Annotated in this window: 52 protein-coding genes (1 of these 52 running past the window's edge); 18 read left to right on the top strand and 34 right to left on the bottom strand. The window is 44.3% G+C overall.

Translation table 11 applies throughout. From position 1 onward, the window contains the following. The 6 genes from AB4307_RS13995 to AB4307_RS13970 form a co-directional block, all read right to left on the bottom strand. Nucleotides 1-319, bottom strand: partial view of an EamA family transporter gene (locus AB4307_RS13995; protein WP_372111585.1) — the start only. The gene continues 584 nt to the left of window position 1, outside the view; 319 of the gene's 903 nt are visible here — the first part of the coding sequence; it begins with the start codon at nt 317-319; the stop codon falls past the left edge of the window. A 137-nt stretch (nt 320-456) separates the two neighbouring features. Continuing rightward, nucleotides 457-1,161 carry a phosphonate utilization transcriptional regulator PhnR gene (phnR, locus tag AB4307_RS13990; RefSeq protein ID WP_004730140.1) on the bottom strand — a complete coding sequence of 235 codons (705 nt, stop codon included), beginning with the start codon at nt 1,159-1,161 and terminating at the stop codon, nt 457-459. Nucleotides 1,162-1,229: 68 nt separating this feature from the next. Beyond that, nucleotides 1,230-2,939, bottom strand: a complete 1,710-nt coding sequence (locus AB4307_RS13985; protein ID WP_371704956.1) for a putative 2-aminoethylphosphonate ABC transporter permease subunit — start codon at nt 2,937-2,939, stop codon at nt 1,230-1,232. A gap of 21 nt (nt 2,940-2,960) precedes the next feature. Next, a complete protein-coding gene (locus AB4307_RS13980) occupies nt 2,961-4,070 on the bottom strand; it encodes a putative 2-aminoethylphosphonate ABC transporter ATP-binding protein (RefSeq protein ID WP_004730144.1) in 1,110 nt (369 codons plus the stop codon). A gap of 227 nt (nt 4,071-4,297) precedes the next feature. Then, nucleotides 4,298-5,719 carry an FAD-dependent oxidoreductase gene (locus AB4307_RS13975; RefSeq protein ID WP_372111582.1) on the bottom strand — a complete coding sequence of 474 codons (1,422 nt, stop codon included), beginning with the start codon at nt 5,717-5,719 and terminating at the stop codon, nt 4,298-4,300. Nucleotides 5,720-5,839: 120 nt separating this feature from the next. Continuing rightward, nucleotides 5,840-6,850 (bottom strand): putative 2-aminoethylphosphonate ABC transporter substrate-binding protein, encoded by a 1,011-nt coding sequence (locus AB4307_RS13970; protein ID WP_372111580.1) that lies wholly within the window; start codon nt 6,848-6,850, stop codon nt 5,840-5,842. Nucleotides 6,851-7,217: 367 nt separating this feature from the next. On the opposite strand from AB4307_RS13970, the gene phnW reads away from it, so the two are divergent. From phnW to AB4307_RS13950, 4 genes are all read left to right on the top strand, one after another. Continuing rightward, a complete protein-coding gene (phnW, locus tag AB4307_RS13965; RefSeq protein WP_372111577.1) occupies nt 7,218-8,321 on the top strand; it encodes a 2-aminoethylphosphonate--pyruvate transaminase in 1,104 nt (367 codons plus the stop codon). Beyond that, nucleotides 8,321-9,742: an aspartate aminotransferase family protein gene (locus AB4307_RS13960; RefSeq protein WP_372111574.1), complete on the top strand. Its 1,422-nt coding sequence runs from the start codon at nt 8,321-8,323 to the stop codon at nt 9,740-9,742. Before phnW ends, AB4307_RS13960 begins: the two co-directional genes overlap by 1 nt. 92 nt (nt 9,743-9,834) lie before the next feature. Beyond that, nucleotides 9,835-10,653, top strand: coding sequence for a phosphonoacetaldehyde hydrolase (phnX, locus tag AB4307_RS13955; RefSeq protein WP_372111571.1), 819 nt, complete (start codon nt 9,835-9,837; stop codon nt 10,651-10,653). Nucleotides 10,654-10,985: 332 nt separating this feature from the next. Beyond that, nucleotides 10,986-12,053: an OmpA family protein gene (locus AB4307_RS13950; RefSeq protein ID WP_102428795.1), complete on the top strand. Its 1,068-nt coding sequence runs from the start codon at nt 10,986-10,988 to the stop codon at nt 12,051-12,053. A 133-nt stretch (nt 12,054-12,186) separates the two neighbouring features. Here the strand turns inward: AB4307_RS13950 and AB4307_RS13945 are convergent, their stop codons facing one another. After that, nucleotides 12,187-12,585, bottom strand: coding sequence for an OsmC family protein (locus AB4307_RS13945; RefSeq protein ID WP_371720962.1), 399 nt, complete (start codon nt 12,583-12,585; stop codon nt 12,187-12,189). A 200-nt stretch (nt 12,586-12,785) separates the two neighbouring features. Between AB4307_RS13945 and msrB the strand changes: the two genes are divergently transcribed. Next, nucleotides 12,786-13,928: a peptide-methionine (R)-S-oxide reductase MsrB gene (gene msrB, locus AB4307_RS13940; protein WP_372132114.1), complete on the top strand. Its 1,143-nt coding sequence runs from the start codon at nt 12,786-12,788 to the stop codon at nt 13,926-13,928. Between the two features lie 108 nt (nt 13,929-14,036). Here msrB and AB4307_RS13935 read toward each other — a convergent pair whose 3' ends face one another. Further along, nucleotides 14,037-15,404, bottom strand: coding sequence for a TrkH family potassium uptake protein (locus AB4307_RS13935; RefSeq protein ID WP_017065604.1), 1,368 nt, complete (start codon nt 15,402-15,404; stop codon nt 14,037-14,039). 19 nt (nt 15,405-15,423) lie between these two features. Then, nucleotides 15,424-16,080, bottom strand: coding sequence for a potassium channel family protein (locus tag AB4307_RS13930; protein ID WP_372132112.1), 657 nt, complete (start codon nt 16,078-16,080; stop codon nt 15,424-15,426). Between the two features lie 184 nt (nt 16,081-16,264). Here AB4307_RS13930 and AB4307_RS13925 point away from each other — a divergent pair, with 184 nt between their 5' ends. The 3 genes from AB4307_RS13925 (at nt 16,265) to AB4307_RS13915 (ending at nt 20,495) form a co-directional block, all read left to right on the top strand. After that, nucleotides 16,265-17,434 carry a mechanosensitive ion channel family protein gene (locus tag AB4307_RS13925; protein ID WP_017094663.1) on the top strand — a complete coding sequence of 390 codons (1,170 nt, stop codon included), beginning with the start codon at nt 16,265-16,267 and terminating at the stop codon, nt 17,432-17,434. Nucleotides 17,435-17,521: 87 nt separating this feature from the next. Next, complete coding sequence (locus tag AB4307_RS13920; RefSeq protein ID WP_372132110.1) at nt 17,522-19,057, top strand: mannose-1-phosphate guanylyltransferase/mannose-6-phosphate isomerase; 1,536 nt, start codon at nt 17,522-17,524, stop codon at nt 19,055-19,057. 16 nt (nt 19,058-19,073) lie between these two features. Beyond that, nucleotides 19,074-20,495: a phosphohexomutase domain-containing protein gene (locus AB4307_RS13915; protein ID WP_372132108.1), complete on the top strand. Its 1,422-nt coding sequence runs from the start codon at nt 19,074-19,076 to the stop codon at nt 20,493-20,495. A gap of 110 nt (nt 20,496-20,605) precedes the next feature. Here the strand turns inward: AB4307_RS13915 and aroG are convergent, their stop codons facing one another. The 8 genes from aroG to AB4307_RS13875 form a co-directional block, all read right to left on the bottom strand. Then, nucleotides 20,606-21,658, bottom strand: a complete 1,053-nt coding sequence (aroG, locus tag AB4307_RS13910) for a 3-deoxy-7-phosphoheptulonate synthase AroG (protein WP_017061746.1) — start codon at nt 21,656-21,658, stop codon at nt 20,606-20,608. A 313-nt stretch (nt 21,659-21,971) separates the two neighbouring features. After that, nucleotides 21,972-22,187: a DUF3820 family protein gene (locus tag AB4307_RS13905; RefSeq protein WP_004730103.1), complete on the bottom strand. Its 216-nt coding sequence runs from the start codon at nt 22,185-22,187 to the stop codon at nt 21,972-21,974. Between the two features lie 13 nt (nt 22,188-22,200). Then, the gene (locus AB4307_RS13900; protein ID WP_229648181.1) at nt 22,201-22,872 is read right to left on the bottom strand and encodes a DUF3313 domain-containing protein; all 672 of its coding nucleotides are present in this window, start codon (nt 22,870-22,872) and stop codon (nt 22,201-22,203) included. 100 nt (nt 22,873-22,972) lie between these two features. Then, nucleotides 22,973-23,326, bottom strand: coding sequence for an XRE family transcriptional regulator (locus AB4307_RS13895; protein WP_372132106.1), 354 nt, complete (start codon nt 23,324-23,326; stop codon nt 22,973-22,975). A 132-nt stretch (nt 23,327-23,458) separates the two neighbouring features. Beyond that, the gene (gene cyoE / locus AB4307_RS13890; protein WP_372132104.1) at nt 23,459-24,433 is read right to left on the bottom strand and encodes a heme o synthase; all 975 of its coding nucleotides are present in this window, start codon (nt 24,431-24,433) and stop codon (nt 23,459-23,461) included. Continuing rightward, nucleotides 24,423-25,478 (bottom strand): COX15/CtaA family protein, encoded by a 1,056-nt coding sequence (locus AB4307_RS13885; protein WP_372132102.1) that lies wholly within the window; start codon nt 25,476-25,478, stop codon nt 24,423-24,425. Before AB4307_RS13885 ends, cyoE begins: the two co-directional genes overlap by 11 nt. A gap of 60 nt (nt 25,479-25,538) precedes the next feature. Next, nucleotides 25,539-26,147 carry a redox-active disulfide-containing membrane protein gene (locus AB4307_RS13880; protein ID WP_017061753.1) on the bottom strand — a complete coding sequence of 203 codons (609 nt, stop codon included), beginning with the start codon at nt 26,145-26,147 and terminating at the stop codon, nt 25,539-25,541. Beyond that, a complete protein-coding gene (locus AB4307_RS13875; protein ID WP_136982409.1) occupies nt 26,140-27,087 on the bottom strand; it encodes an SURF1 family protein in 948 nt (315 codons plus the stop codon). The genes AB4307_RS13880 and AB4307_RS13875 overlap by 8 nt, the downstream gene beginning before the upstream one ends. Between AB4307_RS13875 and AB4307_RS13870 the strand changes: the two genes are divergently transcribed. After that, nucleotides 26,975-27,205, top strand: coding sequence for a DUF2909 family protein (locus AB4307_RS13870; protein WP_017066085.1), 231 nt, complete (start codon nt 26,975-26,977; stop codon nt 27,203-27,205). The genes AB4307_RS13875 and AB4307_RS13870 overlap by 113 nt on opposite strands. A 19-nt stretch (nt 27,206-27,224) precedes the next feature. On the opposite strand, the gene AB4307_RS13865 is transcribed toward AB4307_RS13870, so the two are convergent. Genes AB4307_RS13865 through coxB form a run of 4 tightly spaced genes read right to left on the bottom strand, consistent with a single transcriptional unit; the run spans nt 27,225 to nt 31,649 of the window. Next, nucleotides 27,225-28,109, bottom strand: coding sequence for a cytochrome c oxidase subunit 3 (locus AB4307_RS13865; RefSeq protein ID WP_372132100.1), 885 nt, complete (start codon nt 28,107-28,109; stop codon nt 27,225-27,227). Between the two features lie 38 nt (nt 28,110-28,147). Next, nucleotides 28,148-28,777: a cytochrome c oxidase assembly protein gene (locus tag AB4307_RS13860; RefSeq protein WP_372132098.1), complete on the bottom strand. Its 630-nt coding sequence runs from the start codon at nt 28,775-28,777 to the stop codon at nt 28,148-28,150. Nucleotides 28,778-28,788: 11 nt separating this feature from the next. Next, nucleotides 28,789-30,450 carry a cytochrome c oxidase subunit I gene (ctaD, locus tag AB4307_RS13855; protein ID WP_017061756.1) on the bottom strand — a complete coding sequence of 554 codons (1,662 nt, stop codon included), beginning with the start codon at nt 30,448-30,450 and terminating at the stop codon, nt 28,789-28,791. Continuing rightward, nucleotides 30,447-31,649, bottom strand: coding sequence for a cytochrome c oxidase subunit II (gene coxB / locus AB4307_RS13850; RefSeq protein WP_372132096.1), 1,203 nt, complete (start codon nt 31,647-31,649; stop codon nt 30,447-30,449). Before coxB ends, ctaD begins: the two co-directional genes overlap by 4 nt. A 454-nt stretch (nt 31,650-32,103) precedes the next feature. Here coxB and AB4307_RS13845 point away from each other — a divergent pair, with 454 nt between their 5' ends. Next, nucleotides 32,104-33,810 (top strand): phospho-sugar mutase, encoded by a 1,707-nt coding sequence (locus AB4307_RS13845; RefSeq protein ID WP_372132094.1) that lies wholly within the window; start codon nt 32,104-32,106, stop codon nt 33,808-33,810. 107 nt (nt 33,811-33,917) lie between these two features. Here the strand turns inward: AB4307_RS13845 and AB4307_RS13840 are convergent, their stop codons facing one another. The 4 genes from AB4307_RS13840 to yegD all read right to left on the bottom strand — a co-directional run bounded on the left by AB4307_RS13840 (nt 33,918) and on the right by yegD (nt 38,505). After that, on the bottom strand, nt 33,918-34,550 hold the full coding sequence (locus AB4307_RS13840; protein ID WP_017068640.1) for a LysE family translocator: 633 nt from the start codon (nt 34,548-34,550) through the stop codon (nt 33,918-33,920). A 150-nt stretch (nt 34,551-34,700) separates the two neighbouring features. Further along, complete coding sequence (locus tag AB4307_RS13835; protein ID WP_372132092.1) at nt 34,701-35,333, bottom strand: fumarylacetoacetate hydrolase family protein; 633 nt, start codon at nt 35,331-35,333, stop codon at nt 34,701-34,703. A 290-nt stretch (nt 35,334-35,623) separates the two neighbouring features. After that, nucleotides 35,624-36,661 (bottom strand): porin, encoded by a 1,038-nt coding sequence (locus tag AB4307_RS13830; RefSeq protein ID WP_017061761.1) that lies wholly within the window; start codon nt 36,659-36,661, stop codon nt 35,624-35,626. Between the two features lie 491 nt (nt 36,662-37,152). Then, nucleotides 37,153-38,505, bottom strand: coding sequence for a molecular chaperone (yegD, locus tag AB4307_RS13825; protein ID WP_017064846.1), 1,353 nt, complete (start codon nt 38,503-38,505; stop codon nt 37,153-37,155). Nucleotides 38,506-38,665: 160 nt separating this feature from the next. On the opposite strand from yegD, the gene AB4307_RS13820 reads away from it, so the two are divergent. Next, complete coding sequence (locus AB4307_RS13820) at nt 38,666-38,974, top strand: DUF1289 domain-containing protein (protein WP_080582242.1); 309 nt, start codon at nt 38,666-38,668, stop codon at nt 38,972-38,974. Nucleotides 38,975-39,108: 134 nt separating this feature from the next. Here the strand turns inward: AB4307_RS13820 and AB4307_RS13815 are convergent, their stop codons facing one another. After that, nucleotides 39,109-39,459, bottom strand: coding sequence for a HopJ type III effector protein (locus AB4307_RS13815; RefSeq protein ID WP_017061764.1), 351 nt, complete (start codon nt 39,457-39,459; stop codon nt 39,109-39,111). 194 nt (nt 39,460-39,653) lie between these two features. Here AB4307_RS13815 and AB4307_RS13810 point away from each other — a divergent pair, with 194 nt between their 5' ends. Continuing rightward, nucleotides 39,654-40,313, top strand: coding sequence for a PilZ domain-containing protein (locus AB4307_RS13810; protein WP_017066093.1), 660 nt, complete (start codon nt 39,654-39,656; stop codon nt 40,311-40,313). A 59-nt stretch (nt 40,314-40,372) separates the two neighbouring features. Here the strand turns inward: AB4307_RS13810 and luxQ are convergent, their stop codons facing one another. From luxQ to AB4307_RS13785, 5 genes are all read right to left on the bottom strand, one after another. Continuing rightward, on the bottom strand, nt 40,373-42,946 hold the full coding sequence (gene luxQ / locus AB4307_RS13805) for a quorum-sensing autoinducer 2 sensor kinase/phosphatase LuxQ (protein WP_372132090.1): 2,574 nt from the start codon (nt 42,944-42,946) through the stop codon (nt 40,373-40,375). Next, on the bottom strand, nt 42,946-44,040 hold the full coding sequence (locus AB4307_RS13800; protein ID WP_371720949.1) for an autoinducer 2-binding periplasmic protein LuxP: 1,095 nt from the start codon (nt 44,038-44,040) through the stop codon (nt 42,946-42,948). Before AB4307_RS13800 ends, luxQ begins: the two co-directional genes overlap by 1 nt. A gap of 308 nt (nt 44,041-44,348) precedes the next feature. Next, complete coding sequence (locus AB4307_RS13795) at nt 44,349-44,663, bottom strand: GIY-YIG nuclease family protein (protein WP_017061768.1); 315 nt, start codon at nt 44,661-44,663, stop codon at nt 44,349-44,351. Then, nucleotides 44,664-45,320, bottom strand: a complete 657-nt coding sequence (locus AB4307_RS13790; RefSeq protein ID WP_017061769.1) for a YceH family protein — start codon at nt 45,318-45,320, stop codon at nt 44,664-44,666. 56 nt (nt 45,321-45,376) lie between these two features. Continuing rightward, nucleotides 45,377-45,577 carry a hypothetical protein gene (locus AB4307_RS13785; RefSeq protein ID WP_372111548.1) on the bottom strand — a complete coding sequence of 67 codons (201 nt, stop codon included), beginning with the start codon at nt 45,575-45,577 and terminating at the stop codon, nt 45,377-45,379. 195 nt (nt 45,578-45,772) lie between these two features. Here AB4307_RS13785 and AB4307_RS13780 point away from each other — a divergent pair, with 195 nt between their 5' ends. From AB4307_RS13780 to AB4307_RS13770, 3 genes are all read left to right on the top strand, one after another. Beyond that, a complete protein-coding gene (locus AB4307_RS13780) occupies nt 45,773-46,087 on the top strand; it encodes a DUF496 family protein (protein WP_004742367.1) in 315 nt (104 codons plus the stop codon). Nucleotides 46,088-46,284: 197 nt separating this feature from the next. Beyond that, on the top strand, nt 46,285-46,911 hold the full coding sequence (locus AB4307_RS13775; RefSeq protein WP_372132088.1) for a D-Ala-D-Ala carboxypeptidase family metallohydrolase: 627 nt from the start codon (nt 46,285-46,287) through the stop codon (nt 46,909-46,911). A 166-nt stretch (nt 46,912-47,077) separates the two neighbouring features. After that, on the top strand, nt 47,078-47,314 hold the full coding sequence (locus AB4307_RS13770; protein WP_017061772.1) for an SMP domain-containing protein: 237 nt from the start codon (nt 47,078-47,080) through the stop codon (nt 47,312-47,314). A gap of 31 nt (nt 47,315-47,345) precedes the next feature. Here the strand turns inward: AB4307_RS13770 and AB4307_RS13765 are convergent, their stop codons facing one another. Further along, nucleotides 47,346-49,937, bottom strand: a complete 2,592-nt coding sequence (locus AB4307_RS13765; RefSeq protein ID WP_372132116.1) for an ATP-binding protein — start codon at nt 49,935-49,937, stop codon at nt 47,346-47,348. A gap of 965 nt (nt 49,938-50,902) precedes the next feature. On the opposite strand from AB4307_RS13765, the gene AB4307_RS13760 reads away from it, so the two are divergent. Continuing rightward, nucleotides 50,903-52,339 carry a glyceraldehyde-3-phosphate dehydrogenase gene (locus AB4307_RS13760; RefSeq protein ID WP_372132086.1) on the top strand — a complete coding sequence of 479 codons (1,437 nt, stop codon included), beginning with the start codon at nt 50,903-50,905 and terminating at the stop codon, nt 52,337-52,339. A 239-nt stretch (nt 52,340-52,578) separates the two neighbouring features. On the opposite strand, the gene AB4307_RS13755 is transcribed toward AB4307_RS13760, so the two are convergent. Then, the gene (locus tag AB4307_RS13755) at nt 52,579-53,634 is read right to left on the bottom strand and encodes an FAD-binding oxidoreductase (RefSeq protein ID WP_371720947.1); all 1,056 of its coding nucleotides are present in this window, start codon (nt 53,632-53,634) and stop codon (nt 52,579-52,581) included. 101 nt (nt 53,635-53,735) lie between these two features. Beyond that, nucleotides 53,736-55,397, bottom strand: coding sequence for a hydroxylamine reductase (hcp, locus tag AB4307_RS13750; RefSeq protein WP_017068651.1), 1,662 nt, complete (start codon nt 55,395-55,397; stop codon nt 53,736-53,738). Between the two features lie 273 nt (nt 55,398-55,670). On the opposite strand from hcp, the gene AB4307_RS13745 reads away from it, so the two are divergent. Further along, on the top strand, nt 55,671-55,901 hold the full coding sequence (locus AB4307_RS13745; RefSeq protein ID WP_017061777.1) for a hypothetical protein: 231 nt from the start codon (nt 55,671-55,673) through the stop codon (nt 55,899-55,901). A gap of 53 nt (nt 55,902-55,954) precedes the next feature. Then, nucleotides 55,955-57,118, top strand: a complete 1,164-nt coding sequence (locus AB4307_RS13740; protein ID WP_017061778.1) for an alpha/beta hydrolase — start codon at nt 55,955-55,957, stop codon at nt 57,116-57,118. Nucleotides 57,119-57,671: the final 553 nt, after the last annotated feature.

Raw genomic sequence — 57,671 nt, 5'->3', positions numbered from 1 at the left:
CCATCAACACAGGCAGTGCCCGTGCCATTGGGTAAATCACACCGATATCAGCTTGTTTATAGGCCGCGCCTAACCCAATCAAATAGATGATTTGACAGATCCCACTCAAGAAAACCAGTTGCCAGAATGGAAGTAAGATATTTGACAGCCCTACACTGTGAACATACCAGATCAAGTAAGGCGTCAATATCGCGGCAGCGGCAAAGCCAGAGGCTAAAAAGAAAGACGAGCCCGAGCCTTGATTAGATTTACCTAGAACGTTCCAACCCGCGTGAAGCAAAGCCGAAATGATCACGATTACAATCGCAGAGAATTCCATTTCATTCCTAAATTATTGATGAATTAGCACAACGGCTGACAACAGGTGATAAAAAAGGCCTCCGAATAAGAGACCTTTGAGCGTTTCAATTGGGCAATCCTGCATAATTGCAGATATGCCAACGTTATAACGTATGACTAGCGCTCTAGCTGCGCGATTGACTCAATACTGATCGCGTCATGACGCCAATACTCAATATCACAGTCAATCAGGTCGCCGTTTTGGTTGTAGTTCACACGCTCTACGACCATTGCAGGAGAACCAGAAGTCGCACGCAGGGCTTGCGCGGTTTCGCCAAGCAAAGACGTTGTGCTCACTCGGTAACGGATCTTCTGATACACCACGCCAAAGTGCTCACGGTAGATGTCCGTCAACGATTTAGACAAGTCATAATCAAGCAAATTAGGGAACAGCTCAGGTCGAATGTAGTTGGTCACATACACAACCGGCCTATCTTCAAGATAACGAACTCTGTCGACTCGATAAACGTCCGAAAAAGGTTGTAACTCAAGAAGCCGAGTCGCCTCCTTGGTTGCTAACATGCCTTTCGCCGCCACCAATTCTGTTTTTGGCTTACGATTCTGCGACAAAGCCATATTCGTGAAGTTCAGTGTTTGTGTTGGATCGTAGCGCAGTGGCGCTGGAGAGATAAACCAACCACGTCGGTCTTCTCGATAAATTCGTCCTTCCGCTTCAAGTGAAGACAAGGCTTCACGTAACGTAACTCGTGTTGTATCAAACGATTCAGCCAGTTTGCGCTCCGCAGGCAGCTTCTGTCGTGGTGTTAACATCCCCGACTCTATCTGCTCTACGATGACGTCTTTGATTTTTACGTACTGCACTTCATTTCCTTTTATTCTTGTTCTTGTCGTCAGCCATTCCTTGGCCAACTGCAATATAAAATGGTTCGCTAGCGTTTGCGCCAAGCTTGGGTGCGCTTCTCGAATAACTTGTTGATTAACATATGAATCAACTTCGCGCTCGCTGCCGATATCATGATCATCACCGCCATGGCAGCTGCTGCACCCGTTTGTCCCGCATCATCCATATTCAGTACTGAAACTGACGCAGGTATCGTATCGGTAGAATACAAGAATACTACCGCAGATGTCGTGGTAAGTGCATTAATAAACAGGTATGTCGCAATATCTAAAATCGCAGGCAGACAAACGGGTACCGTCACCTTAAAGAACAGCTTGTATTGCGGTAGGTTAACCGAAGCCGCCGTCGCTTCTATTTCCTCAGGCAGCTGTTTTAATGCGGTTAACGCTGTCATGTGGCCGACTGTGTAGTAGTGAACCACCGTATTAATCACCAAGAACGCCATCGTGCCATACAAGAAGTTGAGTGGGTTACTCAAATCATTAAAGTAGAAGATATACCCCAAACCCAACACCATACCCGGAACGGCCATCGGTACCACACTGAGCATTTGCATTGCTTGACGAACAGGACCAAATGCTCTGCCCTTCTCAATGCAGTACGCGCCTAAGAAAATCAATACGGTACCGATGATCGCAGTCCAAGCGCCGAGGGTTAAAGAGTTGAAAAATGGCGTCCAACCATAAGTACTCATCTCTGCGAAGTTATAGTTATTTAGCGTTAGCGTTTTATTCCAAGGCCAGAAAGTGACCATAGATCCGTATATCGCCATGCCTAGCACGATAACAACAGCCACTGAAATTACGGTGCAATAGAGTAAACACACGCCATCACGTAGAGTGTTTGGCTCTGGTTGGTAAGCGACGGAGCGAGTATCAAACAAGCTCTTTTGTTTCTTTTGAACCCAGCGGTCAACGGTAAATGCAAGCAACGCAGGCAATAGCAATAGGATGCTAGTCACCGCGCCCATAGAGAAATTCTGTTGCCCTACTACCTGTTTAAAGATATCGGTAGACAGAACGTTGTAGCTACCACCAATCACCTTTGGCACACCAAAATCACAAACCACCAGCGTAAACACAACGATCAAGGTACTTATCAAGCCGTATTTTGCCGCAGGTAACGTCACCATGAAGAAGGTTTTTAGCGATGAAGTATTGAGTGCACGTGCCGCCTCATAAAGACGAGCGTCAGAGGTTCTCAATGAAGTAGTCAGAATCATTAAGGCGTGTGGAAACGTCCAGAATATCAGGCCCAGTGAGATACCAATCAAGCCGTACACCGAGTTACCACCTAAGACTTCTTTAGCGATACCTTGATTACCAAATAAGAAGATCAAACTGATCGCTGGTAGCAATGAAGGAGCCAGAATAGGCGCTGAACCTAGCACTTGAAAAAGCCCCTTAAAAGGCATGCATGAACGAGTCAAAGCATAGGCATAGCCAAACGCTAATACTCCCACGACAACGGTCACTAACAACCCAAGCGTGAACGTATTGCCTACCGACTGCCACAGGCTTTGAGAAGCAAAATACGTTGCGAAATTCTGTAATCCTACAAATTCTCCGTCTGCATTCTGAACGCTTTTTTTCAACATTGCCCATAGTGGCATCAGGATAAACAGCGTCATGAACACAGACAAAAAGGCCAACAGCCCAAATAGGATTACGTTGTCTTTACTTAATCGAGCAAGAAAAGGCTGTACTCGTCGTTGAATTAGCAGCTTAGATTGCATCATTTGAGTCGATTCCATGATTATTTACGCCGCCTCGTCTTTCATCACTTGCAGGCTTTTCGATGGGTAAGCTCTCAGGCCTTCTTGGTCAAACGCCACATAACGAATATCACTGCGACGCAGCTTCAATCGATTGAACTCTTTGACTGATACATCAACGATGATCTCTTTCGCCGTGGAGTCATGTTGCAATTGACACTCAACACGATAAAACGCCCCTAAGAATTCGCTTGATACGATTCTCACGGGTAATGACTCACTAAAACGATCCACAAACTGGATTTGCTCTGGACGAACGGCAATATCGAAAACATCACCAAGTTTTGGCGTGAGGTTATCTAAACCCGGCAACGGTAGCATCGACTCAGCAATACGTATCTTGCCTTGCGCTGCGACAGAAGCTTGAATGAAGTTCATGCTACCAACAAACTCAGCCACAAAACGACTGACAGGTTTTTGGTAGATCTCTTGTGGAGCACCGACCTGCTCGATAACACCATGATTCATCACGACAATACGGTCGGCCATCGTTAAGGCTTCATCTTGGTCGTGCGTCACCATGATAGTGGTGATACCCAACTTGCGTTGCAGTTGGCAGATCTCGTCACGCAGATGTGTTCTTACCTTCGCATCCAACGCAGAAAGAGGCTCATCGAGTAGCAACAAGCCTGGAGACAACGCTAACGCGCGAGCCAGAGCAACACGCTGCTGTTGTCCGCCAGACAACTGATTCGGATACTTTTGGCCAGACGTTGGTAAGCCGATGGTCTCTAACCAAGACTCAACCGTCTCAAGGGCTTCTTTGGTCGACATGCCTTGGTTTTTCAGACCAATCGCAATGTTTTCTTCCACAGTGAGATTTGGAAACAAAGCGTAAGATTGGAACACGATACCAAAGTCGCGCTTTTCTGGTGGCAAGAAGGTCGTATCATTACCGTTCTGCTCAATAGAACCTGAAGTTGGCAAGTCTAGACCTGCAATCGCACGTAATAAGGTGGTTTTTCCACAGCCGGACGGGCCAAGAAAGCAGACGAACTCGCCTTTATCTATCGATAGGGAGATGTCTTTTAACGCTGTAAATTGGCCAAATTGCTTTACAACGTTTTCAATATTCAAATAAGTTTGGTTGCTCATACTACAGCACTCTCTATATGGTATATACCAAATTTAAACTGAGAATATTGCAGTTGAGTGACAAATTTATAGTAGCTAAATGACAGTTATATTGCAGATATAATAAGCATTAAGGATTGCTATTTGTTCAGCATTCACAGTTCGTTCAACGTTGAAAGCCCTCAGTGACTTGCCCATAAATCACTGAGAGCCTTAATGTAAACTTCTAATTTAAACGCAAGATTAATCTATGATTCAACCTTGTCGGCTTTGCCCGCCGCACCTGCGAGTTTGGATAACTGTTTATCTAGCCACAATGGCGTGTTACCCGAATCTTCCGCGTTCTCTTTTCTTCGTACCGCATCACGCACCATCATCGCACCTACCCAACGAAATGGCTCTGGCGGGAAGTGTCCTAACGGGCCTTTAGTTAAACCGCTTCGTGTCCAAGCATTGTCGATATCGAGCACCTTTGCTGACAAAATCTTCCCGCCCATACGGGTTTGAGCAACGCCATTGCCTGAATAACCAAGCCCATAATAGATGTTGCTTTGGCCTTTTAGGTTACCGAAAAATGGCAATCCGGTAACCGAACGATCTGAGCCGCCAGACCAGTTGTAATCGAATTCACTTTGTTCCAATTTAGGGAACAGTTTTTGGAACGATTGATTGAGAATCGGCAGGTAGTTAGTCGTTTGGTTAAACATGCTTTCAACTTGATTGGCAAACGAGAATTTATTGCCGCCTTTGCCCAACATGAGTCGTCCGTCCTGGGTATCTCGGTAGTAGTGGACAAAGATACGCGAATCCACCACCGCCGCCCCTTTCTCTGGGCCAAACTTCTTGAGCTTTTCAGGAATGGGCTTGGTCACCACCATATCTGAAGAGACAACCACAATGCTGCGTTTGAACTCTTTGAAGTGATCGAGCATCCACGCATTGAGTGCCAAAATCACTTTATCCGCAAATACTGACCCGCCTTTGGTTTGAATTCGAGCGGGAGAGCCATAGTCGAGTGATGTCATCTCTGTGTTTTCGTGAATTTCGACACCCAGTTCAAGCGCGACTCGGCGCAAACCTCTAGCCAATAACGCTGGCTGCACACTACCCGCAGCTTCTGAGTAGTAACCCTCAATATGGCGTTCAGATCCCGCTTTATCAGCCAAAGAATTATCGCACTTCTTCCAGCTATTGATACCCTGCTTAACCAGCTCATTAACAACAGGCTCCATTCCACCCTTTTGAGCTTCATTGGTCGCCGTGTAGTAAGTTCCGCTGCGATATAGATGCGCGTCAATCTTGTGTTCGTTACAGAAGGATTCGATCTCGTATATAACCTTTTCCGATTCCTTAACCAACCATTTCGCTTGTTCTTTTCCATAGAGCTTTTTCAGCGTCGGATACTTGGTTGACCACGTCAGCATGCAACCGCCGTTCGCACCAGAAGCACCGCGACCACATAGGCCTTTTTCAATCACGACAACATGCTTTTCGGGTTGCTGTTGTTTGATTAAAATCGCCGTCCATAAACCCGTATAGCCACCGCCAACAATGGCGATATCACAGTTGACATCTTTTTGGAGCGGCTTAGCCGAATCTAGCCCCGCATTGATGTTGCCGAACTCTTGTTCCAACGCTTGCTTGAACCAATATGAGTAGTGCTTTGTCATTTGTTGTACCTTACTTAAAACCTGAAGGCGTAAAACTAAAAAAGGAAGACCGAAGCCTTCCTTTACTGATTTCTAACTTCTAATGAACTAAATAGTTAAGTAACTGACTAGGTCGTCAGATTAAGATTTTGGCTCTGATTTAGCGTCAAACTTGTCAGACCATGTTTTAAGAACGTCGGCACGTTCGCTGCCCATGCGAGCGAAGTCCATTTTTGCCATGTTCTTTTCTACATTAGGGAAGTTCTCTGCTTTGCCTGTCACATCTTTGTGACCAACAACTGGGTACATTTCGATGTAAAGCTCATTTGCCGCTTTAGAAATAGACCAATCGATAACACGTTGTGCTGCATCAGAAGGCTTAACAAGACCTACCGCTTCAGATTCCCAGCCGATGCCTTCAGGCGTAATCACTGAAAGTGGAGCGCCTTGAGTTTTCAGCTTAGCGCCACGGCTCGCCATAGAAATACCGATAGCGACTTCACCCATGCCCGCTTGAACACATGGCTTAGAACCAGAGTGCGTGTAGTGAGCGATGTTTTGGTCTAGCTTCTGCATGTAGTTCCAACCTTGGTCTTCACCCATGTTTTGTAGCCAAGCAGACACTTGCATATAACCCGTACCAGAAGACGCTGGGTTTGGCATCGCAATATGACCTTTGTAGATAGGCTTGGTTAGGTCATCCCAAGATTTAGGTGCTGGTAGGTTAAGTTGTTTCGCTACCGCTTCGTTGAAACAAACCGCATTGAAGAATGCATCGTTGCCATACCAAGCTTGAGTAGATTGCGGATCGTTGAGGTTTGAGCGCAGCGCTTCTACACCTTGAGGCGTATAAGGTTTCAGGACGCCCTCTTCTTTAAGCAATGCCATTGAAGAACCCGCAAGGCCCCACACCACTTCTGCACGAGGGTTGTTTTTCTCAGCTAATAATTTTGCCGTCATGATCCCGGTTGAATCACGAACCCATTTGATGTTGATGTCTGGGTTTTCGCTTTCAAAAGCATTTTTGTACTTCGCTAAGATGTCAGTTTCAAAAGCGGTATAAACCGTCACTTCCTGTGCCGCATAAGCGTTACCAGCTAATAGTGTGACTAATGCTGCAAGTGATCCTTTCATAAAACGGTTTTTCATCATTTTCTCCAGTCAGGCCCTACTCTAAAGTGAGAAGCTGCCAAAATTAAAAATTGCCAAAGTTAAAGTTGTTAAAGCTAGAAGCCCTATCGAGAGGCACCTATATTCAAAAATTCATTCCAGTTGTTGGCACACACCCCACATATTGGTATGTACCAGATTTCAATTATTAAGCTAACTGGCTTTTGTGACGATTAAATGAACGAAAAATGGCAATTTAAAGATCGAAAACTTTCTCAAGACAAGTGACCATTTTTAATATGAAGCTTTTGTGAAAATGATGTTTGGGCTATTTACGACCGTTTAAATTGGTTGTTAAAGTAGCTCTAAATATTGGTATAGTCCAAAATTAAAATCACGAGAGTTGAACATGAGAAACGAATACTTACTGCTGACACCGGGCCCTTTATCTACTTCTGAAACCGTTCGCCAAGCGATGTTAAAAGATTGGTGTACTTGGGATGATGAATACAACAAAGACGTTGTTGAAGTGATTCGTAGCAAGCTAGTGACTTTAGCGACTAAGCAAGCGGGATATACAAGCGTATTAATGCAAGGTAGCGGCACCGCTTCGGTAGAAGCAACAATCGGTAGCGTTATCTCTAAAAATGGAAAACTTCTTGTTGTTGATAACGGTGCGTACGGCGCTCGTATTGCTCAAATCGCAGAATACTTAAACATTCCATGCCATGTCGTTTCCCCAGGTGAAACATCACAGCCTGACTTGAACGAAATGGAAACGGCATTGGCCATGGATTCAGACATTACTCACGTTGCGATTGTGCATTGTGAAACCACGACAGGCATGCTGAATCCAATTGAAGACATTGCCAAATTGGCAAAACAGCACAACAAAACCGTCATTCTCGATGCAATGTCGAGCTTTGGTGGCATCCCTATGGATATCGCTGACTTAGGTATCGATTACATGATCAGCTCTGCAAACAAGTGCGTCCAAGGTGTACCGGGCTTCGGCTTTGTTATTGCTAAGCAATCGGAACTGGCAAAGTGCAAAGGCCAAGCTCGTTCATTAAGCCTTGATCTGTTTGACCAATGGCACTGCATGGAAAGCAACCACGGTAAATGGCGTTTTACCTCTCCGACGCATACAGTGCGTGCTTTCTATCAAGCTCTACTTGAATTGGAACAGGAAGGTGGTATCGAAGCTCGTCATAATCGCTACCAAACAAACCAAACCACACTGGTTGCAGGTATGCGCTCTCTTGGTTTTGAACCTCTGTTAAATGATGAACTTCATTCACCGATTATCACCTCTTTCTATTCTCCAACTCATAGCGATTACCAATTCAAGGAATTCTATGACCGTTTGAAAGAACAAGGTTTTGTGATTTACCCGGGCAAGGTTTCAAACGCCGACTGCTTCCGAATCGGTAACATCGGTGAAGTTTACCCTTCTGACATTGAAGCCCTCATTGGCTCAGTTAAAAACGCAATGTACTGGGACATCAAATAATGACGATGGCCAATCAAGATTCTGTTCTAAAGGCGACACACTTTCGAAGCGAAGGCGATGTGAACACCACGCCAGCGCGTGAGAAATGGAACGAGTCGCTAAACGATGAGGCGACTCAAGCGATGTTAAAACGCGACTCAGACGTGTTTCTTCATCAAGCGATGTCAACACCTTGCCTAGACACACTTGAAGCAGCCGAAGGCATTTACATTCAAGATGCGACTGGCAAAAAGTACATGGACTTTCATGGCAATAATGTCCATCAACTAGGTTATGGTCACCCTCACATCATTCATAAAGTGACTCAGCAAATGGCGTCATTGCCGTTTTCACCACGTCGCTTTACCAATGAAACAGCCGTTCAATGCGCTGAAAAGCTGACACAGATCTGCGGTGGTGAGTTGAACCGCGTGTTGTTTGCACCGGGTGGTACTTCGGTTATCGGCATGGCACTCAAACTGGCTCGACATGTCACCAACAACTTCAAGGTCGTTTCACTGTGGGACTCATTCCATGGCGCGTCACTGGACGCAATTTCAGTGGGTGGTGAAGCTTGTTTCCGCGAAGGCATGGGCCCGTTAATGGCTGGCGTAGAACGTATTCCACCAGCCGTCTCTTATCGTGGCGCTTTCCCGTTTAACGAGAATAGCGCAGTCAATGCAAACGAAACTGCATGCGACGTTCACTATGCCGACTATTTAGAGTATGTGATTGAAAAAGAAGGTGGCATTGGAGCCTTCATTGCCGAAGCAGTGCGTAACACAGACGTTCAGGTTCCAAGCAAAGCTTACTGGAAGCGCATCCGTGAGATCTGCGATAAGCATAACGTCATGTTGATCATCGACGACATTCCAAACGGTATGGTTCGTAGTGGCGAATGGTTCACTCACCAGGCCTTTGATATCGAACCTGACATTCTTTGTATCGGTAAAGGTTTTGGCGGGGGCTTGGTTCCAATTGCAGCCATGGTCACTAAAGACAAATACAACACGGCAGCGCAAGTATCACTTGGTCACTACACCCACGAGAAAAGTCCTATTGGCTGCGCGGCGGCACTGGCTACGATGGAAGTGATTGAGCAAGAAAATCTACTTGAAAAAGTACAAGCGGACAGCGCATTCGTGCGTGAACAACTGCTTCAAATGAAAGAGAAATACCCAGTCATTGGTGACGTTCGCGGCATCGGCCTGCTCTGGGGAGTGGAATTGGTCACTGACCATATCACCAAAAACCGAGCGTTCGATGAAGCAGAAGCAGTACTTTACCAATGTCTGAACGATGGCCTGAGCTTTAAGGTGTCACAAGGTAACGTGATTCAATTGAGCCCGCCATTGATCATCAGTCGCAGCGAGCTAGAAGTCGCTCTGTCTGTATTCGAAAAAGCGATAGCCAAAGTCTGCAAAGATTTTGAATACCTTTAATTCTCGAAATCAACATTTAAACCAATAACCTTAAACAACCATTTGTTTCCCAGAACTTTGAACTGGGAGTGACACAAAAATAGGACACTATTATGAACACGACATCACCTATCCAAGCGGTTATCTTTGACTGGGCCGGCACTATCGTTGATTTTGGGTCGTTTGCTCCAACTAGCATCTTCGTTGAAGCATTCAAACAAGGTTTCGACTTTGACATCGACTTAGCTGAAGCGCGTGAACCTATGGGGATCGGCAAATGGGACCACATCCAAGCAGTGGGTCGAATTCCAGCTGTTGACGCTCGTTGGAAGGCTCAGTTCGGACGCTCCATGACAAGTGAAGACGTTGACGCGATCTACGCGGCATTCATGCCTCTTCAAAAAGCGAAAGTAGCCGATCACGCAGCACCTATTTTGAATGCGATAGAAGTGGTCAATAACCTAAAAGAGAAGAACGTGAAGATCGGGTCTTGTTCAGGTTACCCACGTGAAGTGATGGATGTTTTAATTCCTGCTGCTGCAGATTACGGTTACCGACCAGATAACGTGGTAGCGACCGATGACTTACCTCAAGGTGGTCGCCCTGCTCCATTTATGGCACTGAAAAACGTAATCGATCTAGGTGTAACTAGCGTTGCTGCGTGTGTAAAAGTAGACGACGCAGCACCGGGGATCGATGAGGGTCACAACGCAGGCATGTGGACAGTTGGACTTGTATTATCGGGGAACGAAGCAGGCTTAACGTATCAAGAATATTTAGATGCAGACGAGACAACACTTGCAGCTGCACGTGAAAAAGCAAGCGTTAAGCTAAACAAATCAAACCCACACTACCTAATCGATACCATTGCAGACTTACCTAGCGTAATTGCAGATATCGAGAAGCGTTTATTGGCGGGTGAGCGTCCATAACGGTAATCACCTAGATTACCCAACCAAACATTCCGTACACATGAAAATGAAACCTCATATCGCCTAAAAATGATACGAGGTTTCTTCGTTTCCAACATTTGAGACAGCAATTAATTGACAAAAACCTCTGTAAATAGCACCTTAAATATATAATTTTTAACAATTTCATTGACCATAATAAGCAACTGTACTAACAATGTAATAACAGTTCCAAGATAGGTTCGACCTGAATCTACGCCTTGAACGATCTACTGTTGCAGTGTCCCAATCAGTAAGTCGTCGCTTTAAAGGCTCATTCAGATAACAATAAGAGTTAATCCAAGGATAAGATTATGAAAAAATTGTCAAAAATCATGTGTGCTGTGATAGCTGCTTCAGGTTTCGCTGCTGCTCCATCAATTGCCGCAACGACATACGTAGGCGCAAAAGTTGGCATGGGTTGGCTAGATAGCGCTTGTGTCGACAACATTGATTGTGAAGATGATTCAGTGGCGGGCGGTATTTACGGTGGTTACAACTTTACCGATAACATTGCTCTAGAATTGAATGCAGATTACTTAGGTGATTATGACACCAGCTTTAACAACAACGGAGCGACTCAAAGATACAGCGATTCTATCGTAGCCATTTCTTTAAGCCCAATGTATCGACTAGCGATTAAACAAGAGTTTGATATCTTCTTTAAAGCAGGTCCTGCTTACATCATGCACGATGACGAAGACGACGTTGTTTTAGCCTTAGGTATCGGTGCCGAGAAACAGCTTTCAGACGATTGGGCGCTGAGAGTGGAATACCAATACTTCGATGATTTTGACGATAAGATCATCCAAGACCTAAACTCCAACCTTGTCACAGTAGGTCTTAGCTACAATTTCGGCACGGGTAATACAACCGCATCAGCGGCTGCAGCTTCTGCGGCGGCTGTAACTCAAGCACCTTCTGAACCAATCACAGAGCCAGAAGCTGTGGTCGTTGAAGAGGAAGCGGAGGTAGTGGTTACCAAAGCGCAAACTGAGAGTTTCTCTCAAGGTACATTTGCGACTAACAGCACAGAACTTTCAGACGAAGGTAAAGCCGCTATACAGCCAATTGTGGAAGTCTTACAAACATACCCTCAGTCTACCGTTAACATTGTTGGTCACACAGATTCAACAGGTGCAGCTGAGTACAACATGATGATCTCTAAGAAACGTGCGGCAGCAGTAGCAGCATACATCGAAGAGCAAGGTATTGAAGCTGATCGCATTACCGCTTCTGGTGAAGGGGAAGAAAACCCAATCGCATCAAACGATACGGCTGAAGGTCGTGCTCAAAACCGTCGTGTGGAAGCAACAATCCCAAGCTTCGAGTACCAAGAAGATGTTCAAGTTGAAGAAGTTATCATTGAAACAGTGGAATAATCGTATTCTAACGTAATAACGACTTCCTTAATAACAAGGGAGGAGCACTGCTAAGTGCTCCTCCCTTTCTTTATCTATGTTTGCTCATAAGCCGAAAAGTAACGACTCAAAGCCAAGCTATACAGCCAGAAGACTAGACGATTTCCCAGCTGTGCGTCATTTCTACGCCTGCACCTAGCATTAGGCACACTGAACAGTACTTTTCCAATGAATCAGCGCATACTTTTGCAACCAACTTAGGATCAAGGTTGTCACCTGAAACTTCAAAGTGAATGTTAATCGCAGTAAAGATTTTTGGCGCGGTTTCACGACGTGTCGTTTCAAGTTTCGCGTTACAGCCTGTAATGCTTTGACCAGCAGATTTCAATCCATCGACGACATCAACAGAGCTACAACCACCAGCGGCCATAAGAACCATTTCCATCGGGCTTGGCGCCGTTGCACCACCGCTGCCATCCATGACAATAGAGTGGCCTGATTGAGATTGACCCAAGAATTTAAAACCTTCGACCCATTTAACTTCTGCTTGCATGCTGTTCCTTAGATGTACGAAAACGTCATCATTATCTATTATTTTACATCAATGCCTACACCCTACTACTGGCGGCATTTATGAGCAAGATTTTCTCGATAACATATTTTTTTCATGAATGATGCAATTTTTTCCATCTAAAACCTGTCTCTATTCGTACATTCAAAATCGAATGAGAAGAACGTCAAGATGAGGTATCTATGAATAAATTATCTAAAATATTGGTATCACTCGTGGTTGCGCTACCACTGATTTCGCTGTTTGTAAGCCAGACTGGCACTGCCAATACAATGGATAAAACAGCTAATTCAGGTAATAGTGAAATCGCGACACTCGCGGGTGGTTGTTTTTGGTGTACAGAATCCGACCTAGAAAAGCTGACAGGCGTCACCGACGTTATCTCTGGGTATTCTGGCGGTGAACTAGAAAACCCAACCTACAAACAGGTCTCTTCGGGTAAGTCAGGTCACATCGAAGTGATCAACGTGACCTATAACCCTGATGTGGTTAGCTACGAACAGGTTCTTGACCAATTCTTCCGACACATCGACCCAACCGATGACAAAGGTTCTTTTGTAGACCGAGGCCGTCATTATCGACCGGCTATTTTCTATCATAACCAAGCACAAAAAGATGTTGCTCAGAACTTCATGATGGAGATCGACAAAGCTAATATCTTTGGTGCACCACTAAAAACAGAACTGATAAAATTTGAGAAGTTCTGGCCAGCAGAAGATTACCACCAAGATTATTACAAGAAGAGTAAGGTTCGTTATAACTACTATCGTTACGCTTCAGGTCGTGATCAGTATTTAGATAAAATCTTCGGTGATGATAGAAAGGACAACCCTAAAACACTACGTCAGATCATCGACAGTAAGAATGCGACAGCGAATGCTAAAACATACGTAAAACCGTCTGATGCAGAGATCAAAGCGAAGCTTACAGCACTTCAATACGATGTAACGCAAGAAGACGCTACTGAGCGCCCATTTGACAACAAATACTGGGATAACAAAGAGGAAGGTATTTACGTTGATATCGTGACTGGTGAGCCATTGTTCTCTTCAAAAGACAAATACAAATCAGGTACAGGTTGGCCGAGCTTTACACAGCCAATCAGCGAGGCTTATGTCGTAACGACTACTGACTACAAGCTGCTTTACCCGAGAACAGAGGTTCGCAGTAAATTTGGTGACTCTCACCTAGGACATGTATTTAAAGATGGTCCAAAGCCAACAGGTTTACGCTACTGCATGAACTCAGCCGCAATGCGCTTTATTCCAGCGGATAAACTGGTAGACGAAGGCTACGAAGAATATGTGGGATTATTCGAGGGCTAAGAATTCAAAAACTGACTATAAACCTCTAAAAAACAAAGCCAGCATATTCGCTGGCTTTGTTTTTCTAACGCACTAACAAGAAGGGTTAACCTTAGCCTGTTAATCTTATTAACCCGTTAACACCGTATCTTCTGGGTATTTCAACAACGAAGGCTCAGGGCGAGCTAACATGTAAGCCAAAGTCAAAGGTCCGATTCGTCCAATCACCATAACTACAATCATGATGTATTTACCGGGCTCAGTCAGGTTTGCGGTTAAGCCAGCTGTTAAACCAACCGTTGCAAAGGCAGAAATCACCTCAAACATGACTCGATCAAACGCTGCCTTTTCAGTAAGCATTAACAAAAACATCGCGGTGGTTAATAACGCCCCACTTACCACAATAATGGCCAATGACTTTGTTACCGCTTGCCAAGTTACGGTTCGCTTAAACATCACTACATGTTTTTTCTGACGCAGGAAGGTCCAAGTTGCGACAAACGCGACGGCAAAGGTCGAAACCTTAATACCACCACCCGTTGAGGTAGAACCAGCACCAATCAACATCAGTACAATCATTACCAACAATGCAGGCTGAGTGTATTGAGACAAATCAACACTATTAAAGCCAGCAGTACGAGCACTTGCCGACTGAAAAAATGCGGCTAGCCACTGTCCTTGAGTCGATAACCCTTCCATGGTTGCTGAGTTATTTCTTTCTAGCAGCCAGAACAATACCGTACCTACCAACAATAGAGTCGGAGTGGCGGTTAGCATAATCTTGGTGTGTAAATGAAGATGTCGAAAACCTTTACGCCAGTTACTCGATAGGTCGCCGACGACTGTGAAGCCTAGCCCACCGAAAATAAACAAGCCAGCTAAGGTGAAGATCACCAGCGGATCATCAACAAAACTCATCATACTGTCTGAAAACAGTGCAAAACCTGCGTTATTGAATGCAGATATCGCATGAAATAGAGCATAAAAACTGCCCGTTGACCATCCCATCTCAGGTACCCAGCGGAAGCAGAGCAATACAAAACCGATAAATTCAGCCACTAATGCAAAGATGATGATCTTCTTAACCAATTTACGAAGGTTAATCTTACGATCTTGGCCAAGCGCTTCTTTCGCGAGTGCTTGTTGTTTAAGGCTTAACCTAACACCGAACATGTAAAGCAGTACCGCAGATAGAGTCATCTGCCCTAACCCGCCGACTTGCATCAAGAACATCAGTAAGATTTTACCCGCCAAGGTGAAATGCTCACCGGTATCGACAACACCTAATCCTGTCACACTGATCGCCGAGGTTGCTGTAAACAGTGCATCCGTAAAACTTAGGCCTGTCACAGAGAATACAGGCATCGTCAACAATATTGCAGAGGGGATAAGTACGCCTAAGAAGCTCGTAAGGATAATCTTAGGTTCAGAGCCTTTACGTGGCTTTTTATCACTCTTAAGCGTGTAGAAAGTACCTTTTCGTTTTAACGAATTCATACTGTTACCTTATTGCCAATTACCAATTGCGTAGCTTTCTAGATAAGGTCTCTTTCGGCCCAGCGATGATCACCACATCCCCAATTTCTAAACTCACATCCAGTTCTGGAGCTTTAGTTAGGTTCGGTCCTCGCTTGAAGCCAAGTACTTCAACACCATTTTCTTTACACAGCTTAAGGTCGCCAAGTTTCTTACCCAACAAATTAGAACCAATAACAATCTCCGTCATCGCTAAACCGCTGCCAAGATCGATAAACTCAAGAACGCGTCTATCCAACATTTTACGCGCAACGCGAATACCCATGTCTCGTTCGGGCATGATGATATGATCGGCACCAATCTTAGAAAGAATCTTGCCGTGAAACTTATCGTTCGCCTTCACCCAAACGGCTTTTGCGCCTGATTCTTTTACCACTAGCGTCGTTAGAATACTGGAGTTAACATCAGAGCCAATCGACACCATCACCATATCGTAATCGTCCAGCCTTAGTTCTTTAACTGTCTCTTCGCTCGTACAGTTCGCAACAATCGCTTGTGAAACAAAATTAGCCGCTTCTTTCACTCGCTCTTCATCAATATCGACAGCGAGCACCTGCGCCCCTGAACTTTGTAGCTCTTTGCATACAGATAACCCAAAACGCCCTAAGCCGATAACTGCATATTGTTTGTCACTCATTTATTACTCCACTTACAAAGCTACGTAGCATCGAAAACAAATAACAAAATTGTCTTCATACAAAAAAACGACTATATATCCATATAGAGATACAATTGTCAGCTAATCGATTGATTTATAAAGGTAGAGAACAAAAGTGATTTCTGCTAATTTCTAACCCATAATTTCTGCGGCAGTACACACAATGAATGAATTCATAACCCAAGTACAAACCTACATCAACCAGAGCCATAGCGATTGGGCAAATAGCGTCCTATTCATCACTATTGCGAGTTTTTTCGCTTGGGTCGCTTGGCGAATTGTCCATAATCGCCTGGAAATCTTGGTCAAAAAAACCCAATTTCATTGGGATGACCTACTGCTAGAGGCCTTAAAAACACCTGTCAGTACGTTGCTTTGGTGCTGGCCTGCTACCGTGTCTGTTGGCTTGATTCTTCAAGACCAGTTTGGTAATGAAATCAACTGGCTAAGAACACTTAAACACATACTGATCATATCTACGTTTGTTTGGTTTACGCTGCGAATGATCAGTAACTCTGAAGAGTATGTCTTAGAGCAAAAAACCAGAGACGAAACCACAGTACAGGCTATCGCAAAGGTGGCTCGACTGTTCTTTATGGTGATGGGTGGCTTAACCATCATGCAGGCGTTTGGGCTGAGCCTATCGGGTTTGCTTACCTTTGGTGGTGTCGGTGGTTTAATCGTCGGTTTAGCCGCTAAAGATCTACTGTCGAACTTCTTCGGTGGCATGATGATTTACTTCGACCGCCCTTTTAAAGTCGGTGATTGGATACGCTCTCCCGATCGTCAAATCGAAGGTACTGTCGAACGCATTGGCTGGCGCATGACGATTATCCGCACTTTTGATAAGCGTCCTTTGTACGTTCCAAATTCGGTGTTCAGTAGTATTGTGGTAGAGAACCCATCGAGAATGTTGAATCGTAGAATCAATGAAACCTTTGGTCTTCGTTATCAAGATGCAGACAAATTGGCGCTCATTGTTGATGATGTAAGAACCATGCTCGAGGCCCACCCAGATATTGATGCCAAACAGACGTTGATCGTTAACTTTGACAAATTTGGGCCATCAACGCTGAACTTCTTTATCTATACCTTCACAAAAACGGTCAACTGGATCAGGTACCACAAAGTGAAGCAAGACGTTCTGTTACAGGTTCTGGCGATTATTCATAAACACAATGCAGACATCGCGTTCCCAACACAGACACTCAAGATTGACCCTCAAGATTTTTCTAATGTTCAAGGTCATAACAGCGTTCAAAGCCTAGGCGATAATCAGAATGTTAGCGATCCCAAAGATATGTTGAACTCCCCTACAGAAGGTCATCGATAGTCAACATCCTTCTTGGTTATCGATAAGTAATAAGCGTGAAGCGTGGTAATATGATGGCAGTATTCTAATGCACACAATTACCACTCTATGATTTTACCTGTCATCCTAGCTGGCGGCTCTGGAAGCCGCCTCTGGCCACTGTCTCGAGAGCTCTATCCTAAGCAATTCCTGAATATTGCTGGCGAACAATCGATGCTTCAGCAAACACTTCAACGCCTGCAAGGTATCGACGCACACCTAGCGGATAGCAGCTGCGATGCGCCATTCATTATCTGTAATGAAGAGCATCGCTTTATCGCCGCTGAACAAATTCGCTCAGCTAACGTCCTGCACAGTGGCATTTTGTTAGAACCTGTCGGTAGAAATACTGCGCCAGCCATCGCACTTGCAGCCTTGCAAGCTTTGACCAAGTCTCATGGCACTAAAGGAGAAACGGCTGACCCAATCTTATTAGTGCTTGCTGCCGACCATCACATCGCTAAAACCTCTGAATTCCAACAATCGATTAACCGTGGTGTTGATTACGCAAAACAAGGCAAACTGGTGACATTCGGTATAACCCCAAATGCTCCAGAGACTGGCTATGGCTACATCAAACAAGGGCAACCTCTTGTCTCTAGTCTACAACTAGAAACCAACACTACAGACCAACCAACCCATTATGCTTACAACATTGAGTGCTTTGTAGAAAAGCCCGATAAAGCAACCGCAGAAGCATACATTCGCTCAGAACAGTACCTATCGAACAGTGGCATGTTCATGTTTAAGGCATCACGCTATCTTGAAGAACTCGCCGAACACCACCCTGAGATATTAGCGGCTTGTAAACTCGCTCTTGCAAAGCAAAATACCGACCTCGACTTTATCCGTATAGACGCTGAAGCATTCAAAAGCAGTCCGAGTGATTCCATCGATTATGCCGTGATGGAGAAAACCTCGCACGCAGCTGTGATCCCGATGGATGTCGGTTGGAATGATATTGGCTCATGGTCTGCTATCTGGGATGTAAGCGACAAAGATGAGCATAACAACGTCATTGAAGGTGATGTGTTAACCGTCGACTCTCAACACAACTACATCCATGCTGAAAACAAGCTAGTTGCTACTGTAGGTGTCGATAACCTGATTATTGTCGAGACCAAAGATGCAATATTGGTTGCGAACAAAGACAAGGTTCAGGGTGTAAAATCGATTGTTAGTCAACTAAATCAAGCAGGTAGAACAGAGCATATTCATCACCGTGAGGTATTTAGACCTTGGGGTAAATACGATGTGATTGATTTAGGAAAGCGAGACAAAGTTAAGCGTATCACCGTAAAAGCGGGTCATCAGCTTTCACTTCAGATGCATCATCATAGAGCGGAACATTGGATAGTAGTAGCTGGCACTGCAAAAGTGACCAACGATGAGAAAACCTATCTCGTCGAAGAAGATCAATCGACTTACATCCCTTTAGGTCACATCCACTGCCTAGAGAACCCTGGCGAGACACCTCTTGAAATGATTGAAGTTCAAACCGGCAGCCATTTAAGTGAAGACGATATCATTCGATATCGAGACAGCTATGGGCGAGATGTTCGAAGCGAACAAGCTTCGTCGTCTCAGAACAAAAAATTGAAATAGAAGCGGCGACAATCAAATGAAACCAACATTAGATCTTCGCTGCTTTAAGAACAACGACATTCGCGGCATCATTGGTAGCCAAATCAATGAGCCGTTTACCTATCTGCTTGGAAAGGCGTTTGGTGAATATCTCCTGTTAGGAAATGCCAAGACCCTAAGTGCATGGCCTCCAGTCGTTATTGGTCGAGATAACCGTGAAACGTCTTTGTCACTGCAAGAAGCCATTACTGCAGGCTTAATCGAATCCGGGATAAGCGTCATTGATCTTGGGATGACTGGCACTGAAGAAGTCTACTTTGCGACTCGTCACCTAAAAGCGATTGGCGGAATACAAATCACAGCTAGCCATAACCCAATCAATTACAACGGAATGAAATTGATCGGTGTAGACGCTAGCCCCATCAGTAAAAACAGTGGTTTAGATGAAATCAAACGACGCATTGAAGAACTTAATCAAGAGCTGAACTGCAATTTACCGTTCGTTCATGCACAACCAAGTAACTCTAGTAGATCAACCAGTGTTCTCGCCCCTTATGTAGGCCATCTACTCTCCTATATATCACCTTCTAAGCTTTCGCCAATGAAGATTGTAGTTAACTCAGGAAACGGGGTTGCAGGACATGTCATTGATGCTTTAGAGAAGAAATTTAACGAACTCAGTGCCCCTATCACCTTCATCAAGGTTCACCATACTCCTGACGAAAACTTCCCTAATGGTATTCCCAATCCATTGATTATAGAAAACCAAATAGCGACTCGAGATGCTGTGCTAGAACATTCGGCCGATCTAGGGATTGCGTGGGATGGTGATTTTGACCGCTGCTTTTTCTTTGATGAAAAAGGCAATTATATTGAGGGTTACTATATTGTCGGGTTGCTCGCTGAAGCATTTTTGTTAAAAGAGCCTAACGCCACAGTGTTGCACGATATGCGTATGACATGGAACACGATTGAAGTCGCCAATAAGCTTGGTGGGAAGGCTGTTGCAGTCAAAGCTGGGCATGCGCTCATCAAAGAGAAGATGCGAGAATTAAACGCTGTGTACGGTGGTGAAATGAGTGCGCACCATTATTTCCGTGATTTTGGGTATTGCGATTCAGGCATGATTCCTTGGCTATTGGTTATCGAGCTGATGTCGAAAACTCAACAATCTCTTCACCAATTAACGAGTACTAGTATAGATAGATTCCCCTCTTCCGGGGAGATCAATCGAAGAGTCTCAGACCCAGAGCAGGTCATGGCTTGCGTGTTATCGCACTACCAAGATCATGCCGTTGAGATCGATCACACAGACGGAATCAGCATGAATATGGGCTCATGGCGCTTCAACTTAAGAAAGTCCAATACCGAGCCATTAATACGCCTTAACGTTGAAACCAAACAAGATAAAGCTTTACTGTCACTTAAAGTCGACGAGTTACTGTCTTTTCTCATTTAAGAATACAGACACTTCCAGTTTTCAACTAAGATCCACAAAAAAGCCCTTATTAGCTGTTGCTAACTAAGGGCTTTGAATTTTCAGTAGCTTAATCGCTGACTGTAATTAGTCTATTTGTTACGACGAGCTTCAACAGCGTCTGCCAGCTGGCGAAGTACTGTTTCAGTGTCTTCCCAACCAATACACGCATCAGTAACAGATTGGCCGTACGTTGCAGCTTTGCCCTCAACCAGGTCTTGGCGACCTTCAACAAGATGAGATTCAATCATCACACCAAAGATAGCTTTGTCGCCACCAGAAATTTGTGCGCTTACGTCATCAGATACGTTCATTTGACGCTTAAACTGCTTAGAGCTGTTTGCGTGGCTGAAATCGATCATCACTTTTTGTGGAAGACCAGAAGCTGCTAGCTCTTCTTTAATCTTACCAACGTGTTCTGCGCTGTAATTTGGCTCTTTGCCACCACGTAGGATGATATGACAATCAGGGTTACCTGCTGTTTCAACGATAGCTGAGTGACCGTACTTAGTTACTGATAAGAAGTGGTGAGAAGCGCTAGCAGAGCGAATAGCATCTGTTGCAATCTTGATGTTGCCATCAGTACCATTCTTAAATCCAACTGGGCAAGATAGGCCAGAAGCCAGTTCGCGGTGAACTTGAGATTCTGTAGTACGTGCGCCGATTGCACCCCAGCTGATTAGGTCAGCAACGTATTGAGGCGTGATCATGTCTAGGAATTCGCTTGCCGTTGGCATGCCCATGTCAGTTAGGTCCAGCAGTAGCTTACGTCCTAGACGAAGGCCATCATTTAGCTTGAACGTATCGTTCATGTACGGGTCATTGATTAGACCTTTCCAACCAACAGTTGTACGTGGTTTTTCAAAGTAAACACGCATTACGATTTCAAGGTTATCACCAAGTTCGTCGCGCAACACTTTCAAACGTTTACCGTACTCAAGAGCAGCTTCTGTGTCATGAATAGAACATGGGCCGACAATAACAAGCAAGCGATCATCGCTCTCTTCTAAAATATTGTGGATCGCTTTGCGGCTTTCAAAGGTTGTAGAAGAAGCAACTTCTGTCGCTGGAAACTTTTCTAAAACAGCAACAGGGGGTAATAACTCTTTTACTTTGTTAATTCTTACATCATCAGTCTGGAACATTGCTTACTTCTTCCTTTTTTCTATCCTTGAGCTGAATGTACGTTGTCTCACGTCACTTTCTATCAGCACTAATCTTCTTGTTCCCTGTAACTTAACTAGTAAAAACTCTAGTTTCAATCACTAATTAAAAATAAACGCAATTTTTTTTGTGTTTTATATTTAAAACACCCTGTATACCATTATTTACACGCTATCGATTGCGTATTTTATAGCAAGGTAAGAAGAGCCATTCTTCAAGCTACATCATGCATGTAAAATTGTGTCGAACTCAAAAACAAAAAAGCTCACGTGATCAGCGTGAGCTTTTATTTAATTACATTCTTTTCAATGGCTTGACGACACTATCAAGCCCTTCAATTTTCAGAGCAAGGCACAGTTTCAATAAATCGCCGAGTTCACCAGACGGGAATCCCTTTTTATCAAACCACAGCAAATATTCTTCAGGTAAGTCAATCAGTGTACGACCCGCGTACTTTCCAAATGGCATCTGCATTCGAGCCAACTTAATCAGGTTCTCTTTCTCTAGCATTATTCGGTCTTTACTATGCGTCATCTATGTTGTGTAGAGTATCACCTAAACGTTCAACCCAATAGTTGATCGCGTCTTTCGCATCATCCAGCGAATCAATCATGGTTGAAAAATCTTTGTTACCCGCTTCACGGTCGATGGCTGCAAACAGTAGTGTGCCCTCTTGAGCATCACTGACCAATAACTCTACACTCGCACTCCCAACATTGGTGTGCTCACCAGTCGTGACCTTAGATATGGTTGACATCGCAAGGCCAAACGGCAGAACGCTGCTCGTTACAGCTAAGATCGGATTGGGCGTTTCAACGTTACTCAGAGCGATACTCAAGCGGAGCGTTTTTCCTGTCGGTTCATCGACAATCGTTTTATGAGGCGATATTTTATCTTCCAAGCGCGCAACCATGTGCTCAGTGAGTTCCTGAATCTCTTCCTGATCCAACGAACCTTCTTCTGCTAAAACAAAAATTTGGTCGATCACTACAGAATCGTAGTCATCTAACTTGGATTTCAAACGCTGCGCGTCACGTAGCCCAACCCTTGCCCAAACCAAGTCGACGCCTCCGTCAGGCCCAGCCTGAAAATCTTCGTAGCTGGTAAATTTAGTAGCGGTTCTAATTGGGCCGCCTGCACAACCAAGCAAGAAAATGCTGGTTGCAACAAGCAAAAGGACTTTTAAAGGGTTCATAACGCACTTAGTCAAAATTAAGGAATCTAATTAAGTATGACATACCCTATGTGAAAAGGTTGTAGAAAAAGGGGGTTAAAAATCAGAGCTAACTCTAAAATTAATCATGTTGAACAGTGTGTGCGTACTCTACAATTACCTGATTTCCTTCAATATAAGCATTTTGGATCTCACCATCAACACTCATTCTACTTTTCAGGTAGACCACTTTAGGCCCCGATTCATTGCCCTCTTTTAGCGAGGGGAATACATTCCTTGGTTCCAAATGAAGTAAACGACAAAAATGACTAATGAAAGACATGGTTAATGGCGTCTCCCCTCTTAGTACTCTTGAGAAATCAAGCTGGTTCATGCCTAGCATTTTTGAAAACTCCATCTGCGTAATTCGCATTCTCGATTTTTGTGACATCCACGTTTGATACAAGGCGTCTCTGTCTAGTTCTGTGAATTCCATACCGGCTCCTTTATATAATTCATACCAATCAATTGTCCGGTTTTTCATACATGGCGTGTCAGGGTTCGGTTAGTGGAAACCAAAGGTTTGGTTTTGATATGGGGATGACCTTGTTTAATCTGTACAGAGCTATCAGAGCAAATAATGATCCGCCAACAAAGCAACAAACAAGATCATGAGATGATAGATGGAGAACTTAAAGGTCTTCATCGCCATATTGGGCTCATCACGATATTTAAGTAGCCAAGCGTGATAAACAAACCCGCCGTTGAGCACCAATGAAGCGCTCAGATATATCCAGCTGCTCATGCCAACCAATACAGGCAATATACACACGATGCTAAGCAAAAAGGTATACAGAAGAATAGACGTCTTGGTGTATTCGATTCCGTGAGTCACAGGCAACATGGGGATGTTCACTTTGGCATACTCATCACGACGATGAATTGCCAACGCCCAGAAATGAGGAGGTGTCCAAATAAAGATGATCATCACCAACAACCAAGCATTTGAATGCAGTTCATTGGTAACCGCCGTCCAGCCCAACAGCGGAGGCATTGCGCCTGCGATCCCTGCGATCACAATGTTTTGTGGCGTCGCTCGTTTTAAGTACATGGTATAAATCACTGCGTAACCCAACAAGCTTGCAAAGGTTAACCAAGCGGTGAGTTGATTGACCCACACCATTAACGTGGCAAAGCCAAGTAAGCCGATACCCGCGGCAAAGCTGAACACACGCACACTACTCAGTTCACCGGATGGTAAAGGGCGTCGATTTGTTCGAGTCATCTGGCCGTCGATCTTTTTATCGATCAAGTGGTTAAACGCAGCCGCTGAACCTGCCATTAACCCTATCCCAATCATTCCGAACACAGTTTGTTGCAAAGGCAATCCATTCGGCACGGCCAAGCACATCCCAACCAATGCCGTCAGCAACATCAAAGCCACCACTTTAGGCTTGGTCAGCGTTAAATAAACTTTCCAAGTGGCTTTGTTTCTTGCAGCAATTTCGCTACTTAAAGCTATGTCATTGTTGGCTGCTATCTTATGAGTTAAGGCTGCGTCTTGAGCCACCACTTCATACTGTGTTGACGTTCTACTGACCATGATTACCTCCTTGTAATACACTGTTTTTCACCAAGCTCTGACTTGGTTTGCGTTGCCACACGACAAAATTGGTTACAACCATGCTGATGAGCAACATCGCTGCGACTAGGTTATGCAAAACCGCGACTGAAATTGGCAGATGAAACCATACATTACTGATCCCAAGACTGATTTGAGTAAACAAGACTATTGCGACAATCACGCTCAGCTTTTGGTGAGGCGCTTGGCCAAACTTCCATAACTGGTACACGATCATCAGCACCGTTAACGTAGCCACAATAGCCCCGAACCTGTGCATGACATGGATGGTGAGCCTTGCGGGATATCCCAACACACCAAACTCATAGTTATCGTGTCCATGTTGAGCAAAATCGAACGCATTTTTGAAGTCGAGGTAGCTCATCCAGTTACCTTCACAAATAGGCAATTGGGTACACACCAAAGCGGCATAGTTTGACGATGTCCAACCACCAAGCAGTATCTGCCCAACCACAATGAGTAACCCAAACAACGCCCAAAATTTAAGTGTTGGAGAATAAGAAGCCTCGCCAAAACGGCTTTGGAATTGAGACAAACGGCAGTAGAGCAGACACAACAGTGACAGCAACGTGACCCCCCCCATCAAATGCGCCATAACCACAACGGGCATCAACTTAAGAGTCACCGTCCACATTCCAAGCAAAGCCTGAAAAATCACAGTGGCAGAGATAAGTAATGGAAGACCAACTGGTGTGATGTTCTTTTTAATACACCAAGCTACAACGACAAAGATAAGCAACCCTAATGTTCCTGCAAAGTAGCGATGGATCATCTCTATCCACGCTTTGTCTGCTTCAAGAGCTCGCTCTGGAAATTGCAGATTGGCTTGACTCACCGCTTGGGCATCAGACGGAACGGTGATCTTACCGTAACAACCCGGCCAGTCAGGACAGCCAAGGCCAGCATCAGACAGGCGTGTATAAGCTCCGAGAACAATCACGGTAAGGGTTAACAAGATAGTTAATCTCATCACAAGCATCAGTAAATCAGGGGCTTTATTCTGCATCACTTATCTCCCTATACTTATTCCCTTTCGCTGCTTAAGCTCAAGCATTTGCGCCATCAACTACCCAACTCGAGACAGCTTAAGTAGCTTTCTTAAATCATGAATCATACCTTTGGATTGCCCGACTAACTGCGACGGTTCCGACACGCTTTTGTACTCCATAACCAACTGTCCTAGCGGGTCAATAATGACAATGGAAGCCGGCGAAAACTCGGTGCTTAACTGATCACCACCAGCTAACAAAGATAAATCAGGCTTGTTGAGCGAACCCGACAACGAGTTACCTTCTGAGACGAAAACAACGGCGGTCACTCGCTCTTTGTTTTTCCCTAACGCTAAGTAGCTTTGATTCAAATAATGAAGCTGTTGTTCACACAAGCTTTCGCACTCCATCGGTGCGATATACCCCACAACCCAACCCTCTCCTGCCATGGGTACCGTTACGCCAAAATCCGCTAGTGTAATTCTTGGTTCTACCAATTCGCCTGAGTTAGTGACACCTGACGTATACCAATTCTGATCCAACACAGTTTTGGCGATAATGGCTGGCAAAGCGAAAATTAAAACGAGTCCGATTAATACCAAGCGTCCTTTAGTACGACGGCTTCTGAGCTCAGCCATGTTTGCCTCGGTAATTTCCCTGTTCACTTGTGCTTGAGATTTATCCATCCTTATTCCTCGTGATAGGTGTTGCTTTTAGGTACTGATAGCCAATCAACAACATCAAAAACAAAAGTACCGCAGCCATAACAAACCATTGAAATGAGTAACCAAAATGCTTCTCAGACCTCATCGCCGTTGGACGCCATAACATTTCATAGGGCCATGAATCTAAACTCTGAGGTTGGAAGACAAAGGGCAGCACTTCTTTTCCTGTATACTGTGATAACGCTGCTATGTTTAGGTTTTGGATTCTATTCGGTGTCGTATTTTCTAAACCCAACTCATGACTTAAAGGGTTAATTGAGCGTGTATACAAGCGCCCTGACATTTTGGTTGGTACAGTGATACTTCCTAATTGCGGTAGTTCTCTTCTGTCATTACTTGCCGGAACAAACCCAAGATCGATCAACAACTGTTTTTCAGCCACTAAGGACTGGTTTCCATCTTCAAAGCGAACCTCACCCAACATGTAAATCACATACCCTACCGTTCCTTGGCTTATCTGGTTGTCTAACAAGAGCATCAAGCCGCTCGTATTGACTAATTCAACATCAGCCTTTAACCCGTTTAGGGTTTGAGGATTTAATGACTCTTGACCAGATAAATCCAGCTCTCGCAACTCAGAAATAACGACACCTAAAGGTTGTGACGAGAGATGTGCTCTCTCAGCTAATTGCTGTTCATAACGTAATTTCTCGTTACCACGATCGAGTTGCCACAAACCTAACTTGATTAAAGCGCCGACTGAAACCACAGTTAAAACAACCGCTATCCAAAAACCTTTACTGCGGAACTTGTGTTCATCATCAATCAATCGGTTTGGAGTTATCACTATGGCGTCATCTACCTTTGTTCTGTTATTTAAAGTCGTCTTGGTCGCTTTGCTGTTTTTTATCGCTTTCAATTTGATGAAAGGCCTAATCCAAATCGCCTCGGGCAAACACAATGGAAAAAGACTCAGTTACTTCTTGGGGCGTCGTGTCATGTGGTCAGCCGTTGTCGTGCTACTTTTATTACTTGCTCTGGGATCAGGAGTGATAACTCCCAACCCTCGCCCCTATTAATCCCCTATAGGCTCAATCGTTAAAGTACATAAACAAACACAAACAGGCCCAACCAAACCACATCAACAAAGTGCCAATACCAACTGCCCGCTTGGAACGCAAAGTGGTCTTTCGGAGTGAAGTGGTCTTTCGTAACCCTTGCCAGCAACACAATCAAAAAGATCGTCCCTAAACAGACATGTAAGCCATGAAACCCAGTCAGCAAAAAGAAGGTATTACCGTAGATGCCAGACTGAAGTGTCAGCCCCATCTCTTGATAAGCGTGAAGATACTCTTCAACTTGGAAGAACAGGAAGAAGCCAGCCAGAACAATGGTTATCTCCAACCACACGATCAAAGCCATACGCTTATTTTGTTCAAGACTGATATGTGCCATGTGCAGCGTCACAGAGGAAAGCAGCAGAATAATGGTGTTCTTAAGCGGGATACCTTGCCAAGGCATGGCTTGTGTCGTTACGCCATCAGGGGTCGTCGTTAGTGGCCAAATTGATTGGAACATCGGCCACAATACTTCATGGGTCATTTCATTATTGCCCGCACCACCAATCCAAGGCACAGAAATCATTCGAGCATAGAAAAGCGCGCCAAAGAAAGCGCCAAAGAACATGATTTCGGAAAAGATGAACCAACTCATTCCTTGTCTAAAAGAACGAGAAATCTGCTCAGAATAGAGACCACTCAATGATTCTGTGATCACATTGCTAAACCAACCTGCGAGCATGTAAAGCAGCACAGCAAACCCGACTAACAACACCGCTTTGCCAAACACACCACCTGCGGCGTCGGTACCCATGTTTTGCACCGTCAAGCCAGCGCCAACCGCGACCAAAAACAGTGCTACAGCACCCACCAATGGCCAGTGGCTTTGATGTGGAACGAAATAAACTTCCTTTTTAGAACTCATCGCTCAACTCCTTATGTTGATACTGGTTCTGTAAATTCCTAGTTACTTGCGAGTGCGTTAGGCTCAGATTTATTGGCCGCAGCACCCACCTCATTCGTGATATTGAATAATGTGTAAGAGAGCGTCAGCGTATGTATCGATTCTGGAATATCTGGCTCAATGTAAAATATCAAACCCATTTCTGCGCTCTTGTGTCCGTCCAATGGCTGCTGATTAAAGCAAAAGCATTCCATCTTATTGAAGTAGGTTGCCCCCATACCTGGAGAAACCGACGGTACGGCTTGGCCAACCAATGAGGCTCCAGAAAGGTTTTTGGCAATGTAGTTAGTTTGAACCACCTCACCAGGATGAACCTCTAACACTCGAACTTCAGGCGAAAACTGCCATGGCATATCTGGCTTGATGTGGGACATGAATTCGACTCGAACCGTACGAGAGTAGTCTGGCTGCATTCCCTGAGGTTGCACCGCTGAAACAGTATTAGTTTTGCCATTGATGCCTAAGGCCTCACACATGACATCGTAGAGCGGCACCAAAGCGAAACCGAAGCAAAACATCGCAACCACGCTCAACACCAAGTAGCCCGTCAGCTTTTTGGTCGATCGCTTATTAGACAGGCGCTTAGGTTGTTTTTTATCTTGATTGGGATCGCTTTGCTTATCACTCATGGTTCTGCCCTCTAATCCACTTTCGGCGGATGGGTAAAGGTGTGGTGAGGCGCAGGGCTTGGTACTGTCCATTCAAGACCTTCAGCTCTATCCCAAGGCTTACTTGGCGCAGGCTCTCCCCCTCTTACGCACTTAATCGCTAGCCATAAGAAAATTAGCTGAGACAACCCAAACGCAAAACCACCAATCGACACGACTTGGTTAACGTCAGCAAACTGAATCGCATAATCAGGAATACGACGCGGCATACCCGCTAACCCTAAAAAGTGCATCGGGAAAAACAGTACATTAACTGAAATCACCGACGTCCAGAAATGCCACAGGCTGAGCTTGTGGTCGTACATATGTCCGGTCCACTTAGGCAGCCAATAATAGGCAGCAGCCATAATCGAGAACACGGCACCGGTTACCAGAACATAATGGAAGTGAGCCACAACAAAATAAGTATCGTGGTATTGGAAATCAGCTGGCACGATAGCGAGCATCAATCCAGATAACCCGCCAATCGTAAACAAAACAATGAAGGCAATCGCAAACAGCATTGGTGTTTCAAAGGTCAAAGCACCCCGCCACATGGTCGCTACCCAGTTGAAGACTTTCACACCGGTCGGCACCGCTATCAACATGGTGCAATACATGAAGAACAGTTCGGCAAATACTGGCATACCCGTGGTGAACATGTGGTGTGCCCAAACCAAGAATGACAACAGTGCGATACTACAGGTCGCATAAACCATCGAGTGATAACCAAACAGGCGCTTACCACTGAATGCAGGGATGATGGCTGAGACAATACCAAAAGATGGCAAGATCATGATGTACACTTCGGGGTGCCCAAAGAACCAGAATATGTGCTGGAACATCACCGGGTCCCCACCACCAGCGGCATCAAAGAAGCTAGTCCCAAAATACTTGTCAGTCAATACCATAGTCACAGCCCCCGCGAGAACGGGCATCACGGCTATCAGCAAGAAAGCGGTAATTAACCATGTCCATACGAACATCGGTAGCTTGAACCAAGTCATACCCGGAGCGCGCATGTTCACTATGGTTACGATGACGTTAATCGCCCCCATGATCGAACTGATCCCCATAATATGAACTGAGAATACGAATAGCGCGGTACTGTCTGGGCCATAAGTTGTCGAGAGTGGCGCGTAGAAGGTCCAACCAAAGCTCGGGCCGCCACCCTCTGTAAACAAAGATCCGATTAAGATTAGAAACGCAAAAGGCAAGATCCAGAAACTGAGGTTGTTCATTCTCGGCAGCGCCATATCTGGTGCACCGATCATCATCGGAATCATCCAGTTAGCCAAACCCGTAAATGCAGGCATTACGGCACCGAATACCATGATTAAACCATGGACTGTAGTCATCTGATTGAAGAAATCTGGCTCAACGAGTTGCAAACCCGGTTGGAACAGCTCCGCACGGATCACCATCGCCATTGCGCCGCCCGTTAAGAACATTGCAAAGCTGAACCACAAATAAAGTGTACCAATGTCTTTATGATTGGTTGAATACAGCCAACGAGCCCAGCCTTTAGGTGCCGCATGTGAATCGTGATCATCAACAGGCAAATCATTATTGCCCAAGGTGCCTTCCGCAGAATGGCTCAGTACTTGATCTTCTGCTGGAGCCGATTTCACCGGCTTATTGATAGGTGAACTCATAACTGATCCTTAGCATCATTTTGTGCATCATCCGTTGAGCTTTCAGAACTGCCTTCTTGCTTCGCCTTATAAGCGTTGATATCTGAGGCCTGAACAATATCGCCGGTATCATTACCCCAAGCGTTTCGTTGATAAGTTACTACCGCTGCGATCTCTTTCTCGGTTAACTGATTATCGAATGCTTGCATCGCCGTACCGCCACGACCATAAACAATTGTGTCGATATGAACATCCACATCACCAAGGGCAATAGGACTTCCTTTGATGGCAGGGAATGCTCCAGGAATGCCCTCACCGTTTGCTTGGTGACAAACCGCACATCGAGTTTTGTAAACCTCTTCACCGATGGTATTCAACTCCGCCAAGGAAAGTGACGCATCTAATGCATCTTTTGCGGCTTGTTGTTCGGCTATCGCTAACTCTTTCTGCTCCGCTAACCATGCGTCAAACTCATCTTCTTCCATGGCATGCACCACGATCGGCATGAAACCATGGGCACGACCACACAACTCTGCACACTGCCCTCGGTAAACACCAGGCTCATCTATCTTAGTCCAAGCCTCATTAATAAAGCCCGGAATGGTATCTTTCTTAACGGCGAATGCTGGCACCCACCATGAGTGAATCACATCATCGGAAGTCATCAAGAAACGGACTTTACGGTCAACAGGCAGTACCAGCGGCTTATCAACTTCTAGCAGGTAATGCGCGCCTTTCACTTCGAGGCCTTCAATCTCTTTGTCACTGGTCGCTAGAAGGCTGAAAAATTCGACGTCTTCACCAAAATAGCTGTAATGCCATTTCCATTGTGACCCGGTGATTTTAACGGTCAGATCTGATTGGGAGGTATCTTCCATCGCTATTAAGGTTTTGGTGGCGGGTATCGCCATTGCGATGAGAATGATGATAGGGATGATGGTCCAAAGAATTTCGACTTTCGTGCTTTCGTGAAAATGGGCAGCAACTGCGCCCTTCGATTTCCTGTGCCTCAAAATCGAATAAAACATCACACCAAAAACAACAAAGGCAATCGCACAACAGATGTAGAAGATCAGCATATGAAGTTCATACACCTTACCACTGATCTCAGTGACGCCTTGAGTCATGTTGTAATTACTGCTAGCGTGCACTAAAGGCGATACTAAAAGCACAACAAAACTCTTCAAAAGCCACGCTAGCCTAACCAGTAATCTTTTCAAAAGATCTCTCCTTGTCCTTCCTAATTGGATACTTGCGACCTAAATGTCGTTGCGAACTGGACAACATTCATTGTTATTCCGGCTACACATGAAAAGGCTGAATCTCAATCTACAACTCACATGGAACTAGCCTGTGAGCAGCCTACTGACCTCATATAAACCCAAGAACTAATACGGTTCAAAAGCGTTGGAGGTTTCCATGAAAGATTCAAAAACGGCGAATTTGTTAAATTTTGTTATATTTATGTAAAAGGCTAGTTAGTGATATCCAATTATTCAAGGTAAGTTTACTTACTAAACAGTCAATTATTTGAAGTGGCTTAATCTACGTGCCCTCTTGCCGTTGGAATTTATTTTATATCGAGTTTTACGATTGCTTCCATGGAAATGAGAATTAATATCACTTAAATTAAATCAACGGTAAGTCATACAGACATTAATAGGTTTAGTGATTATGCAAAATGCAATGAATTGGTTAGCGAGAGACCCAGATCCAAGAACTCGTGAAGAACTTCAACACCTCATCGATGAGGGAATGCACGACGAACTTGAAGACCGCTTTACTCAACGATTAGAGTTCGGAACGGCAGGACTTAGAGGCAAAGTTGGATGCGGCCCAAATCGAATGAACCGTTTAGTCATACAGGAAACAGCAACCGGGCTCGGCCACTACTTAATCGAACATGTCGCTAATGCGACCATTCGCGGTGTAGTCGTCGGTTATGACGGCCGTTTAGATTCAAAGCAGTTCGCGATTGATACCGCTTCCGTACTCACGGCTTTAGGCATTAAGGTTTATCTAACCTCGAACGTCGCGGCGACCCCTATCGTTGCCTTTGGTATTGAGCACTTCAACGCCGCAGCTGCCGTTGTGGTGACGGCCAGCCACAACCCACCGGAATACAATGGTTTCAAAGTGTACTGGGAGAATGGCGCTCAAATCATTCCTCCTCACGATGCGGGTATTGCCGCTGAAATCGATATCGCATCGACCAAGCCGCTCCCTTTAATGAGCCTAAGTGACGCTGAATCGCAAGGAAAGTTGGTGTGGTTAACTGAAGGCTATTATCAAACCTACCGCGCTGCGATAAATCAGAGCCCATACGTGAGTGACGAGATCGAATCGGCGAACACCACTATCACCTATACCGCAATGCATGGTGTCGGCGCACAAATGGCCGAGGATCTACTTCACGATTCTGGTTTCCATAAGGTATTCAGCGTCGCCGAGCAAAGAGAGCCCGATGGTAACTTCCCGACCGTCAACTTCCCGAATCCGGAAGAAAAAGGCGCGATGGATCTGGTGGTTAACTTAGCAAAAAGTGTCGATGCCGACATTGCTTGTGCCAACGATCCAGATGCAGACCGATTTGCGGTTGCAGTGAGAACAGATGATGGCTCATACAAAATGCTAACAGGTGACCAAGTCGGCGTGCTATTCGCGCATTACTTGTTATCAAAACCTCATACCAAAAACCAGTTAGTTGGTAACAGTATCGTATCTTCAACATTGCTTGAAAAAGTAGCTCAATCCCACGGGGCGACTTATTTCCAAACGCTGACAGGCTTTAAATGGTTAGCCAATATCGGCATGCAATTAGAAGACGAAAGCAATGAGTTCTTATTCGCCTATGAAGAAGCGCTAGGCTATACGATTGGTACTCAGGTTCGAGATAAGGATGGGCTGTCTGCCATCGTTGTTTTCGCTCAACTGGTTGAGGAGCTGAAATCTCAAGGCCGAACAGTTTGGGATCTTCTTGCTCAGATATCGTTGGAACATGGTGTCCACACCAACGCACAACGCAGTATCGCGCTTGACCCAGATTCACCATCGTTAGGTTCGAAGCTTAGGTCTGCACAACCTAAAGCAATCAATGGCGTCGCTATATCAGTGATTGAAGATCTGCAGTCGTCTTTACGCTTTGTTATTGGTGGTAATACTGAGGCGATTAACCTGCCCGCAAGTGACGTACTCATCTATCACCTCGAAGACGGCTCACGCATTATCGTAAGACCTTCCGGCACTGAGCCAAAAGTTAAGGTCTACTATGAGACGGTGACAAAATTTGAAGGGACAGAAACCTACGAAGACACTCGCCTGCGCGGTGAGAAGTACATGGAGAAACTGATTGAACAACACCAACAAGAGTTGAATTCATAGCGATTTAGCGCGTTCAACATGTAACGGTTAAATATAAAAAATGGACGCTCGTAGCGTCCATTTTTGTCTCAGCGGCTAACCACGAGAAGATGTCTGATTTGATTGGTCTACGAAGTAAAGAAAGAAGACAACATCCAGATAGCTAACACGATGAAAACTCCGCCCATGACTTTCTGTTGATAGGTACGAAACTTCGCGTTTTCTACGAGAGATTTACCAATCGTACCCACTAACGCCACCAGCAAAAAGTTAAACGTTAAGCCGAGAACATTCAGTAATAAACCCAGAACAAGCATCTGCTGACCGGAAGTCGCTTCAATATTCGTCGACACAAACTGAGGCAGAAACATCACAAAGAAAACCAAGGCTTTAGGATTAAGCAGGTTACTGATTAGCGCTCTTTGATAGTAGGCTTTTGCTGCAAAGTTATCGCTTAACTCAGGCGCGTTACCCTGCTCTGTTCGCAGGCAGTCCCATCCCATCTTCAACAAGTACGCGCCGCCTAACAAATGTAGAGCTTTAAGCGCTATTGGGCTCATTGCGATCAACGCTGATACACCCATAGCCGCTAATACTGTCAGAATGATTCCAGAAGTCGCATTACCTAGGCTTGCAAACACGCCGACCTTACGGCCATAGCTCATGCTTGAACTCGCAATCAGTAACATATCAGGGCCAGGTAAAAGAAGAAGTGCAACAACGGCAGTCAGGTAGACAGGTAAAATGGTTAAGTCGATCATGAGGGTCAGCATTGATAAAAACGGAGGCGGATTTTATATCAATTACCAACACCCTTCCAGATGCAATCAGTTGTTCGACGTTTATTTAATCGAATTAAAAACCAACATTAAGCGACAAAGCCAATTTATTAACTAAATAGAAAAGACTAATTAACTTGCTACCCATTCGATCTCAATCAATGTCGTATCGCCACACTTTAGGCGACCAAGGAAGATATCGCCTCGATGTACGGCCCCAACACCTTTTGGCGTACCTGTCATCACAACATCGCCGTCTAGTAAGGTGGTATAAGAAGACAGCTCTTCTAGGATAGTTTTTGGAGAGTAAAGCATCTGCTCAACATGTCCTTTCTGAACACGAACACAGTTAATAAACAACTCTAGGTTTAAGTCTGCAAGGTCTAAGTTATCAATTGGAACAAAGCGACTAAATACGGCTGAGCCATCAAAAGCTTTGGCGCGTTCCCAAGGTAAGCCTTTCGCTTTTAAGCTACTTTGCAACTCACGCTTGGTGAGGTCTAACCCTAAGCCCACGGCTGAGTACTGGCCATTTTCAACAATAAAACAGATTTCTGCTTCGTAGTGCAGCGCTTCTTGATGAAAAGAAGACAGGGATGACGTAACGCTGGTACTTGGTTTATTGAAAACCACCATAGAGTCTGGGATTGCGTTATTGAGTTCTTCGATGTGATCGACATAGTTACGCCCAACACACAGCACCTTAGTTGGGGTTGCTGTTCGTCTCGAATTCATCAGCTGTTCCTGATCGACAACACTGCTCATAGTTTATCCCTGAACTATTTTTTTTGAGTGGAGAGTTTAACGCATCATAAAATGAGAGTCTTCGACAAGATGGTTACTAAGATCTAAATTCTGATCTTTAGCTCAATTCGATGATTTGAAAGCGTTTATACGAAGGTCGCAATAGTGCGAAATCACCATTCAAGACAAAAGCCCAAAACGAAAAAAGCCCTCTCTAACCAAAAGGTTTGAGAGGGCTTAGCATGGTGTCTAGGACAGTATCCTAAAAGGTAAACCTAAGGAGTAAACACTATGCTAAATCAGTCTGCGACTTATAGGTAGTAACGAGCACCAAGTAGCCATTGGTCGTCAGCTTTCTCTTTGTACTCACCAGAACCTTGTAGGTCGAATTGGTAACCAGCGAAGCCTACGAACTGAGATGTGAAGTTGTATTCAGCTTGTAGAGCTGTTGTAGAGAATACTGTTTCGCTCTTCTTATCGTCTTCTACCGCTTCGTAGTTAACGCTTAGGTTAAGGCTGTTAGAAAGCGCGTAAGATGCAAGCAATTCAACTGCAACTGACTCTTCAAGAATCTGGCCGTTACCTGAGTTCATGTAGTTGTTCATTGCGTATACACCAGCAAGGTATAAACCTTCAGCGCCGTATGAACCGTAAGTTGCACTTACTACATGTGAATCAGCAGTTTGTGAACCAGCAAGAGCGTAAGTTACGTCACCTGTGTTGTATGCGTAGTTTGCAGTGAAATCAGCGATCGCGTAGTTCAACGCGATTTGAGCACGGTTGCCGTATTCGTTCGCACCATCAGCTTTGCGACCTTGCCATGCAACAGCTGCGTTTAGAGAACCAGCGTTACCGAAGTCGATAGCGTTGCCGTAGCTAACCATCTCTTCGCCACGACCAGTACCTAGATTACCGTGATCTTCGTAGATGAAGTCATTCGCAAATGCGATTGGCATATCTGCTACACCAGCAACGTTGTAGTAAGGTGCCCATTGAGTACCTACTGCTGCACGACCGTAATCATCGTGAGAAAGGCCAACGTAACCAAGACGAGTTGTGAATGACTGATCACCACCGTCTAGCATGTTTAGCGCCCATTCACCTTTAGCATCAGCAGTAAAGCCGTTGCCAAGTTCATGAGTTGCACCGAAGTTGATACGTGGAGAAACAGTTTCTACACCGATGTCGTCGCTGTTAAGGCGGTCATCGCTGTTTACATCACCAACTGCAACTGAAACGTGGCCGCCAACAGAGAATGTTGTGCCGTCTTCGTTGTAAAGTTCTACTGCAACTGCCTGTGTACCAAATACTGCACCAGAAATTGCTAGCGCTAAAAGTTTCTTATTCATTGTCATATCCATTATGTAACTGGGTGAGTTATTCACTAACAACCTCGTGCTTACGGAGAAGTTGTTACCTGCATTTAACAAGTAGGCAAACCCTAATATACGAATGACAAGAAAGTTGCATTAAAATATATAAAATAAAAAAAATCGCACTATAAAAAACAAAAATACCCTTTAAAACAGTTGATTAACACGACAATTGCTGGGATCTCTTTTCATTCTTTGAGATAAATACTTTGATTATTTTTGATTTTATAATCACTAAAAAAGCATTAAAAATCTAAACCCAAGGTAACTCATCAGACCATCGAGAGGCTCGCCTTTGCCTTTGAAACATTTTGTAACACGTAGAGCTCAGCTGAAATATTTAGCTTTGTGAAACAAATCCCAATATGAGCTAGGAAAAATCGTTCAATAGAAAGTTCATTAGAGAAAAACAAAAAAAGGGCAACCAATCAGCGACTGGTTGCCCTTCATAACTCATCATTGAACTCTTATTTGAAGCAAACCTCAGCCCAACGAGCTAAACCTGCAGTTACTGAACCGAAGTAATTACCACTCACAATCGGTACATTCGGCACAGCTTGTTGTACGGCTTCACGAAGTATCGGTGAACGAGCGGAACCACCCGTCATGTAGATTACGTCTGGCTTTTTCTGGCCTTGTTGAATCGCTTCTTTAACCAACTCAATCATCTTAGACTTTGGTGTTTCAATCGCTTCAACCATCTGTTCGACTGAGATATCTACCTCGACCAGTTCAGAGGCAACATTAATCGCAGCACGATATTGAGGGGATTCTGCCAGCGCAATCTTGGCCTCTTCCGCTCTACGCACAATACCGTAACCCAAAGTGTCGTGATAAACCTTCATCAAACGTTCTAGCTTTTGAGGCTCTGACGCTTCTTTACGAAGTAATTTTAATGCCGCTAGGTTTTCTCTTGAATAGAAGTTCTTTTGAGCTTCAACATTATTAATCGCAATTGGGTTCCAGAATTGAGTCAGTGGCATATCAATACCCGAAATGCCTTTGCTGCCCATACCAAAAGGTGACATCAGTTGTTTGAATGCAAGATAGATATCGAGGTCATTCCCCCCTACCCTTTGCCCACTGTGTGCCAACAAGCTCTGGGTACGATCCGCTTTACCAGACCACGTTGGTCCCATTTCTAATAATGAGCAATCGGTGGTACCACCGCCAATATCAACAACCAATACTGTTTGGTTTTCAGTTAATGTGCTTTCGTAATCAAGGCCTGCGGCTACGGGCTCAAATTGAAAAGCGATATCAAGGAAACCGGCACGCTTAGCTGCGCGAGACAGTATGTCTTCAGCTTGTCTGTTCGCCTCTTCACCACCTCGACCGTGGAAGTTAATTGGTCGGCCGATAACAGCTTGCTTGATCTGCTCTTGAGTCGTGAGTTCGGCTTGATTCTTGATATTTGCCATCATGGCGCACACTAAATCTTCGAAAAAGCTCACCTGCACATCATGCAGTCCACTCGCGCCAAGGAAAGATTTAGGGGACTTAACATAATAAACATCGCGAGGGTCTTCTAAATATAAGTCCAACGCAGCCTGACCAAATGCCATGTCTTCTGGCACTAAGTCGATACTCTCTTCTCTGTTCAGCGCAATCGCACGTCGTAGTACTTGTTCACCGATCGCATCACTCGGCTTGATATTCAAGTGGCGGAATAGATGTTCAGAAACACTCTCACGAGTAGGCGCAAACACGGTTGAGGGAATATAGTGGTTGTTACCTTCTAGCGGTAACAGGCTTGGCTCTCCATTAACCATCGCCGCGACAGAACAGTTCGCTGTTCCATAATCAAATCCAATAAACATAATATCCCCCCACTCAACAAAAGGGGCGAGATGCTACATGAAAAGCCTAAAAATTACGAGGTCATTTCTAAATTTAACTGAGTAATTTCTTAGCTTAACGGCTCTTCAAGAAGAAACAAATATGCTACATTTCAGCCCAAATGAATCACAGGTTAGAGAAATGAAAACACCTTGCCGAGCGGCTTGTAAAAATAATGGCGGAATGTGTAGTGGCTGCTTTCGAACAATGGATGAAATTATAGGTTGGAAAGGCTTATCTGAAGAAGAGCAAACGTCGGTTATGGATAATCTTAGTGGCGCGAGTTCGACTCACCAATGTCCACAGTGTAATGAGCCAGCTCAATGCGATATCAGTGCGGGCAAAGAGACGTGTTGGTGTTTTGAGTTAGAAAAACGAGATACTAGCGATATTCCAAAGGCTGGAGTTTGTATGTGTCGTAAGTGCTTGTCTGCCCTGCCCGTTCAGTAGTTTAGAGCCCATTTAGTAAGTTACTGGATAGCAAGTTACTAGCCAGTTCAACATAGACAAAAAAAGCGAGAGGTTGTTTTCTCGCTTCAAAATACTGAGATTAAATTTCGACCTAATCGTTACCTGGTTAGTGTCTACTTCACTTTTGCAACCAGCGCAGGCTGAGAAAACTGGATACCATTCCAGCCATGAACCATAAAGTTACGAATATTTTGATGGTCGCTGTTCTCAGGAAAACCTAGCACGTCGTTACGATAAAATTGACCAAAACAAGCAAGTGTTTGCTCTGCTGATAGGCCTTGCTCTAAACCAAAAGCAAAAATCTTACACGAACCATTATTCTGCCCTGCAGCGTTCACTACCTCACCATTGCGAAATTCGCGCTCAGAAAAATCATAGTGAGCTTCGATCACTTGCATTGTATCTTCAAATTGCACGGCCTCTGGGGTTTCAGCCAGAGTATTCAATAAGGTTTCCAGTTCCATTTACTATTTCTCCATCAAGTATATATCTGTCAGCAGTGTATCTTGTTTTACGACAAGAGTAAGCCGTTGTTTACTTGAGATAGCGATTCACTTTTTTGTTGTACGCTGCTAATTACTTCAATGAAACTAATGACATAGTTTTATCAGGGCGTTATATTATTTTATCAAACGATTAACATTATTCAGTAACGAATATGCATAAAGATAAAAACTTAGAACTGTTCAGATACCTAAAGCCAGGTACAAAAACAGCAGGTGTATTGGAATTTGGCCCAGACGACTCAATCCAGATCAGTACACTTTATATCGGACACAAAGAAGATCAGTACCTCATCCTAGAGCTTACGCAAAAAGCGACAGAAGCACTGACGCTGAGAAAGCTCACAAACGTTGATATTATTGTTCGTGCGATTACCGACACCGAACTTGGGCACATTGTCGCGTTCAAAACCAATGTACTGGCTCATATCACCTCTCCAGCACATCTAATCTTCCTTCGCCCACCCTCAAACTTTGCAACCAAGCCTATTCGTGAACACGAAAGGTATAAAGTACGTCTCAGCTGTGAAGTCACTTTTGATACCTTGTCGCTGGATGCCACACTAGTCGACTTTTCAGCGTCAGGGTGCGGTATCTATCTTACCCAGCAATCAGATATTGATGTCGGCTGGAAGATAAAAGTTAATTCTGACTTAAATGAGTACTTAGATGACGATCTTGTCTACAAGGTGGTAAGTAAGAAAAGGCAAAGACAAGGCTGGCTGCTAGGTATCCAATTCCCTGAACACCTAGATATGAGTGATGAGTTGAAAACGCTGCTATTGGAACAAGCCTTTGTCGCTGGCTCGATATAAAGGCAGAAAATTAGTTACTTCTCTTCAACAGACTCCATTAAAGAGCACTAAGTTAAAGCCTAGTGCTCTGTGTCATTCCAGTATGAGTTTTTGAAATGAACAAACGCTTGGTGGAGCGACTCTTCTTTAATCGGCTTTACAATCACGTAATTCGCCCCTGCGGCCATAAAGCTGTCTCTAGTTGACTCTTGAGCATCAGCGGTACACGCATAAATAGGGGCTGACACACCAATCTCACCTCTTAGCTGCTGAGTGGTTTCAACACCACCGAGATTAGGGAGTTGGTTATCCATCAAGATCAAGTCATAGGTAATCGTCTTAGCCATCTCAATCGCTTCTAAGCCATCTTTTACCCAGGTGACGACCATGCCATATTTCTTACAGAAAGCCTGAGCAATAAAGGCGTTGGTGTGATTGTCTTCCACCAGCAACACATTCAAAGGTCGACTAAACAACGCCTCTGGCTCAACCTCAGCTTGTTGCTTAGCATCGACTAATAGCGGCTTGGCGTGTACGACTACAGGAATTTCTATCGTGAACTCTGAGCCTTGACCTATCACGCTGCGGACTTGAATGTCCCCTTCCAGCATATCGACCAGATTTTTTACAATTGTAAGTCCTAAACCAGTGCCACCATATTCACGAGTGGTGGTCTCTTCGGCTTGAACAAAGGGTTCAAAAACAGCATCAATTTTGCTTTCATCAATACCAATGCCAGAATCTTTCACTCGAACGATCAAGCTGGCGTGATCGGAGTTAAAGATACTCTCGAGCTCAAAGCTGACGGAGATACCGCCTTGATGAGTGAATTTAAAAGCATTACTCAACAGATTAAACATGATCTGATTGAGGCGTACTTGGTCGGTATTGATTTCAATGTCATCAACCAAGTGATTCACAATGGTAAATTCGACGGATTTATCTTCACACAGCGGTCGATAGATGCTGTCTAAGGTATTAACTAACTCCCCTAAACGGAAGTCTTTCTTTTGAATATTAAACTGCCCTTGCTCAATCTTTGAGAAGTCCAAGATATCGTTAAGTACCGCCAGTAAATGTTCCGCACTATTACACAGTACATCCACCTGCTCGCGATTATCTTCATTGTGCATAGAGCGCTTGAGCAGCTGAGACACACCGAGAATACCGTTGAGCGGCGTGCGAATCTCATGACTCATCTTAGCTAAGAAGTCTGCTCGCACATTCGCAAGATGCTCAGCTTCTTCTCTTGCTCGATCAGCCTGTCTTTCCGCCTCGATTAGCTTAGTAATATCTTGCCCTTGTACCACCACTCCTGTGATGCCGTGTTCCACGCGAATAGCAGACATGTTCCAACGAAACACCTTTTCACCAATGGGTACGTTAATACCCGTCAGTTTAGAACCCTGAACCACCATTTGAATATTAGGCAGCATTCGCTGCTCAAACTCTTGGGCAATTGGACCATAATTGTCATCAGCATCGAACAACGCCATGCGAGCGGCGGGGTTCATCTGAATCAAATCGCCTTTTTCAGACCAAACTAAGATAGGCGAATGAGCAAAGTTAAAGAGATCTTGGAATTTTTGATTCTGTTCAGATAAGCGCTCAAAGGTGTCTTCAAGAGTACAACCAATATGATGAAATTCGAAAATGTTAGAGCCATCGAACTTGTTGTACTCTTCGCTAGCACTTGCCGAACGAGTAAAGTCCATTAGCTTATCAAGCTCGGCTGAGACTCTCTTTTGAATCCAAGTTCGAGCAAAAAAAGACATCAATATGATCACCACAATCACCACGATGATCGCACGCTGATAATTCTCTTCTAACGCAATGAAATTATTATTTTTTTGAACAGCTCGAATGATTAAAGGAGTTTCAACAGCATTAATCTTAATGGTTGCGATGGTAACGAAATGACGCGGCAACTGTTCGTACATTTGGTAATTGAGGATGTCAGTAATGGTGTAGCTTTCATCACCACTGAATGTCGATGTCACCGGTGTACCGTGCGCTTCAATCACGATATTTTCGCTATTACTGCCCTGTTGGATTGACTCAGCCAAAGAGAAGTTGTTGTCAAGCACAATGGCGATATAGAGTTGACCAAGGACTTCCCCAGTAGCGTTATCAACAATAGGGGTACGGCGAGCCAACAAGTGACGCTTACCTATATCTGTCCTCAGTTTAATAAAATGCCAATTACTGCTGAACGAAACCTCATCAGAAATATGCTTTAAGTTGGACTCATCCAAACCATAAAATTGACTGTTGCCGTCTTCCCAAGCCAAACCATCGTGGGTTGAGACAAAGCGTAAATCTGGTGCATGATCCGGTTCACGTTGGTCAACACCAAAGAAAAAGTAGCTCAGAGTCTCGTCATTACCCGTATCAAAGTGCTCTCTGAGAGTTTCACTGTGTGAGCTACTGTCTTGATGGATTTGCAGCACCGACAAACGATAATCAAACATGTTTTGGATCAGGCTTGAGGTTTGCTGTACCGTTCGATTCGTCTCTTGCTGTACGATATTACTGCTGGTTTCATAATTATGAATAAGCACGCCAAGTGCCATCACGCCTATCACCAAAATAACGATACGCGTAATGAGTCTAGCTAAAGTGTTTCTAGGTGTACTGGCGTAACTTTTCTTCATTAGTGACCTGAGTACCTAAATGCTCGCTGTTTAAGTTCTGAAATACGTTCTGGGGAATCTTCCTTGGTGACAATTTCAAATTCACCAGAGTAAACGGTAGGCACTTCCAAACCGGCTAGATCCCACTTGATCGCCTCTGCCATTGCAATGCCTGTATCGTCGTTCATACGCATGACAGTAACATCTAGGTCGCCCCTTGCAATGGCTTCAAGTTCAGCAGAGCCGCCTCCCCAACCATTCACTAAGATGTCTTGGCCCGATTCACGAATCGCTTCCATTGCACCGAGAGCGACATCCGTTGAACATGCATAGATAAAGTCTAGATCCTTATCGTTCTCTATGCTGATTTTAGCCGCTTGGTAGCCACTGTCTTTGTTTGATTTTGTGTAAAACGAAGACTTAAGGGTAAAGTTGGTATCCGTATTCACTTCATGGATAAAAGTATCTCCACGCGCATCACTGATATAGCCTTGTGAGTAATACAAAACAGAATACTTACTGTCTGGCGGACTTACTTGTTTAAAATAGTCCGCCAGTTTTAAACTGCCTGTCGCATGGTCAAAACCCACATACATAAATGGCTGTCTATCTGCCCAAGCTCGCACTGGCGTCGTGATATTTTGAAGAATCAGTTTGGTGTCTGTAGAGGTCAACACGTGCTCGATAAACTTGCGGTGGCGCGTGGTATCTAGCGTGAAAATCAAATAATCCGTCTTGTTTTCAATCGCTTCTTGCAACGAAATACTCTGCTGCGCGAGATCGGCATTAATACGGGTAAACACTTGATTTATTTGATAGCGGATCTTCAGCCTATCGAGACGCTTCTCAAAAGCTTGAATATTGCGAACCCAGTAATCCGAGATCTGTTGGCCCGGATACACCACGGAAATCGTAATTGGTTTGTCTTGGATTCTTCTCAGTGGCACAGGGTGATTTTGTACAGCCTCGACCATTTTATCGGTCAATGCTCTTTGTTCTGGAAAAGTGGAAAGATAATCTTGGTATTCCCAGTACCCATTGAGGACATGAGTACCATGGGAGAGAGCGGACGCAGAAAATACGGCAAGTCCAAACAACATCAGTAAACGTTTCATATTTTTCTCGTTTTATATGAGCTACTTTGGCTCATTTTTTAACCTAGCATGACACCATCTCTTTGTATGGCTAATGGATATTATGTAGGACAACGATGATAAATGATAGCGTCTAACACTAATTAGAACGACATTCTAAATGAGCAATATGTTAATTTGGAATGGAGATTAAGAACAACGAGTTAAATTATGATTTCAGCCCATTCACGGTAAGAGTAATTACCATTTAAATTCATAAGCTTAGCTAGAGCCGATATAGCTCCTTACACTATTAAGATTTAATCAATAACAAACATTTTAGCTATGAATTATGAGACTTCGATATATTGAATTTTGTCTTTTTGCCACTCAATAATCAGTTTGAGTGATACCAGTTTTTCTTTGCGGGATTTGGGCAACTGCTTGATCGCGTATTCGGTTTTCAACGCCTCACTTTTTGAGCCAACACCAAAGCTCCAAACCAGCTTAAGTGGGCCTTTACCTTTTAAAGCTTTGGCGCCTTTACCGGTTTGATGTTGTTCAAATCGACGTTCTAGATTGTTCGTCACGCCACAATAAAGGGCATTGTGACGATTGCGGATCAAGTACACGACCCAATCCGCATTTTTATCAGCATCTGACATTTAAAGCAGTGATTCAACCAGAGCCTTAAGCTCTGCCACTTCTGCTCGTAGGCTTGCAACTTCAGACTCAAGCTCTTCAAACTTTTCACTCGTTGCAGAGGGGGCAGCCGCGCTTACTGATGCCATCGCAAACGCTTCAACGTCCACTTCACCGCTCAACAAATGCTGGTAGCGTGATTCACGTTTACCCGCTTCGCGTGGCAGCTTCACAACCAAGGCACCTGCTTCTCTTGCAGCGAGTTTGTCTAATGTTGCTTCTACTTCTTTCACATCACTAAAGTTTGCAAGGCGACCCGTTCGAGTACGAAGTTCACCGGGTGTTTGCGCACCGCGCAGTAACATACAGCAGATGATTGCACGCTCTTGCTCTGTAAATTGCAGATCGCCGAACTCAGTGTTGCAGAAACGATGCTGATACTTATTAACACGGCTATTGAAGCTGCTCTCATCACTCACCATGCGACGTCCGATTAAACCATCAACTGCATCTAAAACATCTGACTCAGAAAGAGAGAGAACAGGTTCACGGTTACTCTTTTGATTGCATGCCGTGGTTAAACTGTTCAGTGTCAGTGGGTAATGATCGGGAGTAGTGACTTCTTTCTCGATCAAACAACCGATAATTCTCGCTTCAATTGGGGAAAGTACTGTGTTCATCGTTTTTCCTTTTTATTATTTTGATAATTCCATCTCAACACCTAACAATGCAGTAACTAGTGTTCAGACAAAATTGGTACTCGTTTCTTTCTGCCCTGTTCATCAATCATTATGATCTTAGAACGGTTTAGCTCTATTTCCACGACTTCCAAATAAGTACGCTCTTGTACATACGCATCACGAAGCTTGTTTTGTTCTGCTGAAGGTTCAGTGACATTCTCGTCCAATTCTTCGTTTTCCAATTGTTGTTGATTCATTTCACATTTCGTATCAATGCAGTATCTACATGGGATACTAACTTGAACGGTAAGATAAAAACAATCACACATCAGCGAGAGTGACGAATAATTAAACAACCTTACTTTTGCTTTGATCTAAAGACTGTTACATCATCAATTGATGTGCTTTAATCAGAAGCAGACAACGTATTTGACGAATAGGAAAAGGAATCTATGAGCAGCGTATTTGAAATTGTTAACCAAGCACGACGTAAGAACAAACTTAAGCGTGAACTTTTAGACAACGAAAAGAAAGTTCGTGACAACCGTAAGCGTGTCGACCTTCTTGATAACCTACTTGATTACATCAAGCCAGAGATGACCCACGACGAGATCCTAGGCATTATCAAAAATATGAAAGCTGACTACGAAGACCGTGTTGATGACCACATCATCAAGAGCGCTGAGATTTCTAAAGCTCGCCGTGACATCAGCCGTCGCATTCGTGAACTGACAGAAGAAGACAAGCAAATCCAAGGTAAGAAGTAATCTAACCTCGCTAATTTACTTGTAACAATGTTAGTAACCCACTCTTAGTAGTGGGTTTTTTTTACCTAAACTCCAGCGTCTATACTTAAGCATCTAAACCTAACCGTCTAGGCTTAAGCGTACCTAAGCAAAATGAATGAAACTCAACAGCAGTATCAAACTAAATAACGAGTGTACACTAGCGATGGAGAGACTTTATGTACGGAAGTATTCTGATAACCTTGGCGTTATCAACGACACAACCTTACCCTGAAAAATTTGAGAAACTTTATACCGAAGAAACCGAAATCACTTATGACGATCTCGTGGTCGATGTTCATGGCTACAAGGTTCCGACCCGATCAGCATTTCGAGGTTGGATGCTCCTTAATCACGCTCAAGACCAAGTGAGAGCAATCGGACAACAACTCAAGGACAATGGCGTTACTAAGAGCATGCCTCTGCATCTCGTTCTATTGCAAGGGACGGATTGGGCAATGAGTAATACAACCTTGTTTACCCTCCCAAATAAGAAACATGTGCCAAACATGATCAATACCCTGAAGTACATACAACAATATATTGAGCCTGAAATCGGTGTTGTTATACCAGTATCTGGAGAGCGAACCGATATCTACAATCAACAAGCTGGTGGTGCACTGCGAAGTAAGCACTTAGAGTTTTGTGCCTTAGACCTAGTGCCTGCAAATGACATTACTCGCGAAGATCTACACGTGAAACTTAAAAATATTCATTCGGAATTCGGGCAAAAAAATAATGTTGGGCTTGGTTTATATTCAGGTGTTCGATTCCACATCGATACTTGTGGGTTTAGACAATGGTAAAGAAACACGATCAAGTCATAAAGACCTGTAATTCGCACGTGTCACTTAGACTCTAAAAACAAGCGAAATTACATAAGATTATGATTTTAAATGTAAATTAAAACTGGAACGCTAATTGATATTAATAACAAGTATCATAATTATTAATAGCAATTAGGAATTCAATATGAAGACGATGACTCAACGCTTTCAAACTCTGCTTTCTGTTTCAAACTTCAGTCTAGCTATCACAACCTTGCTTATGCTTCTCAGTATTATTGTTGCTTATCCAATGGCCGATCACTTCTCACTGCCAATTCAAATCGTCGCCCACATCAGCACCATCTTAGTCGCAGCCTTGCTGAACATCAGCTATGTCGGTCGTTGCCTTGCACAATACAACCTTGGATTGGAAGTTCGTTAAGTAGCGCCGCGCTAGCCTTGATACGGGAGCCCTAGACAATATCAAGGCTACTGAAAAGATCGTACAGCTGGTGAGATTTATAGGGTTTAGGTAAGTAGGCGTTCATACCGGCTTCAAAACAATCTTTGATGTCTTCTTCTAGAACACTGGCGGTTAAAGCTATGATGGGTAATGGTGTGACTTGTTGATCGGCTTCCCACTGACGTATCGCACGAGTCGCCGTTATGCCATCCATAACAGGCATCATGCAGTCCATTAAGACTGCATCAAACTGAGCACCCTGGGTGATGACATCCACCGCTTCTTGGCCATTACTGGCAATCAAATATTCATAACCCGCTTGCTCAAGGAAGAAGCTCGCTATTTTTTGATTCATCAGATTGTCTTCAACGATCAAAATGCGTCGATTCAGAGAGCGAACTTCTTCATCTTTTGCTTCCACTTGAGGCGTTTGCTCTTCGCCCACATCGAGAGATTGTAAGCTGGTTAAGAAACGTCGGCCCAAGAATGGCAAGGTATGAGTCGAGTGGACCGTTTCTCTGATTAGGTTGGTTTTAAATAGGTGATGCTGACAAACGATGACGCGAGCAAGAGGATATATCACCTTCAACGTCGCAAGATCTTTTTCCATAGAGTGGTGCAAGGTATGACAATAAAGTATGAAGTCACTTTCTTTTACACTTTCACTAAGAGCAGCAATGGATGACACCACATTGGCTCGAACATTCAAACGCTCACACTCTTTAACGAGCTGATCGAGGTAATTGAAAGAGTTCGAGATGATGGTCGCTCGGCTCAGGTTATCGAAAGTTTGAACAGGCGCTTCTACAACATCGACATACAAACAAAAAGTGAATGTAGAGCCCTCTCCTTTCACTGAACGCGCGGTAATGTAACCACCCATCAAATCAACAAGCTGTCGACAAATCGCAAGCCCTAACCCCGTACCGCCAAATTGACGGGTAATGCTGCCATCTTCTTGAGTGAAAGGTTCAAATATGGACTCTAACTTCTCGGGCTCAATCCCAATCCCGGTATCAGACACGCTGCATTCAAGCTTGCCCCTGCCCATAGACATAGGTGTATAAGCAATGTCAGTTGTAATTGTGCCCTTAGACGTAAATTTGATGGCATTAGAAAGCAGATTGGTCAGCACCTGTCTCACGCGGTACTCATCGAAAAACAGTTGTGACGGCGTTTGATAATCGATATTGATGTCGAGCTCAATATCCTTACTTATCGCTTTCGACTGAATCACACTCACAGAGTCATAAACCGCTTCTCGCAAATCAGCATTGTGTGGTGACAACATCAAGTTACCCGACTCGATTTTAGACAGGTCGAGTATGTCATTCAGCAGCACCAGTAAAGAGTGAGAAGACGATTCGATATCCCCCAGTACTTCTTGTTGATTTGGGCTCAGTTGGCTTTGAGATAAGATCTCAGCCATGCCAATGATCCCGTTAAGTGGCGTGCGTATTTCATGTGACATATTGGCTAAAAATGCGCTTTTGGCTTTATTGGCCGAAATCGCGTCTTCTTTTGCTGTTATCAACTCTTTATTGTGAAAGTAGTTACGCTCCATCACTCGATTTAGAGTTTCAGTGAACTCGGTGAGTTCATCGTTCCCTTGAATCTGAATCACCTTAGGTTCACCGTAGCTATCTGCGCATTCAGATACCCCTCTTAGGATAATCGATAAGTTTCGATTTAAGCGAAGAGACGTTGCTACACCGAGCCACAACAACACACCTGAAATGGCAAGAATAAGCAAAGTCATGATCAGGGTTTGCTTTTTTTGTAGCGCTATATTGTTGGTCAGATCAAACTGTAATTGCTTGGTATAAGCACCCACTGCCTTTGAAATCGCCAACTTCTTTCGTTCTAAACCTTCCACATGTTCATATATTTCAGGTGAAGAGAAGTCACCTTTGAGGATTCGATCGGTAAATCGGTTTTGAAATTCATCTTTAGAAAACGTATTTAGTAGCTTTCTAATTTCAGGCGAGCGACTACCTGATCGGAAAAACGTATCTAATAATTGCAGCTGCCTTTCTAAAGCACCAACATAACTCAATAAATATTGATCAATCAGCTCCGGAGAGCGATACAAACGGTAACTCAGCCACGCTTCTCGCTGAGTCCAGAACACATAATGAGTAAGATTGATAAACATCGCGTTAGCTTGACTGACTTTTTCATCCACAATGTTAATACGATATTCAGATAGCTCCATTAACACGCCTTTTAACAAGTCGAAGGCACGCTCTGTCAGTTGCGTGTTGTTATCAGTAACCTGTGACGCGTCCCTGTTAATACTGGAGGTTACACGGGCGAGTCTCTCTAATACGCTCTTAAGCTCAACCAGCTTTGGTTCAACAGTCCAATTACTGTCGAACTGTTGAAGCTGTTTCTCGTATTGAGCTAGCCTAGTCAAATCAGTTTTCAGTTTTAAAAGCAGCAGACCTTTCTCTGAAGAGTCATTAGACAGAACCAACCATCGATAAGCATCACTTGAAATCGTATTAAAAGATTGAAGCGCTTCAACCTTAATACGGGTTGTTTCAAGGTGATTCATCTTCTTTTCGTTCTTAAGCACTTCATTCACTGTAAACCCAAACATAATGAGTACAGAAACCGTAGAAAGAAAAATAAGACGCCATCTAATTGACATATTTATCATTTTTATAACTACTCCCTTCCCGAAAGTAATTTACCTAGCCCAGATTAAGGATAGGACATTAACAGGGGGTTATTGATCAAATTGGATATGAACAAACGTTACTCTGAGCCCAGAACGAAAAATTAGAACCAACTGATATCCAGAACGGAGCTTTAAAGCGGAGGAGTCTGCTTTACTAAGTGAGATTGAGACAAGCCGATTTTAGACAAGTGAACGTTACGTGAGAGAGGTCTACTCGAGGAGGTTTCTACAAATGAGATGTAAGCAAGCGAGGTTTTAGTGAGCAAAATGTAAACAAAAGACGTTTTCTCCAGTTATTATCACCGGCATAACAAGTACACATCCACATTCTGCGGCTCAACTAGACTGTGAATAATGACTCTGCGTGCTAACAAAGTGGATAGTTAGGTTAAAATTGTGACATCCAATCGTTTGCGTGATGCACTTTTCACACTCAAGCTAGGCTTATTCAAAGGTCGAACATCAATACTCGTTAATTCCCTTATTTATCGTTTACTGTTTACGTGTAACTTGAGTTAACGATCACACCTTTAATGTTCAATATAACCTGTATTACATATTATCCTTTGAATTGAGTATTTTTTGACGAAAAATAAGTGCTACAGATTGTTAAAGTAAATAGTCTTTATCTACGTTCAAATCTTGATTTTTGGCTAATACAAAGTCAATTTACAGATATTTTGTCTGCATTTATTTTTCCTAGCAGAATAACCAGTCGTACCTTACAATCCTGCCACATAAAAATTACAAGTTACACACAACGCATTCAAGCAGAATTAAGTGGCACTAAAGACCACCGCTTGATAGCTCAACCCCCTATGCTGATTGGCTTCCCTACAACCGCCATGACTGCAGAAACTTAACGTGAAAGGTCCCGAGTAAAGATGAGTCCCGAAAAGCACCTCCTAGACTGGCAAACTAGTCAAACTATTGCTGAATCCATCGCTCCAACTTTAGGTCAGTTATACCGCCAAAAAGGCGTAGAAGTTATCCTCTTCGGTAAGACCTTAGTTAACGCAACTACTATCGACATCATCAAAGCTCACCGCATCGCAAAACGTTACACTGGCTCACCGCTAACCGCGGAACAAACTCAACCAATTATCCAGCATCTACTATCAATGCGCTTGTCTCCATGCCGCGTTGATGTTGGTCGTCTTGCGCATTCATTCTGGCAAGATCGCGAAGACACACATGGGTTGGATGATTTCCTACAAACTGCACTTATCGAATCGCTTGAAGGCGATGCAATGACAGAACCTCGTGACGTTGTATTGTACGGTTTTGGTCGTATTGGCCGACTGCTAACTCGTCTGTTGATCGAGAAAAGTGGCCCGGGGTACCCACTGCGTTTACGTGCAATCGTTGTACGCGGCGGCAAAGATGGCGACCTAGAAAAACGTGCAAGCCTGCTTCGTCGTGACTCTGTACACGGCCAATTCAACGGCAGCATTGTTGTAGACCAAGAACGCAAAGCGATCATCGTTAACGGTAACTTCATCCAAGTTATCTACGCAAACAAACCAGAAGAAGTGGATTACACGGCTTACGGTGTTGAAAATGCACTTGTGGTTGATAACACAGGCGTATGGCGTGACGCGGAAGGCCTGAGCCAACACGTTGCGTGTAACGGTGCGAAGAAAGTGCTACTGACTGCACCTGGTAAAGGCGACATCAAGAACGTGGTATTTGGTGTGAATGAAAATGTTATTCAGCCAGAAGACACCATCATCTCTGCAGCAAGCTGTACTACTAACGCAATCACGCCAGTATTGAAAGCGGTTCACGACAAGTTTGGCGTGCTGTCTGGTCACATCGAAACGGTGCACTCATTTACCAATGATCAAAACCTAATCGATAACTTCCACTCGGGTGATCGTCGTGGTCGTGCTGCATCATTGAACATGGTACTGACATCGACTGGCGCTGCTAAAGCAGTATCAAAAGCGATGCCGGAAATGGAAGGTAAGCTAACAGGTAATGCGATTCGCGTTCCTACGCCAAACGTTTCAATGGCAGTTGCGAACCTAAACCTTGAGAAAGGCACAAACAAAGAAGAGTTGAACGAGTACCTGCGTGAAATGGCGCTGTCTTCTGCTTTGTCTGCACAAATTGATTACACAGACTCGACTGAGATTGTATCTACCGACTTGGTTGGCTCTCGTCACCCAGGTGTGGTTGACGGTGTGGCGACTATCGCACAAGACAACCGTGCCGTGCTGTACATTTGGTACGATAACGAGTTTGGCTACAGCTGCCAAGTTGTTCACTGTATGGAACAGATGATGGGTGTACGCTACAAGACATACCCAGAAGTTTAATTAACTTCGCTCTTGTAGATACGTCCATCGCAACAAGCTCCACAACATAATAACTATATCTGCGAAGTCTGTATGGACTTCGCAACCCCTTTTGTTTTACTCCCCCGTATAAACAAGAGGGTTGCCACTTAGATCTGCTCTCTCTAACTGATCTAGGTGGCCTTTTTACATCTAGCGCCCTAACTTTTATCGCTATAATAAGATCTTGTCTTCATCACTCTTGCACAGCTTTACGTCTGTTATAACTCAACCTCAACATCTGACTGAATCGAGCTTGAACATGCAAGCACGTAGCCCTGTTCAATCTGCTCTGGCGTCAATGTTTCTTGGCTGCTTGATTCCACAGATCCTTTGGTCACTTTGCATTTACACGAACCACAAATCCCACTACGACAAGCGATAATAATTGGAACGCCTGCTTTTTCTAATGAATCCGCCAATGGTGTGCCAGTTTCCGCTTCAACTTCAGCGCCGAACGCAGGCACAAATACCTTAACAGCACTATTCGTATCGTCAGCAATTTCGGCGTTTGACGCTTCTGATTGAGCATCCTGAGTAGCAGGAGTAAAGCTTTCTTGATAGAAGTTATCCATGTTGAACTCAAGCTCTTTCAGATAACTCTCAATATCTTGCATGAAGCCGACAGGCCCACACAGGTAAACCGTTCTATCTAAGATATCTGGGCTCAGTTTCACCAACCAGTTTTTATCTAAACGACCTTGAGGGGCGGTTGTTCCTTCGTTGTCTTTTAACAGCAGTTTTAAGTTGAAATTCGCATGTGATTCATCGAGCTGATGAAGTTCTTGAAAGTAGATAGTCTCAAGCTTGTTGCGTGCCATGTGGACGAAATCAATCTCAATGTCACTGTCTTGAGACAGCCAATATTTTACCATCGCCATTACGGGTGTAATGCCACAGCCCGCACTCACTAGCGTTACTTTCTTTGTTGCCGTTGGCATGCAATCAATACAGTTAAACGAGCCTGCCGGCTTCAACACAGAAACCTCGTCACCTTCATCAAGCTCATCAACAATAAAGTTCGAAACCAAGCCACCTTCCACACGCTTGACCGTCAACTTCAGGCGGTTATCTTCGGGGCAAGAAGCCACGGAATAAGCACGGTAATCCGTTTTCGTCGGCATATCTAAACCCAAGGTGATGAACTGACCGGGCTTAAAATTGAAATGTAAATCTTGTGGAATACTGCCAAGCTCAAAGCTGACCGTATCTGGCGTCTCGTGCCATTTCTTTAAACACACTAAATTGATTGAATCGCTATCCGACCATGCATACATAGTTCACACACCTCACTGATACTAAAGAATTAAATCTAAAAAGCCCCGCCGCTGCACGTTCCTAGAGAACAGCAACAACGGGGCTTGGGAGTGGGCTTAGATTAAGCTGCTAAGATTGTTTTAAGATCTTGCTCTGGCGTTGAGATAGAACGCATATCGAACTCGTCTTGAATAATCTTTAGTAGGTTTTCAGTTAGGAATGCAGGCGCTGTTGGGCCTGTGTAGATACCTTTCACACCCAGTGCGAACAGAGTAAGCAGGATAACGATCGCTTTTTGCTCGAACCAAGAAAGAACAAGTGTTAGTGGTAGTTCGTTGATGCCACAATCAAACTCTTGAGACAGCGCAAGAGCAAGCTGAATCGCTGAGTATGCATCGTTACATTGGCCAACATCGAGCAGACGTGGAATACCGTTAATGTCGCCGAATTGGTTTTTGTTGAAACGGAATTTACCACATGCCAATGTCAGGATTACTGAATCTTCTGGCGCTTGAGCTGTGAAATCTGTGTAGTAGCTACGTTCAGATTTGTCGCCGTCACAACCACCCACTAGGAAGAAGTGTTTGATGTTGCCTTCTTTCACTTGTTCAACAACCGCAGGCGCTGCTTCCATCAAGGCGTTACGACCAAAACCGACAGTGATCATTTGCTCGATCTCGTCATGCTTAAAGCCTTCTTGCGCAAGAGCACAATCGATCACTGCACTGAAATCGTCACCTTCAAGGTGAGCAACACCCGGCCAGCCTACGATGCTACGCGTAAATAGGCGGTCAGCGTACGAGCCCACATCTGGGTTAAGCAGACAGTTAGATGTCATTACGATCGCACCTGGGAAGTTCGCAAATTCTTTTTGCTGGTTCTGCCAAGCGCTGCCGTAGTTACCCGCAAGGTGTGGGTACTTGTTTAGTTCAGGGTAGCCGTGTGCAGGTAGCATCTCACCGTTGGTGTAAACGTTAATGCCCTTGCCTTCCGTTTGTTGAAGGATCTTTTCTAGATCATGCAGGTCGTGACCAGAAACAAGGATACAGTGACCTCGCTTCGTCTTCACATTCACGGTTGTTGGTTGAGGGTGACCGAAGGTATCTGTCTCGCCTTTATCCAACATTTCCATGACCTTGTAGTTCATTAAGCCGATCTGCATAGACGTATCTAACAGTTGTTTTAGGTCTGATGGATCTGTACCTAGGAACGCCATGATTTCATGGTATTCAGCGAAAATAGCATTATCAGTTTGACCAAGAACACGTGCGTGCTCCATGTAAGCTGCTGCACCTTTTAGACCGTATAGGCAAAGAAGGCGAAGACCAATCACATCTTCGTGTTGAGAGTCGTGACCACGGTTTACCGCCGCTTGAGGGGCAAGCGCCAATAGCTCTGAAGAGTCCGTTGGAAGGTCGAATTGAGCAGCAGCAGAAAGCGCTGGGATCTCAAAACCAATCAATGTCGCTGCCGCGCGAACCTGTTGCTCTAAACGCTGCTTGAATTCATGGGACTGTTGTGCGAATTCGATGATACGAGCAGGGTCGAAGTTAACGTTGGTTAGTGTTGCGAAAAACGCTTTTGGCGCCCACTCGTCGATTTCAGTATCAATAACATCACACGCACGGCCCAAATTGGCCCAAAAAGAAACACCTTGAAGAGAATGCACCAACACGTCTTGAAGGTCGGATACTTCCGAAGTTTTACCACACATACCTTGTGCGAAAGAACAGCCTTTTACGGTTGGGGTTTGAATTGTTTGTTCACATTGAATACAGAACATATAAGGGCTCCAGTAATTTTTATTAACTGTAAGTACTTTGCTTACAGTGACTTATTCCAACCCCTATAGAGCATCAAGCGTGCCAACTTTTAACATATTGATTTTATTAAACTTAGTTTTATTCCATGTTTTTAGTGCGTGATTATGACTACATATAAACTCCCTAACAGCACACATCCGTGTCATAGTGACTCTCAGAGATTTATTAACGGCGTTCATGTTTCGTTCAGAATAGAAGCGATAAAGTAACAACATAGAAAAAGAGGAATGAATATGAAAAATATATTAGTTACGATTGTTGCATTGTTTACTGGCCTTTTGGCGTTATTCACAAGCTTGATCCTTGCTATTCCTTTAGCTATTGCAGCTTTAATTACTGGCAAGCGCATTCAGAATCAAATGAAGAAACAAGGTTTCGCAGCTCATATGAACACTCGTCAGTCATCAACCAATGATGCCGGTGTTATTGAAGGTGAATACGAAGACCTTTCAAGCAAAAAGTAACCTAAACTTTAGTTTCAGACATAGTGAAAGCACAACAGAGACAAGATTACATAATGCAAAGAAAGCCCCTCCTAGCACTGCTGGCCTTAACGACTTTAAGTCTCGTTGGTTGTTCCAACGAGACACCGATACCCGCTTACGAAACATCTCCAGACTTGCCTAGCTATCAGCAAGACAGCTTTGATGCCTACGTCAATGACACACAAGATTGGTTATTGAAAAACCGCGTGTTCATGACGGAAGACAAGCAACTCGAGATCCAACTCAATTCACCAACCGAGTATCAACCAACCTCGCCAAACGGCAAGGCGGTATTATTGGTTCATGGATTAGGCGACTCACCTTACTCATTTAAAGACATCGCTACCCATTTGGCAGAGCAAGGTTACTTAGTGAGAACCGTATTACTTCCGGGTCACGGCAGTCGCGTGGGTGATTTAATGCAGCCGAGCCTAGAAGATTGGCAAGGTGTGGTGGCTCATCATACGAAGTTACTTGAGCAAGAGTATGATTCTGTTTGGCTAGGCGGCTATTCAACCGGCGCGAACCTCGTGACTTCACAGGCGATGAACGATCCAAAGATCTCTGGGTTACTGCTGTTCTCACCTGCGTTTCAACCGAGCTCGTCTGCCGTTCAATACGCGGGACTAGCAAGCTACTTTGTCACTTGGGCGGATCAAGATCCTGAAGACAATGTGTTGCGTTACAACTCGTTGCCAATGAATGGTGCATCGGTTTACTACGAGACATCAGAAGTCGTACGTGGTGACTTACAAGATAAACACTTCGATAAACCAGTTTTTATTATGATGAGTGAAGGCGACAGCGTGATTGACACCAACTACGTTCAGCAAGCCTTTACTGAATCTATGCCGAATCCAAACAATGTGTTGGTTTGGCAAGGAGAGACGACTCTCGAGGATCCTCGCGCTGTTCAGTACAGCATGAAGATCCCAGAGCAACGCATCTCGAACGGCTCTCACATGGGCTTACTGTTCTCACCAAACAACCCTTATTACGGAATCAATGGTAGCGAGAAGATTTGCTCCAATGGTCAGGCAGAAGGGTTTGAAGAACAATGCAATGCAACCAGTGAGGTTTGGTACTCAGCTTGGGGCTATCGTGAAGAAGGGAAGAACCATGCGCGTTTGACCTACAACCCCTACTTCTCAGACTCGATGGCGAAGCTAGATGCCGTACTGAACTCTGAAGGCTAATAAGCTCAAGTCTTCCAAAAGCTAATCCAGAGAAATCAAAAAGGCTCACTAGATAACGTCTAGTGAGCCTTTTTTAATGAGTGTCGTTTCTGGTGAACGTCTAGGGTCTGTTGACCTTTAGAGCTGATTTTTGCAGCACTTTGTGGGAAATTTCTACAAGGCAGAGGCTTTGAAGTGTAGCTAGCCTACATGAGAAGCCGATAACGCAGTAGAAATGAACCACAAAGGCTGCCCGAAGGGTTCGGCTAGAATCGTTTTATGCTTTGTTAAGAAGTATTAACTTAGAATGACTAGGCTACATACTCCTTGCCGCGCCTAAAACGATTCTATCTCGAACAAAATTTAACCACTAAAAGTTAACAGACCCTCATAGACAGGATCTTAAGAGCTAACTTGTTTATTTAGATAGAAAAAAGGCTTCATTTATGATCAGATAATCGTCGCCAAACAAACTACCTACATCAATAGTGAAGCCGATGACGATTATCTCCTTACAGAAGCAATTTAAGCAATTCTTTAATGCTGACACCCTCCAAAAAATGGCGAAAAGTAC

The sequence above is a fragment of the Vibrio sp. 10N.261.52.C2 genome (genome assembly GCF_041471425.1).
GTDB lineage: Bacteria > Pseudomonadota > Gammaproteobacteria > Enterobacterales > Vibrionaceae > Vibrio > Vibrio crassostreae_C.
Note: the sequence above shows the minus strand (reverse complement) of the source record. Positions and strands in the feature narration are given on the sequence as shown.

Coding starts and splice junctions, on each gene's coding strand:
- hcp (WP_017068651.1), bottom strand. CDS start 55,397: ATGTTCTGTATTCAATGTGAACAAACAATTCAAACCCCAACCGTAAAA.
- AB4307_RS13770 (WP_017061772.1), top strand. CDS start 47,078: ATGAAGACGATGACTCAACGCTTTCAAACTCTGCTTTCTGTTTCAAAC.
- AB4307_RS13945 (WP_371720962.1), bottom strand. CDS start 12,585: ATGCAAGCAGAAGTTAAATGGGTCGAAGGTTTTAAATTCTTGGGTCAA.
- AB4307_RS13925 (WP_017094663.1), top strand. CDS start 16,265: ATGAATGAATTCATAACCCAAGTACAAACCTACATCAACCAGAGCCAT.
- AB4307_RS13950 (WP_102428795.1), top strand. CDS start 10,986: ATGAAAAAATTGTCAAAAATCATGTGTGCTGTGATAGCTGCTTCAGGT.
- yegD (WP_017064846.1), bottom strand. CDS start 38,505: ATGTTTATTGGATTTGATTATGGAACAGCGAACTGTTCTGTCGCGGCG.
- AB4307_RS13785 (WP_372111548.1), bottom strand. CDS start 45,577: ATGAATCAACAACAATTGGAAAACGAAGAATTGGACGAGAATGTCACT.
- AB4307_RS13975 (WP_372111582.1), bottom strand. CDS start 5,719: ATGACAAAGCACTACTCATATTGGTTCAAGCAAGCGTTGGAACAAGAG.
- ctaD (WP_017061756.1), bottom strand. CDS start 30,450: ATGAGTTCACCTATCAATAAGCCGGTGAAATCGGCTCCAGCAGAAGAT.
- AB4307_RS13765 (WP_372132116.1), bottom strand. CDS start 49,937: ATGTTTGGGTTTACAGTGAATGAAGTGCTTAAGAACGAAAAGAAGATG.
- AB4307_RS13880 (WP_017061753.1), bottom strand. CDS start 26,147: ATGGATAAATCTCAAGCACAAGTGAACAGGGAAATTACCGAGGCAAAC.
- AB4307_RS13820 (WP_080582242.1), top strand. CDS start 38,666: ATGAAAACACCTTGCCGAGCGGCTTGTAAAAATAATGGCGGAATGTGT.
- AB4307_RS13960 (WP_372111574.1), top strand. CDS start 8,321: ATGACGATGGCCAATCAAGATTCTGTTCTAAAGGCGACACACTTTCGA.
- AB4307_RS13915 (WP_372132108.1), top strand. CDS start 19,074: ATGAAACCAACATTAGATCTTCGCTGCTTTAAGAACAACGACATTCGC.
- phnW (WP_372111577.1), top strand. CDS start 7,218: ATGAGAAACGAATACTTACTGCTGACACCGGGCCCTTTATCTACTTCT.
- AB4307_RS13935 (WP_017065604.1), bottom strand. CDS start 15,404: ATGAATTCGTTAAAACGAAAAGGTACTTTCTACACGCTTAAGAGTGAT.
- AB4307_RS13970 (WP_372111580.1), bottom strand. CDS start 6,850: ATGATGAAAAACCGTTTTATGAAAGGATCACTTGCAGCATTAGTCACA.
- AB4307_RS13900 (WP_229648181.1), bottom strand. CDS start 22,872: ATGAACCCTTTAAAAGTCCTTTTGCTTGTTGCAACCAGCATTTTCTTG.
- msrB (WP_372132114.1), top strand. CDS start 12,786: ATGAATAAATTATCTAAAATATTGGTATCACTCGTGGTTGCGCTACCA.
- AB4307_RS13870 (WP_017066085.1), top strand. CDS start 26,975: ATGGCGTCATCTACCTTTGTTCTGTTATTTAAAGTCGTCTTGGTCGCT.
- aroG (WP_017061746.1), bottom strand. CDS start 21,658: ATGTTCCAGACTGATGATGTAAGAATTAACAAAGTAAAAGAGTTATTA.
- AB4307_RS13810 (WP_017066093.1), top strand. CDS start 39,654: ATGCATAAAGATAAAAACTTAGAACTGTTCAGATACCTAAAGCCAGGT.
- AB4307_RS13745 (WP_017061777.1), top strand. CDS start 55,671: ATGAAAAATATATTAGTTACGATTGTTGCATTGTTTACTGGCCTTTTG.
- AB4307_RS13930 (WP_372132112.1), bottom strand. CDS start 16,080: ATGAGTGACAAACAATATGCAGTTATCGGCTTAGGGCGTTTTGGGTTA.
- AB4307_RS13905 (WP_004730103.1), bottom strand. CDS start 22,187: ATGCTAGAGAAAGAGAACCTGATTAAGTTGGCTCGAATGCAGATGCCA.
- AB4307_RS13835 (WP_372132092.1), bottom strand. CDS start 35,333: ATGAGCAGTGTTGTCGATCAGGAACAGCTGATGAATTCGAGACGAACA.
- AB4307_RS13815 (WP_017061764.1), bottom strand. CDS start 39,459: ATGGAACTGGAAACCTTATTGAATACTCTGGCTGAAACCCCAGAGGCC.
- AB4307_RS13800 (WP_371720949.1), bottom strand. CDS start 44,040: ATGAAACGTTTACTGATGTTGTTTGGACTTGCCGTATTTTCTGCGTCC.
- phnX (WP_372111571.1), top strand. CDS start 9,835: ATGAACACGACATCACCTATCCAAGCGGTTATCTTTGACTGGGCCGGC.
- AB4307_RS13920 (WP_372132110.1), top strand. CDS start 17,522: ATGATTTTACCTGTCATCCTAGCTGGCGGCTCTGGAAGCCGCCTCTGG.
- AB4307_RS13795 (WP_017061768.1), bottom strand. CDS start 44,663: ATGTCAGATGCTGATAAAAATGCGGATTGGGTCGTGTACTTGATCCGC.
- AB4307_RS13895 (WP_372132106.1), bottom strand. CDS start 23,326: ATGGAATTCACAGAACTAGACAGAGACGCCTTGTATCAAACGTGGATG.
- AB4307_RS13740 (WP_017061778.1), top strand. CDS start 55,955: ATGCAAAGAAAGCCCCTCCTAGCACTGCTGGCCTTAACGACTTTAAGT.
- AB4307_RS13860 (WP_372132098.1), bottom strand. CDS start 28,777: ATGAGTGATAAGCAAAGCGATCCCAATCAAGATAAAAAACAACCTAAG.
- AB4307_RS13775 (WP_372132088.1), top strand. CDS start 46,285: ATGTACGGAAGTATTCTGATAACCTTGGCGTTATCAACGACACAACCT.
- AB4307_RS13845 (WP_372132094.1), top strand. CDS start 32,104: ATGCAAAATGCAATGAATTGGTTAGCGAGAGACCCAGATCCAAGAACT.
- AB4307_RS13790 (WP_017061769.1), bottom strand. CDS start 45,320: ATGAACACAGTACTTTCCCCAATTGAAGCGAGAATTATCGGTTGTTTG.
- AB4307_RS13885 (WP_372132102.1), bottom strand. CDS start 25,478: ATGCAGAATAAAGCCCCTGATTTACTGATGCTTGTGATGAGATTAACT.
- AB4307_RS13755 (WP_371720947.1), bottom strand. CDS start 53,634: ATGTATGCATGGTCGGATAGCGATTCAATCAATTTAGTGTGTTTAAAG.
- AB4307_RS13760 (WP_372132086.1), top strand. CDS start 50,903: ATGAGTCCCGAAAAGCACCTCCTAGACTGGCAAACTAGTCAAACTATT.
- AB4307_RS13830 (WP_017061761.1), bottom strand. CDS start 36,661: ATGAATAAGAAACTTTTAGCGCTAGCAATTTCTGGTGCAGTATTTGGT.
- luxQ (WP_372132090.1), bottom strand. CDS start 42,946: ATGAAGAAAAGTTACGCCAGTACACCTAGAAACACTTTAGCTAGACTC.
- cyoE (WP_372132104.1), bottom strand. CDS start 24,433: ATGGTCAGTAGAACGTCAACACAGTATGAAGTGGTGGCTCAAGACGCA.
- AB4307_RS13980 (WP_004730144.1), bottom strand. CDS start 4,070: ATGAGCAACCAAACTTATTTGAATATTGAAAACGTTGTAAAGCAATTT.
- AB4307_RS13780 (WP_004742367.1), top strand. CDS start 45,773: ATGAGCAGCGTATTTGAAATTGTTAACCAAGCACGACGTAAGAACAAA.
- AB4307_RS13985 (WP_371704956.1), bottom strand. CDS start 2,939: ATGATGCAATCTAAGCTGCTAATTCAACGACGAGTACAGCCTTTTCTT.
- AB4307_RS13865 (WP_372132100.1), bottom strand. CDS start 28,109: ATGAGTTCTAAAAAGGAAGTTTATTTCGTTCCACATCAAAGCCACTGG.
- AB4307_RS13840 (WP_017068640.1), bottom strand. CDS start 34,550: ATGATCGACTTAACCATTTTACCTGTCTACCTGACTGCCGTTGTTGCA.